Origin of the sequence: Cellulomonas pasadenensis (genome assembly GCF_047229365.1) — a bacterium.
Classification (GTDB): Bacteria; Actinomycetota; Actinomycetes; order Actinomycetales; family Cellulomonadaceae; genus Cellulomonas.
This window is the reverse complement of the sequence record NZ_JBFTEP010000009.1, coordinates 1-48,834: the sequence shown is the minus strand read 5'-3', so window position 1 is coordinate 48,834 and position 48,834 is coordinate 1. Positions and strand designations below refer to the sequence as shown.

The window sequence follows — 48,834 nt, the reverse complement described above, 5'->3', positions numbered from 1 at the left end:
GTCAGGCCCGGCGCACCGCCGCGCGCCGGACGCCCACGAGCAGGCCGCCCGCGGCGAGCGCGAGCAGGCCGGCGGCGACCCACGGGCCCGGCGTCGCACCGGTCGCGGCGAGCGCACCGCCGTCGGCGCGCAGCACGGTGACCTGCGCGGACACGTCACCCGCCGACGTGCGCACCACCACGGTGTGCACCCCGGGCCGGGTCGAGCGCGGGATGGTGACGCGCGTCTGCAGCGTGCCGGCCGCCGTCGTCGTCCGAGCCGCGAGCAGCACCGGGTCGGAGTGCAGCTCGATGCGGGCCGGTGCCGCCGCCGGCAGGCCCGACGCGGTGACGTCGATCTCGCCGCCGGCGCGCACGCGCGTGGCGGAGAGCGTCAGCGTGGGCGCCGGGGAGGCGGGTGTGACCGGCGTCGACGGCGTGCCGGGGGCCGGCGGGGCGGGCGTCGTCGGCGCGGGGGTGGTCGGGTCCGGCGTGGGTGCCGGGGTGCCCGGGTCGGTCGGCTCCGGGGTGGGGGTCGGCGTGGGCGTCGGGGTCGGCTCCGGCTCGACGGCCGCCGGCACGTACGCCGACCGGCCCTGGCCGAGCTGCCCGCTCGCGTCGAGCCCGTGCACGGTGACCTCGACGTCCTCGGCGCGCTCGACGCCCGTCAGCACGATCGACCGGTCGCCGGCCGGGCGGTAGGCGACGCCGATGCCGTTGACGGCGATGCCCCAGCGGGCCGCGCGGTCGTCGCCGGGCGTCCACGTGACCGTGACGTCGGAGACGCCGTCGACCGGGTCGGTCGCGGACACCTCGACGGTCGCGGGCGCGGCGGGCCGGCCGTCGTCGGGCGCCGTCGCGGAGACGAGCACCGGCGCGGACATCGAGCCGACGGTGCCGTTGGCCGCCGTGACGCGCACCTGCATGAGGCCGTCGAACTCGCCGGGGTAGGTGTGCGTGAGGACCGGCTCGGTGGTGGTGCGGTCGAACGTGCCGTCGCCGTCGACGTCCCACGCGTACTCCGTGATCTCCGAGCCGATGACGTAGGACGCGGAGGCGTCGAACGTGATGGCCTCGCCGAGCGGCGCGGCGTAGCGGAGGACGGGCAGCAGGACGACCGGGCGGTTCTTGAGCTCGGTGAGCGTGTCGGTCAGTGCGGCCTCGGTGTCGCCGCCGTCGACGACGACCTTGCCGGCCGTCTGCGACGCGAGCGCCTCGTAGGACGCGGCGGCCCACTCCGGCACGACGGGGTACAGGTTGACCGGGTCGATCTCGAGCGAGCGGCGCACGACGTCGGCCGTCGTCCACCCGGTCGCGATGTCGGGGTCGTGGTACGTCTCGTCGGTCAGGATGATGGCCGCCTTGGTGGCGCCGTTGCGCCACTCGAGCGTGTTGAAACCCTCCATGAGCGCGGCGAGCAGCGCCTCGGGGCTGTCGCCGCCACCGTCGGCGACGATCGGGTCGAGCGCCGCCTGGAACGCGGCGACGTCGCTGGTCAGGCCGATGCGGGTGACGGCGACGAACTCGTCGCCGGCGTCGCGGTACTCGACGAGCGCGATGCGCCCGCGGGCGGCCGCGATGGTGCCGGCCATGGACGCGGCGAAGCGCTTGGCGGCGTCGATCTGCCCGCTCATCGAGCCGGTGGAGTCCAGGACGAACATGACGTCCAGGCCCGTCGTGCCGGCGCCGATCAGGTGGATGCCCGCGTCGAACGTGGGCGCGCGGTCGGGGAGGCGCGTCTTGAGGCGCTCCGCGATCTCGCGCGCGGCGTCCTCGATGGCGCCGCCGTCGTCGCCGTAGACCATGTGGCCCGACGTCGTCCACGGGGCCTTCGCCGACCCGCACACGAAGTCGTCGTCCTCGCACCAGAGGCCGGACGAGCTCGTCCAGCCGGCGGGCAGGTACGGCTTGCGCGCGCCGAGGGAGCCGTTGTCGGTGCGGCAGTCCGGCACGTCACGACGCCACTCGGAGTTCGAGCCCGCGCCGCGGCACGCCGCCGGCCAGATGCCCTCACCCTCGGGCAGGTGCAGCTTCGGGTCGCCGAACAGCGCGTTGAAGACGATGCGCTCGCGGAACGTGTCGGTCAGGTACTGGTACGTCTGACCGATCACCTGCGCGCCCTGCGAGTACCCGCCGAGCACGAAGACGGTCTCGCCGCAGGTCACCATGCGCTGCCCGAGGTAGGCGACGAGCTCGTGCGCGCCCTCCCACACGCTGTTGCCGTACTCGAACGCCAGGCCCGAGCCGGCGCTCGCGCCGATCGTGTTGCTGATCTGGTCCCACCCGCCCGTGCCGACGGCGACCGCCGGGTACTGGTACCCGTCCTGCGCCTCGGTGCCGAGCTCGTACACGTCGAACGTCGTCGGCGCGGCGATGCGGTCGGTCAGCTCGTCGCGGAACTTCGTGAACTCGCGCCCGTCCAGCCCCTGGCCCGAGCCGCGGGCCCACACGGCCTCGACGTCGGTGCAGGCGCGGTCGACCTCCGCCGCGGTCGCGGCGGGCACGGGGAGCGTGAGGGCGCCGACCGCGACGGCGGCTCCGGCGAGCAGGGCGCAGGCGCGCCGCAGACGGGACATGGAGAGGGCCTTCCGGAACGGGGTGGGGGCGCCTCAACGTAGGGGTCGGGTGTGCGGGGAAGTGTCCGGTTCGGCGGCGTTCATCCGGACGCCGCTGGTACGTCGCTAGTTCGGCCGAACGTCGAGCTGGATCGAGGCGCCGTCGGTGGTGGTGGAGGTGACGACGCGGAGCTCGACGGCGAAGCCGTCGACGGTGGCGGTGGCTCGGCAGACCGTGCGGTCGGTGGGGTGCTCGGGGGTGCAGGTGCCGTCCAGGGTGGCGGGCCAGCCGGCGGCTTCGGTGAGGGCGTCGATGTCGTCGGCCGTGGGCTGGTTCGGGGTCGTCCAGGCGCGCTGGACGGAGGGGCAGGGCTGGCCGCCGAGGCAGAGGAAGGACGGGGCGGTGACGACGTCGGTGACGAGCTGCCAGGTGGCGGGTGGGGTCAGGCGGTCCGCGACGGGGGTGGCCGGGGGGCCCGCGAGACGGGGGAGGAGGAGGGTGGCGGCTGCGGCGAGGGTGGCGACGGTGGTGATCGCGACGATCCAGGCGCGGCGGCGGGCAGGCGTGTTCGCGGGCATGACGGGCCGTGCCTTCCGCTGGAGGTGGTGGGGCGGATGCTAGCGAGGGTGGGATGCCGGTGACGGGGGTTCACCCGCGCGGTGGCGGGTGGGGGGTGCGCGGGCCGTCTGTGGAGGACGCGCCGGCGTTCGGCGGCCGCGCACCTACAGTGCCGCGGGTGAGCGACTACCCCGCCTGGTCCTTCCGCGTGCCGCTGCGCCGCGACGCCGAGCCGGCCGCGCTCCGGGCGCTGGCGGCCGTCGCCCGCGACGTCCCGCCGGATCGCGAGGACCTCGACGCCCTGCACCCCGTCGTCGCGTACTACCTCGAGGACTGGGCGCGCATGCTGCACTACGAGCCCGAGCCGTACGTCGGCTCGCCGGTGCGCCTGTCGGGGATCGGCACGCACGAGCCGTCGCTGACGATCGAGTTCAGCCAGCACGACGACGAGCACGCCGAGGTCGGGTACGTCCTGTGGCTGTGGGTGCTGACGCTGGCCGCGCGTCCGCAGCGTGAGCCGTGGCTCATCGGGCACCACGTGCCCACGCGCCGGTACGAGTGCGAATGGAAGGCGATCACCGTCGACCCCTCCGGCATCGATCTGCACGGGGACCCGATGAGCTGGGCGGAGCTGGACGCCGCGTGGGCGGAGCTGGTCGCGACCCGTACTGGGTGACGTGGCGGCGGTGACGACCGCACCTTGTGGCAGTGGCGCCTCGTGCCCGCACCGCTGCGTAGCGGTGTGCGACGTGACGGCTTATCCATCCCTACGACGTGAGAGATGGATAGTCTGACGACATGTCGATCCCTATAGGCCCGGGGACCGGGGCGGAGACGCAGCATGCGTGGCCTGCCCTGGCGTGGGAGGAGCGCCCGTGGCGGGCGACCCTGCCGCCCGAGATGCTGTCGCGGTCGGCTCGTGAGGAGCTCGCGCGTCCCTACCGCGCCGCGGTCACACCGGCCATCGCAGACGTCGACGTGCGCCTGCCGCGCGAGACAGCCACGGCTGCGGAGGGCGCGTCGGCCGTCATCCGCGACTTCGACGCCGAGGCGGCCGGTGACGTAGCGCCCTTCGCCGCGATCCTGCTGCGCTCCGAGTCGGCGTCGAGCTCGCAGATCGAGAACCTGACGTCCGGCGCGAAGCAGATCGCGCTCGCGGAGCTCGGCGAGGAGTCGCGCCGGAACGCGACGCAGATCGTCGGGAACGTGCACGCCATGCAGGCGGCACTCGAGCTGTCCGAGGCGATCGACGCCGACGCGCTCCTCGCCATGCACCGGGCGCTCCTGCAGGACACCGAGCCCGAGCTGGCCGGCCGGTGGCGTCAGGAGCAGGTGTGGATCGGCAGGGGCGGCTACTCGCCGCACCGGGCCACCTTCGTGGCGCCGCACCCCGACCGCGTCCCTGCAGCCATCGACGACCTCGTCGCCTTCACGCGCCGCGACGACGTGCCGCCGCTGATCCACGCGGCGCTCGCGCACGCGCAGTTCGAGACCATTCACCCGTTCCCCGACGGCAACGGCCGCACCGGCCGCGCCCTGATCCACGCACTGCTGCGCCGCCGCCGGCTCACGCGCTCGCTGACGGTGCCGGTGTCCGCCGGGCTGCTGGTCGACACCGGTGCGTACTTCGACGCCCTGACCGCCTACCGGGCCGGCGACCCGGCGCCGATCGTCTACGCGCTCGCGGCCGCGACGCACGATGCCGTCCTCAACGGGCGCGTGCTGCTTGCTGACCTGCGTGCGATCCGTGCGGAGTGGACGTCGAGGCTCCGTGCGCGTGCGGACTCGTCGGCGTGGCCGCTGCTCGACCTCGTGCTGCGTCAGCCGGTCGTCCACACGGCTGTCGTGCAGCAGGAACTCGGCATCTCGCACACCAACGCGATGCGAGCGATCGAGCGCCTCGTCGCGGCGGGCGCGCTGGTCGAGGTCGGGGGCCGGCGGCGCTCGGTGCTGTGGCAGTCGACGCAGGTGTTGAGCGCGCTGGACCGGTTCGCCGCGAGGGCGGGGCGGCGGGCGTTGGGGGAGGTCTGAGGGCCGGGTAAGTGCAGGTGCGGCGTCGGCTTGGCGTGAAGCGTTGTGGACACCTGGTGACCACAACGCTGCACGCCGGGGTGCGGGCGGTGGGTCAACGGCAGTCGTCGGGGGTGGGGACGGCGGTGCAGAGCTCGGCGACGAGCTTGCTGGTGCGTTCGACGACCTCGAACGGGGCGCTGGTGGCGGTGGTCTGGGCGGTGCCGTCGACGTCGCGCCAGACCGGGGAGCCGGCGACCTGGTAGCGGCCGGACCACTCGGTGGTCAGGGTGATCGTGCGGGTGCCGAGGGATCGGTAGACGTGGAACGTCTCGAACGCCGGGTACGGGGCGCCGGGGTCGGTGGTGACCAGCGGACGTCCGCCGTCGCCGAAGTCGTACGTGAACCGCGTCGGCGTTGCTTCGACCGTCACCTGGAAGCCGAGAAGGTCGGTCGTCAGCGTCACCGGGGACGGATCGGTGTGGACGATCGTCTCCTTGTTCACGAGCACCCAGTCGGCCGCGGGCTGGACGTTCAGCACCGGGGCGGGGATGGGGAGGCGCCGGAAGTCCTCGGACGAAAGCGTGGGCATTGCGTCGGCACCGCAACCGCCCGCGTCGAGCGACTCCCAGTCGCCCCACGCGTCAGCTGCAGAGGCGCGTGTCCGCATCCACATCGGAGGGAGGGCTGTGTCCTCGCCGCAGTCGATGACGGAGAGCGGAGTTCCCTCCGAGCAGGTGCCATCACTGTTCCCTCGTGGCTGACGCCACGACACGGACGTGGCGCAGATGGGTGCGCGTTCGTACTGAACGAGCCGCTCTGGCTCGGGGACGCGCACGGCTGCGTCGCTCATGCGCTGCGCCTCCGACGCCGATATCTCCATCGCCTGGCGGTCAGCGGCGACGGCAGCGCGACTGCCGATGCCACCGGTGCCACCCTGGCTGCTCGGTGGCGCTCCCGTAACCGGTCCGGCGACCATCACCGTCGCAAGGGAGAGGGCTACTGCCGTCGACGCGATCACGGCGACGGCTCGCCGTGGGTGGCCAACACGTCGACCCCACGGATGACCCAGCCGTCGATCCACCAGACGGCGAGGAACAGGTCGTACGTACCGCCGGCGTCCTCGGTCACCACCGCACCGTGGGCGTCCCGACGTTGCGACGGACTCTGCGCCGCGGTGACCCACACCGAGTACGACTCGCCCCGGTTGATCGCAGCACCCCGTGACGCAGTGACCTCCACGGCCGATCCCGTGTCGCTGTGGTTGGCCGTCTTCATCGACTCGACATCACTCAGCACGCTGTTGCAGAAGGAGCAGTCGTCAGCCGCGAGCGCGGCCCATTCCGTGGTGTCCCCGGAGACGTACATGTAGTCGTAGAGGTCGGAGAGGAAGTACTCGGCGGCTGCAACGGCGCCCGCCTCGTCGTTCGTCCCCATGGCGGCCGGCCGGGTCGGCGATGTCGCAGTCGGGGACGGTGTCGGCGTGGCGGAGGACTGCGCCGGCGTGGCGGACCGCGTCGCGCGAGTCGCGCTCGGCGTCGGTTCCGGCCCGGAGTCGGGCGTGCAGCCGGCGAGGAGCAGCAGTGCAGCGCCGGTCGCGGCTGCTGCGATGAGCCGGCGTCGATGAGGCATGCCCGGAAAGTACCGGTTGTGGGCTTCGCGTTGGCCAGCGCCGCCCACCCTGTGGATACGGCACACCGGTCGGGTCCGGGGGCTCCGCACACGGGTGAGGCAGCATCGCGCCCATGACCGGTCACGTCTTCGTCCTCCATGGACGCCTCGAGCACCTCGACGCCGATGCGCAGGTGATCCCCACCGACCACTGGTTCTCCGTCACGGCCAAGTGGGCGGCCGCCCTGGGCGTCGCGCACGAGGACGGCTACGCCGCGGCGGACGACGTCCGGCCCGCCGACTGGTACCCGCGACGTGGCTTCTCCCGCGCCCCGGGGAGCCCGGGCGGACGCCCGACCTGGTTCGTCGCGATCGACGAGCTCGCCGGTGAGCCCGCCGTCGCTCTCGGTTCCCGGGTGGAGCAGGCGCTCGAGGAGGTGGCGGCGTCTGTCAGCCCCGCCGAGCGCCGTCCGCACCCGCTCGTCGTCGTCCCAGTCATGGGCGTGAGCGGAGGGGGGTACGACCACGACCGCGGCGCCTTCGCCCGTGCGCTCCTCGACGCAGCGGTCGCGGTGACGTCCCACCGGGATCTCGACGTCGCGCTCATGGCGTACGACCCGACGGACTACTCGGCGCTGCAGGAGCTGCGACGAGCCACGGTCGACACCGTCGACCCGCTGGTCGACCGCCTTGCGGGCCTGGCCCGGGAGGGCAAGCTCGCGCTCCTCATCGGCGCCGGTGTCAGCATGGGCGCGGGGTTGCCGAGCTGGAGCGGGCTCCTCGAGCAGCTCGCGCGCGACACGGAGCTGGTCGCGTCCGAGCTCTCCGACCTGCCCGCCATCGACCAGGCGGAGCTCATCGGCAAGCAGGTGGCGGACATGCGCCAGCGGGTGAGCGACATCGTGCGCGGCCACGACCGCTACGCCCTCGGGCACGCGCTGCTCGCGTCGTTGCGCTGCCAGGCCGCCGTGACGACGAACTACGACCACCTCTACGAGGCGGCGCTCGGCGACGTCCACCGGGGGGCCGCCGTGCGCGTCCTGCCCGCGGGCCCGGTGGACCAGGAGAGTCCTTGGGTCCTGAAGCTGCACGGAGACGTGGACGACGCGGCGAGCATCGTCCTGACGCGAAGCGACTTCGTCGGGTACGACGCGGCGTCCCGGCCGCTCGGCTCGGTGGTGCAGACCCTGCTGCTGACGAAGCACCTGCTCGTCGTCGGGGCGTCCCTGACGGACGACAACGTGTTGCGGCTCGCACACGAGGTGATGCGCTCGGCGCGGCAGCACGGGACCGGAGTCGTGCCCGACGAGCTGGGGACGGTGCTCGTGCTGGGTGAGCCGGGCGCTCGCGGGCTCCTGTGGAAGGGGACGTTCGAGTTCCACTCGACGACGGCGCCGGGATCCACGGACAACGCGGCCCAGGCCCGTGACCTCGCCATCTTCCTCGACGCCGTCGCGATGCACAGCAGCCGCGCGACCTACATGGCCGACGAGCGCTACGGCGCCCTGCTCGTGGACGAGGAGGCCCCGGTGGCGGAGGCGGCGCGGAGACTCGCGGCCGCGATCGAAGCACTCCCCGAGCGCCACGCGCGTCGGTGGTCAGGTCTCACGGACAGCTTGCGCCGGCACGGCGCCGGAAGCGCCTGACGGGAGGCGATCGCAGCGGGCCAGGCCGGGCTGCGCGCTCGAGGCCCACCTGGGCGCGACGGCCGATCTTCCGCTCTCCGGCAAGCGGGTGAATCGACCCCTCCCGCGGCGTCGCGTCATTGCGACGACGTCGGGCCACGTGCTGAGCTCGACGGGTGGCGATGACGGCGGTCGAGCGGGCGGCGGGCTCGTGACGGTCAGCGCCTGGAGCTGCTACACCCGGGTCTCCGAGTCCTTGCTCGACCACTCCTACGGAGACGTCCTCGGGCACCGGTACGAGTACGACTCGAACGTCATCAACCACCGGGGCATCGCCGTCGGCGACGTGATCGTGCTGCGTGACCGGCAGCTGGTCCTCGGCTACGGCGTCGTCGAGTCCGTCGATAGTCGTCCGCACGTCAAGCTCATGCGTCGGTGTCCGTCGTGCCGACAAGCCGACTTCGCCACGCGCAAGCGTGCGCTCCCGCGACACCGCTGCAACGACTGCGGCCACGAGTTCGACGAGCCGCTGGTCGTGCCGCTCGACGTCACTGCCTACGCCGCCTCCTACGAGGCCTCCTGGATCGACTTCCCGTCACCCGTGCCGGTCCGCGTGCTCGACGACGTGTACGCGGGCAAGGACAGGCAGAACGCGATCCGCCGGCTCGACCCGGACCGCGCGATGTCCATGCTCCGTGCGTACTCCGGTATCGAGGGCGCGTTGCAACTGCAGCTCGTACAGCACGCGCCGCCCTTGGACGGCGGGCACGTCGAGGCCGTCGTCCGTCGCCGCGTGAACCAGGGCCGGTTCCGGGAACGGATGCTCGAGCGGTTCGACGGGACGTGCGCGGTGACGGGACGGCAGCCTGAAGCCGTGCTCGACGCGGCCCACCTGTACTCGTATGCGGAGCGCCCCGAGCACCAGGACGACGGGGGACTGCTGCTGCGCGCCGACGTGCACCGGCTGTTCGACCGGCTGCTGCTGACGATCGATCCCGTCCATTGGCGGGCGGAGGTGGCGCCGGTGCTGCGGGAGCGGCACGAGCATCTGGACGCGCTTCACGGGGGTCCGTTGCACCTTCCGCGACGGGTCCGTCCCGCCATCGGGCTCGTCGCCGATCATCGCCGAGCCGCGAGAGATCGATGGCGGGATCTGGCGAGGACATGAGGAGCCCGGCGCCTGCAAGGTGCCTGGTGCTCCGACCCGCGCCCGCGGTGCGGCCGCGGGTCGCGTGACCGGACCTGAGACTTCCGCTTTCCGTGGCGACCGGGCGACGTCGATCGAGAGATCACGCTCGGATCTGCCAGCGCGGCGGCGCCCCGGCGTCATGGATGAAGCGCGGATCGCGGTAGAGGATGGCGTTGACCTCACGACGCGTCACCGGTCGGCCGACGAGGCGGTGCAGCGATGCGGCCACCTCCTTGGCGGAGGCGCCCGGGAAGCGCTGAACGCACTGGACCACGCGCTCCGTCAGGTCCTGCGTGTCCGCCGTCTCCGCACTCGTCGGTCGCGCCGGAGCCACCTCGACGGAGGGCCGGGGAGACGGAACGATCGGTGTGGACGTCGGCGAACCGTCGCGGGGAGCCAGGCGGCGCTCGTGTCCGACACGCGGTGGGATGCCGAGGCTTCTCTCGATCTGCGTTTGGACGTCCGTGACTCGCGCGAGGGACGCAGCAAGATCCGGACCGCTACCACCCCGGGCACGCAGGTCGGCGAGCGCCCGTGCCGCACGGATCAACGCCGCGTCGAGCTCCGCGGGCACCTCAGAGGGTTGGGCACCGGCCCTTGCGTGCGCGGCCGAGGGCGTGAAGGGGCGTTCGCTGACCGCTGGGACGGCGCTCGACGTCTCGGCACGGAGCGGTGCGATGACGCCGCGGTTCGCGAGCGCGGCACCGAGCCACTTCATGAGATCTCGGGGGTTTGGTCGGCCGGTGCCAACGGCGTCCTATGCCGATCTTGCGCCAGAGTCACAGTCGTGCCAAGAGCCGGTCGGCCACGGCGCGCGCGAGAGGCGGGGGCACCGCGTTCCCGATCTGCCGCGCGATCGACGATCGAGTGCCCGCCCACAGATAGTCGTCCGGAAAGCCCTGGATGCGCGCGGCCTCGTGGTGGGTTATGGGTCGGTCCTGGTCGGGGTGCAGGAATCGCCCCTTCTCTGGGCGGAAGAACTCGGTGCGCAGCGTGATCGAGGGCTTCTCCCACACTATGCGCCCCATGACGTCCGCAGCGCTGCGCGTGTTGCCGCGCCAGCAGCGGGCCTGCAGGTGGTCCGGAAGGTCCAGTCGGCTCCCCCCGTAGGGGATGTGGCGGAACCGCTCACGGGACAAGGCGGTCATGGGCGGCATGAAATGGAGTTCCCGCGCCTTGAAGGCACCGGGCACGACGGAACCGTTGACCTCGACGACCGAAGCGGGCAGCTCGGTCGCACCGGGGACGCGGTCGAGGTCGTCGAGGACGTCGACGAGACACATGCGAACAGGGCCGGGCTCCGGCCGGCCGAGGGGACGGATCCCAGTTCGACGGCCGACGATGATCGCTCGCCTTCGGTTCTGCGCCGCGCCGTGATCCGCTGCGTTGAGCGTCCAGGCCTCGAGCTCCCAACCTTGCAGCCGGCCGCCGACGCCGGTCTCGGAGACGAGGGAGCGGAAGTCGCGGGAGTCGAGGAACTGCGGGACGTTCTCTATGACGAAGAAGGCGGGTCGCACGCGTTGGAGGACCCGTAGGTACTGCTCCCACATCCGATTGCGGGGGTCGTCCGCGTCGCGCTTGCCGAGCAATGAGAAGCCTTGGCAGGGAGGGCCGCCGAGGACCACGTCAGCGCGAGGGAACGACCCCGCGGCGTAGGCGGCGATGTCACCGACGTGGACGCGCTCACCGTGGTTGAGCGCGTAGGTGGCAGCCGCATGCTCGTCGAGCTCCACGGCCCCGACCGGCTGGAAGCGGCCGGTCGCGGCGAATCCTGTGGTCAGGCCGCCGGCACCCGCAAAGAGGTCGATGACCCGGATGTCGGCAGGCTCGCGGCGCATGCGGTCTAGATTCTCCGGTGGGCCCGCGTGCGACAGGGAGTCGTGTGTCATGCCGGGAACAGAGCGGCGTCGGGGAACTCCGAGCTGCCCACGACGCAGACTCGGTCGAGCAGGACGTTGCGGTTCTCGCAGCTCGTCTCCGGAAGCAGGACGCAGGCGTGGCACGCGGCGAGATTCATGTTGTCCGTGCCCGACCCGCGCGACTCGGCGCAGACCGGGTCGGAGGAGCACCAACGGCCGTGGTCGATGGCTGCCAGGAAGGTCTGCTGGAACTGGTCCTCCTTCGCGAGGGCTGCCAGGCCACCGAGGCTCCCGGCGGAGTCGGAGGATGCGGTGTAGATGAGGATCCCTGCTTGGTCCGGTGCGGTGTAGAGACGTTCGCGTAGCGACGATGCCGGGTACCCCGCGTGCAGACTCAGCTCGTCGAGGAGCATGTGTGCCAGCGTGTGCAGGGCGATGGTGCGCGCGGCGACGGGCGGCGAGGAAGGTCGCTCGAAGTCGCGGTCGCGTCGTTCCTGAGCGGCGTTCACGAGGTCGGCGCGGCGTCGGACCGCTTGTGCCGTCTCCCAGTCCGCGAGCAGTTCCTCCCGGAGGCGGATGAAGACGCCCTCCCCGTGGACCTCGACGGCCGGGAGCCAGTCGAGCGGCTTCTCGCTCAAGGGCGCGAGGCCGGGCGTCGTGCCCTCGTCGTCGTCGAGCCGCGGGACATACGGGGTGACGCGGGAGAAGCCCTCGAGCGCCCGCACCTCCCGGAGACGGTGCACGGCCGACACCTGCGCCACGTAGTCGGCGATCGACGGCCCGACGGCTTCCGTCTCGCAGATGAAGGTGTCCTGTGCGGTGCCTGTCCCGGTGCCGGCGCACAGCGCCGTGTACTCGTCCTTGCGCAGCTCGGCCTCCGTGGGGCGACTCCTGGCGGCCAGGCCGAGACGCTGTGCGATCACCGCTCGCACCGCGTCGACCGTCACACCGGGGGCGTTCGCGACCATCGGGGCGAGCGCCGTCTCGAGCGTCGTGTCCGGGATGTGCTCGAGGACGTTCCAGTGCCGGTCGACGAACGCGGCCGCCGCAGTGGACCACGGCGGGATCGAGATGGTGGACCGCATCGAGCCGAACCAGACGTTCGACGATCCTCGCTGGAGTGCTCGGAGCGGACGGTCGCACTCGGGTGCGTCGGTCTCCAGCCACGGTCGCCGTCCCGAGCACCGGCGGACCGGGGGCAGCGCGTGCTGAGAGAAGGAGCCGTTGAGGGACTTCGGCGGCACTCCGCAGGAGCAGCCGACGAGGATGTCGGACAGCGAGGACGACCTGCCGAGGATCCTGAGCGTCAACTGGTGCCGCTCGTCGCCGGACGCGGTCTCCTCGCCCTTGTGGACCCATTGGTAGTAGGGGAAGTCCTCGAGGTGGCCCGCGTCGCAACATGCGACGAAGCGGGACGGCACCAGCCGCGACGTGTGGCAGTGCTTGCACCACATCGTCTGCTGGTCCTGCAGCTGGTGGACCTGCCCCAGCACGTGGCACTTCGGGCAGTAGTGCATCAGGGGGAAACGCATGACCGGCACGTCGCCGTTGGAGCGGCCCGCCGAGGGCGTGCGGAACCCCTTCATCCCCAGCGCGCGCGCCAGCCGCGGCTCGTCCAGGCGCGGCGACGTCGGGGGCCAGTAGTCGGTCCCCATGACCACGTAGCTCTGGTCCTCGGACGGGAAGAGGCTCCCGACGCCGTAGGTCGTGACCAGCTGACTCTGGCGCGCGTCGCCGATCTTCTTAGCGGGCAAGGTTCTTCCTCCTGACCAGGAACAGCGAGCTGGTGGCGTCGACGTTCCGGAGGCTGGTCAAGGTCGGCCAGGCAGGCTCGTTGACAGGGAACTGATCGAGCTGCCTCTCCTGCCCGTCGACGAAGGGTGAGCCACCCGCCGGCACGACGAGGGCGCCCATGGGGGCACCCCACGAGGTGTACTTCTGGACGCGGTGCTCTCCGACTGCGTCCTGCCAGTTCTCGATCAACGCGTCCAGGGCGGTCAGCACCCGCTCCTCCTCGTCGGGGGCGACCGCTGCGACGCGACGCCGCACGACCTCGCGCACCTTCGCGACCTCCGGCTCTGCGTTGACCGCACCGACGGCCGTCTCCGCCGCGCCCTCGGTTACGAGGAGACGCATCAGCGAGACGAGTACGCCGTGCAGGCCCCGGTCGACCGCCCGCGGCGCGAACGGTGTCGCCCCGGTCGCCTCCACCTGCCGGTAGAGGGCGCGGTGATAGGGGACGAACGACTCGTAGTGCGAGAGGTCGCGTGTCCGAGCGGAGTTGTACAACGTCACGACCAGGCCCGGATGTCGACGGCCGACCCGGCTCGTCGCCTGGATGTACTCGGACGTCGTCTGAGGCTGGCCCATGACCACCATGAGGCCGAGCCGGTCGACATCCACGCCGACCGAGATCATGTTCGTCGCGAGGACGATGTCCTGGCAGTCGTCCGCCCCGAGGGACGTGCCCAGCTCCTTGAGGCGCTGCGGCACTTCGTCGGACGAGACGCGGGAGGTCAGCTCCTTCGGCTCCTCGACGTGACGCGGTTCCGTCCCGAGCCGCCGGGCGGCGACAGGTATACGGCCGGGGACGTCGTCGATCGACTGGATGAAGGCGGCGCCCAGCACTCGCAGGCTGTTGAAGTAGCCGAGCAACGTCCAGTACGCGTCCCGCACGTCGTCCGGTGCGTCCAGGTCCTTGCCGGCCTGGAGCAGGGCGGCGTACGAACGCACGAGCAGTGTCGCGTGACTCGTGCCAGGGGCGAGCACACCGACGTACTCGCGGGCCGGGAGCTCGTCCCTGGGCGCCTCGACGGCGAAGAAGCTGTCGCCGGGGTCGATCCCCGGCGGTGGGAACTGACGGGCCTCGCGGTCGAAGACCGCCTTCACCTGCCCCTGTGCGCGTCGGATCGTCGCCGTCGACGCCACGATCTTGGGCCGGGCAGAGCCGGTCGACGCGGCGTCGACCGCTGTCTCGTACAGCCCGACCAGCGTGCCGAGCGGACCGCTGATCAGATGCAGCTCGTCCTGGACGATCAGGTCCGGACGGTCGACCTCGCCGTCCGCGCCGAACAGGCGGCGGACCTCCGGTCGCCATGCCATCATCGCGAACTTGTCGACGGTGCCGATCAGAAGCGAGGGACGCGCCGCATAGACGTCCTCGTCCACGACGAGTACCGGGAGGCCGTCGTGGAAGTCGCAGGACGGAGCGGGGCATCGCACCACGAGACGTCCGAGCCGCCGGTCGAGGTCGTACGCGTCGACCGGCAGGTCGGAGCCGCACCACGGGCAGGTGAGGAGCTGACGTGGGTTCCCGTGTTCTCCGGGCGACTGGTTGTCGCGCAGCCGCCTGAGAGCGGCAAGGGCGTCCTTGTGGCTGTTCGGCGTGCCCGAACGCCCCACCCAAAGCCCGACGGTGATCGGCTCCGCATCGGGCAGCTCGGCGCGGCGCCACCGTTCGAGAGCACAGATGAGCCCGGCCGCACGCTCGAACTGTTGCAGCGTGAGCAGGCGCAGGGTGTAGCGCATCAGGACGCCGACACCGCCGCCGCGCCCCGGTCCGCCGCGCAGTCGACGCAACGCGAGCGTGAAGGCGATCAGACCCAGATAGGCCTCGGTCTTGCCCCCACCCGTCGGGAACCAGAGCAGGTCGGCGATCTCGCGCTCTTCGCTGCTCGGATCGACCAAGCCCTCGAGGTTGAGCAGCACGAAGGCCATCTGGAACGGGCGCCACTGCTGCTCGTCGTCGAGCGGCGTGTCGCGGCCGGTGCGCACCATCTCCTGCCGCGCGCGCTGCTCCTGCATCACCGCGTTCATGACCCGGAACGCCCGAGCGGCATCCGGATCTCCGTCGAGGACGGCGATGCCCCGACGCATCCGGTCGGCCGTGCGACGAGCAGTGAGGAGATGGTCGGCGGCGGTCACCCGGACGTCGTCGTCGAGCTCCGGCAGGCGGCTCTCCTGCCGCTCGATCCAGGAGACGTACTCGGACACGAGCGCATGGAGTGCGTCGCGCTCGTCGGTGCCGGCGAGCGTCGCCATACCGAACCGGCCGCGCAGCTCCGCGCGTTCCGCGCGTGACACGAGGACCTCCTGGCGTGGGAGGAACGTCGTCTGCAAGCGACGCGCGGGCACGGTGTCCCAGACGACCGCGCAGCCGTGCCCGACCGCCAGACTGACCGCCTGGCGGTAGAGCAGCTCGGATGTGGCCTCGTCGGTGCCGCGGGCCGAACGCGCTGCAGCTCGGCGCTCGCTGAACGTCCCTCGCTCGGCCTCGACCGTGATGACCGGACGGAACCAGGCGTACTCGTCGGTGCCGTTCGGCGTCTCGCGTCGGAACGAGTTGACCAGCGCCACCGTCACCGACACGTCCCCGTCCACCGGTGGGCGGACGAGGACGCGGAGCTCGAGGCCTTCCTCCAGCTGGAACGCATGGTGCTGAGCGGCCTTCGTGTCGACGTACTCCGTTCTGGTCGCGCCGGCGACGAGGTTCCAGTTGCGCGGCTTCTTGAAGCGCACGCGGTCGACCACGGGTGACTCCTCGGCGTCGTCACCGTCGGTCGGCGTCGCCAGCGTCTCGTCGGCGAGCTGCCCGTCGATCTGGGGCAGGTAGCGGTCGGCGCGCACCGTGACCGCGACCCGCGGGGTGAGCGACGGGTCGACCGCGAACGTGAGCCCCATCGACGACGGTCGCCGCATGCGGGACAGGCTCACCCCGGGGTCGTACTCGGCGTCCACCTGCGTGCCCGTCTCGACGTCGGGCACGTCGGCGGCGTCCTCGATGGGGTCGCCGGTCGGCGGGTGCAGGATGCCGACGACGAACCGATCGAGCGGCGGCTCGGTCAGGTGGACGTCGTCGTCGGATCCCATGAGGTCCCGTTCCAGCGCCTCCACCATCGCCGCACGGGCGCGGTACCACGGGTCGAGCCTGGTCATTCCTCGTCCTTCCTCTCGCGCACCGCGAGACCCACGAGCCGCGGCGCGAGCCACAGACCGTGACGGCCGACGCCGCCTTGCAGGTCCTCGACGGGGTCGCCGGCGACCGTCTCCACGCACTCGACGTGCACTCCGCGCAGGTCCATCCGTACGTCGCCGTGAAGGATCCGCCTGACCGCCTCCCCGAACTCGGCCTTCGTCCGGCCGATCGGCACACCCTTGTGGTGCACGTCCCAGAACGGCGTGTCGCCGCTCGTCCAGTCGTGCACGAGCTGCACGGAGTCCCCCGTGCGCACGTGATCGCGCAGGTGAAGTTGAGTCCTCTCCGCGTCGATGCCGGGAGGCCGGGTCCGGTCGAGGTCGTCACCGCGAACCTCGACCGCTCGCACTTTCTTGGTCTTCCACTGGCTGCGCAGCCAGCGACCGGTGCTCGGATGCCTGCTGAGGATCTGCGGGTACCGAGATCGCCGGACCCGGAGCAGGCGGAAGCGCGCACGTGTCACTGCCACGTAGTCCACCCGCGCCTGCTGTGCGGGCTCGCGGGACTCGTCGGCGACGCGCTCGTACTCCGCGAGCACCACGGTGTCGAACTCGAGCCCCTTCGCACGATGCACCGTCGACACGACCGCCACGTCCGGCTCGGACGCCACCAGCTCCCCCGGCACGTGGCCGCGGCGCAGTCTCCGTGCCACCTCCCGGGTCTCGAGGGTCCGGGACCCGGGGGCGATCCAGTTCCGCAGCCCGCGCCACCGTTCGACGGCTTGCGCCTCGTCGTCGGCGACCGCCAGGACGTCGTCGAACGTCCACACCGGCGTCGTCGCGAGCATCTCCGCAACCCAACGGTCGACGACCGGTGCCGTGAGGGGACGACGGACGTGGACGGGCACGCCGGCCGCCCACAGGTCCTGCGCCTCCATCAGGGCCTGTCCGTTCGTGGCGGTGAGCACCGCGAGGCCGTTGCCCTGCCTCCGCGCGAGCGCGGCGATCCCCAAGTCGTCCACCGTGGCGATGTCGACGACGAAGTCGCGCACGTCTTCCTCGGCTCCACGCAAGGACGGGTCGCCGGCGTACCGGAGCGCCACCGCCGCGGACGCGTCCCGGGTACCGGCGCGGTACGACCCCGTCAGCTCACGGCGCACCGCCCCCGGCATGTCGCCGACACGTCGTAGCAGCTCGCCGCTGGTGAGGGGGTGGTCGGCGGTGAGCTGGAAGTCGTAGATCGCCTGTGCCGGGTCGCCGAGGAGCGTGAAACCGGTCTGCCCCGGCAGGCCCTCCATCAGCGCCAGGAGGAACTCCGCGCGCAGGCCGACGACGTCCTGCACCTCGTCGACGACCACGTGCTCGAGCTCGTGGATCTCCCGCCAGTCCCCGGAACGGATCGCGTGCGTCGCGCGTGCGATCCTGCGATCGAAGATGTCGTGACCGACGATCTCCTCGTCGTAGGCCTCGCGCACGATCTGCTGCGCGAGCGAGTCGATCGTGCGCACCGCCGCCGCTGCCTGGATCTCGTTGGCGCGCAGTCGGCGGGTGACGGCGTGGACGGCAGCACGGGAGAAGCTCACGACGAGCAACGAGAACTCGGGGTCCACCTCCTCCACGCCGACGAGGTGTGCGACCAGAGCGGAGACCACCTCCGTCTTCCCCGAACCGGGACCCGCGACGACGACCTGCCGCTGCCCCGGTTCCACCTCGGCTGCGGCCTGCTGGCTCAGGTCGAGCACCGGCACGCTCACTGCTGCCACAGCTTCTCGAACGCCCGGAAGGCCAGCTGGTCCCCGTACATGCTGAGGTTGTCCTCGACGTCGACGATGAGGACCTTCTCCGAGCCTCCGTTCAAGGTGCCGCGCAGGCCACGCCCGACCATCTGCTGGTAGACGTTGGGGCTGAACGTCGGCCGACAGACGTAGACCGCCTTGACGGCGGGAGCGTCGAACCCCTGCGTGAGCACCTGATAGTTGGTCAGCACGCGGATCGCCCCCTTGCGGAACTGGTCGATGTAGTGCCGCCGCGCCGACGTCTCCGTCCCTCCTGAGATCGACACGGAGGGCACGCCGCGGTGCGAGAGCAGCGCCGCGATCGAGCGGGCGTTCTCCACCGACGGCGCGAACAGGAGGACCGGCCAGTCGTCGGGGAGGTCGAGGATGGACTCGACGATCCGGCGGTTGCGCTCGTTGTCGTCGCCCAGCTGCTGCTCGCGGCTGCGGGGGAAGCGGCGCATCTGCCCGATCTCCGCGAGCTCGGCCTCGGTGAAGTCGACGGTGGCTCCGTCGAGCGTGCGCTTCTCGACGTGGGCGAGCACGCCCTTCTCTCGCAACGTGCGGTAGGGGTCCTCTCCGAGCACGCCCGCGTCGAGGAGGTTGCCGTCGTACCTGGCGACGAGGCGCTTGGTCTCCTCGTCGGAAGTCCCGCGGAACGGCGTGGCGGTCAGCCCGATGAGGGGCCGCGGTTCAGTGGCCCGCGCGCCGCGCCCGAGCCAGTCGAAGATGCTCGTGTAGCGCGGGCTCACCGAGGTGTGTGCCTCGTCCACGATCACGACGGTCGGCTCGCGGAGCCACGCGTAGTCGTCGGCACGGTGGGCGATGATCGCTTCGAGCTTCGCGTCCGTCGCGACGATCACCTGCGTGCCCTCGGGCTCCTCCTCGACCTCGTTCGATCCCCACAGGCGTCCGAGCACCAAGGGCGCGGGGCCGAGTGCTCGCCACACGTACGTCCAGCTCTCGGCCGCCTGCTCGCACAGCTCGTCGGACTGCGCGATCCAGACGATGGGGCCGGAAAGGCGTCCGTTCGCGATCTCCTGGACGAGGGCCTGGATGGCGACACGCGTCTTACCTGCCCCCGTAGGCAGCGACACCACTCCGCGCTGCCGCCCGATGCCGACCAGCAGGGAGCGGATCCTTTCGGTCACGCGTTCCTGGTAGTCGTGCAGGGGCTTCAGCTCGACAGGGCCGTCGATCGTCTCGCGCGCGGGGGACTGCCGAGCCGGGAAGCCGGCCCACTCCGCCGGGAAGCCGAGGTCCGCCACCCACGTCCGCTCCTTCTGGCGGCCGGAGAACTCGCGCGGCGGCTCCAGTCCGCGTTCCTCGAGAGACGATCGGAGGACCTTGAGTACCCCGACGCCGTGCACGGACAGCACGAGCCGCGCCAGCTCCTCCTCGGCGAGCGAACCGTTCTCGGAGAGGAGCTCCAGCGCCTGGCGCGGCACCTGGGACCGGAGGGCCTCCGCTCCGACGGCGGTCACGAGCCCGAGCTCGGCGTTGCTCCGGGCGGCCTTGCGCACCTCCCGCTTCAGCTGCGAGGCGCGCATCTGCTCCATCGCCGCGAGGACCCGCTGTACGTCCTGCGCCGTCATGCCGAGCTTGAGGGCCTCGGAGACCTGGGCCAGCACCTGCGCGGGCGCCGTCGCCGTCACCAGTACGCGGCCCGGTTCGTACCGCTGGGCGAGCGGCCGTTCCACCTGGCCCTGCGGCGTGGCGACGAGCCGGACGATGCGAGTGCAGCGCTGCAGCTCGAGGTCGAAGTGCTCCGGCGCGAGGTCGGGATGGTTCTTCAACGGCGGGAACTCGTCGGTCAGGTACACGGCTTCGCCCTGGACGTCGGCGATCACCTCCTCGCGGAGGAACTCCTTCCCGTCGTGCATTCCCCAGAGCTCGAGGAAGAGGTGGAGGTCGTCGTCCTCCACGAGCATCGCCGGCACCTGGGCCTCGAGCATGCCTTCGTAGACCGACGAAGTACTCGTGACGCCGATGTTCGGCGCGGCGACGGCCTCACGGCGCGTTCCGACGCGGACGACGAGCGGCTGCGCCGGCAGCCGTCCGGGCAGGTAGGTGTAGAACTCGAAACGCCGGTCGTCGTCGGTCCACCGGTCCGCCATGGACTTCATGGCCCGCCACTGCTCCGTGGAGAAGGCGTCGCTCGACGCGAGCGCACCGAGCTGCTCGGCGAGCTCGACCGACAGGTCGGACGCGACCGGGAACAGGTCGGCACGTTGCCCCTCTCCACGCACCAGGACGTCGCGCGGACGCATCGGCCCCATCGAGCTGTCCACGAGGCCGTGTCTGCGCAGAGCCCAGAGCTCCGGCGCCTGCACGTGCACCGCCTTCAGTCGTCGGTCGGTGGCGTGACGGACCTGCCAGGACGCGAAGGGGCCCTTGCTCAGGACGACACGGGTCATCTCGAGCCGACCCTCGTCGGACAGGGCGTCGAAGAACCCCAGCGGCCACAGGACCGGCCGGTCCTCGACCACCACCTCGGCGAGCCCGACCTTCGTCCGGTTCGCCTTGCCGAAGACCTCCTTGGCCTCCTCCCGGTACGTCGTCAGCCAGGGCTCCTGGACCTGGTCCGTCGAGCGCCAGGTGGGTTCGCTGACAGCCCCCAGCTCACGGAGCAGTTCCACGTCGCTCGCGTGGAACTGAGGATCGATCAGGTGACCGGCGTCCCGGCGTCCGTGGGTCGGGACGACGGTGCCGCCCAGGAACGCCTCGTCGAGACGAGCCCACCGGCCGTTCGCCGTGCGCACTCGGACGAACGTGTGGAGCGAACCGCGGGCGTAGGCCTCGAAGGCCTCCCGTGCGACGTCGCGTGTCACCTGACGTGCGAGCGGCCAGACCCGGCTCCAGATGTCCTTCCCGTCCCGCGCCTGGGAGAGTGCGGTCTCGAGCTCGGCGCGCTTGTCGAGGACGGTCACACCGAGTTCCGCCAGGGCGACCGTCACGCCCGGCAGCTCGACGAGGCGAGGGTCGACGAAGACCCCGCTGTCGTCGGTGGCGCTGGTGCGGATGAAGACCTTGCCCTTCACCGGGCGTACGAGGTCTCCGCCCTCGAGCGGCACGATCCGCGCACTCTGCAGATCGTGGATCAGCTGAGCCTTGGTGGCGTTGCCGGGCGCCTGTCGCACGGACTCGCGCACGATCCTCGCGGCGAGTCGGATCGCGGCCGCGCACGACTCCATGTCGTCGGGGCGGATGAGCGCTTCCAGCCAGTCCTTCGCGGTGAGGTCGCGCCGGCCCGACGGGTCGACCAAGCGACGGACCTTGAGGCGACGCTCGGCGGTCGAGAGTGCCTTCGGGTGAACCCAGGACGAGCTCGGTGCCGACGAGGCGGTCGACCACTCCTGGACCCACTCAGGGTCGATGCCCTCGGGGGCGATGCTCAGCTCGTCCGGGCGGTGCATCCGGCCGTCCACGTCGGGAACGCACGCCGTGAGTCGGAGCGCATCGAAGACGGGCTGATTGATCGCGTCGTCGGCCCAGCTCCGGCTCTCCTTGCCGCGCGCCGGCAGGAGGTCGAGGAACGCCGCCGGGTCGTCGTGGTCGACGAGCTCACCGACGTTCGACGCGAGCAGACGAGGGAAGACCTCGCAGAGCAGCCCGCGGTTGAAGGCGCCCGGCAGCAGGTTCGTGCGGTCGTCGCTCAGTCGCCAGGGAGCGTTGATGATGCCCGTCATCGTCGTCCGGGCGTCCGTGGGGAAGTACGCCCAGAACTCTCCGAGGGAGGAGCGCTCCTTGCCGGTGACGGGCAGGGCCCAGTCCAGCCGCACCTTCTCGCGGTCGGCGATGCGTCCGCCGTCCTTGCGGGCTGCGTCCGCCGGTGCCCAGACGGTCGACAGCACGCGCCAGGTCGTCGTCGAGTCGCCGGACACGAGGTCCACGAGCCCGTCGGGCCGCTCCCGTGTGGTGGCCTCGTGGTCCGCGAGTCCGTCGACGCGGAGCCGCAGACGGCGGACGTGAGGGGAGAAGAGGAGGAGCTCGCTGCGGTACTTGACGAGGTCGTTGCGGATCGACGCCGGGGACCTCAGCCCTGGCAGCACGATCACGGTCGACGCCCACGCCATCATCTCGCGTAGCGCCCCGTCCGCCGCGGCCGCGGCAACCGGATCGAGCACGCGTGCGAGGCGCATGACCGGATACCGCGGCGCCCGGAGGCCCGCCTCCAGGATCGTGCTTTCCGTCCACTCGGCGTCGAATGCGAACGACACGGAACGGCTGTAGACCCGTGGGGTGGCCGTGGCGGCGAGGACCGACTTGAAACCGATGCCGAAGCGACCGATCCGGTCGTCGGACTTGGAGGAGAGGTCGGAGGCCATCACTGCCTCCACGCCCTTCGCGCTGAAGGACTCGCCGTCGTTGGCGACGTAGAGGGTGTCGTCGGAGAGCCGGACCTCGATGCGGCTGCCGCCGTTGCGCGCCGCGTCGACCGCGTTCTGCATGAGTTCCTGCAGCTGTCGGTCGCGGTACCCGCCCTCGGCGATGCGACGCTCGTTGTTCGCGTCCTCCTCGATGCGCTTGGGGTCGCGTGCGTACACATCGAGGCACGCCGCGGTCTGTTCGCGCACCACATGAGCCAGATCGGCGTCACCCGACGTCCACGTCATCTCGTGTCCTCCTCGACCGGATCCGGACTTCGGCCGGATGGTCACGCATCATGGACTCGACCACCGACAATGAATTTGCTGAGCGCGACTCAGCCGTACATTTGTTCGAGAATCGCCGCTGCGTGGCCGACGCGCCTTCCGGCTCGATTGCCCTTCGCCCGGGCGAAGTCAGGACCGAGGCGATCGCACTGCCGGACGAGGTGCTCTGCCGCCGCCGTGACGTCGGAGGGAAGACGTCCGGTGCCGGGTCCGGCGGGGAGGGCGTCCCACGACGCCGGGGCAGCCGGCTCCGACCGGCACCACGTGCGGAGAACGGCATGGTCCTCGACCCACCACGACGTGACCGCCTCCGGGGACAGGCCGCCGAGGACCAGGTTCGCGACACCGGCGATGTTGTTCAGCCGGTCGGCGGACAGCGGCCCTTCGCCGTCGCCGGCGGCCGCGAACCGGGCCAGCGCGACCGCGAAAGGGCGTACCCGGGTGATCTCCCTGTGGAGCAAGGAGTTGGGGAGGTCCTGCAGCGTGAAGGCTGCTGTCACCGATTCGTAGTCGCCCCCGTCGCGGAACGACTCGGCGCCCCACCAGAGCCGGGCGAAGGTCTGCTTGTTCACGCCTCCCGTCCACCGGTCCTCCGTCGCGGGCGAACCCCATCGCCACGCGACGTAGTCGAGATGACGCAGGGCGAGCCACAACCACACGCCCTTGTCTGCGGCTTCGGCGCGGGTGATGCGCAGAGCCCAGTGGAGGCGGGGGGCGAGCCAGCGGTCGCTGTCGGAAGGAGCACCCCATGCCTGCGAGTCGCTGAGTCGACGCCACTCGTCCATGAGGGCGGTCACGGCCGCGACCGAGACCTCGGATCCGTCCCGACGCCGGAGCACGGCCAGGGAACTCGGTGACCAGGAGGGATCCTCCAGCATCCGCTCGCGGTCGTGCACCGTCGGGACAGCGGTGAAGGTCCTCAGGCCCGCATCAGACAAAGCGCACCTCCTTCGCGGCGTCCGAGACGGCAGCCGTCGTCCCGGCGAGCTGTGCGACGGCCGCGTCGATCTCCGCCCACAGTGCGAACCGGGTCGCCGATGGTCCGTGCTCGGCGGCGGCGATACGTTCGACGAGCTCGTCGAGGCCTGCGACCTCGGGCATGGCGCGGGCGACGGCATCGAGCGCCTGGCGGTGGGTGCGCCCGGTCGGTGGACTGACCGTGTCCACGTCCGACATCTCGACGACCTCGCCCGCGGCTGCTCGGACGACGGAGGCCAGCGCCTGGCGTGCGACCTCCGCGCCCACGAGCTCGCGCACCATCCGCCGGGGACCCCTCGCTCGATCCGCGTGCAGGAGGTCCTGGAGGCCCTCGATGCCGCTGTTGAGGTACAGGACCAGCTCGTCCGCGTGCGCCGCCACCACGGCGTAGGAGTCAGGCGCTCCGCGGACGTCCGCCGGCGCGTCGTCGCCGCGGAATGCCGTCCACACCGTACGGAACGGAGGAGCCCCTGAAGGACACGGCGCGTCGCCGGGATCCACGACGACGCGCCACGTCGTCCCGAGAGCCACGAGCCGTCGCGAGCCGTCGACGGTCGCGGTCGCGGTGGCGGTGATCTCGACCGTGCCGGCGAGGACGTCCGACGACAGCTCGACCCGTCCGAGCCAACCGCCGTCCTCCTGGGGTGCGAGGACGACGGGAGCGCGCCAGAGAGTGTCGCGACAGGTCACCAAGGCGTGGACGATCAGGCCGCTGATCCCGTCCGGCCGCTCGCCGTCGGCCGGCACCGCGGTGACACGGACGGTGGCGCTCTCCCACGGCTCCGAGAGGTCGAGTCGACGGTGGTCCCCGCTCGCGATGTCGCTCCGCTCCGTGCCGTCGACGACGACCTCGTCGAGCCGGACCTCCCACTCCTGCCGCCACGACGACCACGGGAGCAGCAACGTCATGATCCGGCCCCCGTCACGGACCGCACGACCACGTCGATGCGTGCGTCACGCGGCGGGATCGGCGCGCCGACGACCGACCGGCCCCGCAGACGCGCCTTGACGACACGAGCGCGGTCCTTCTGCGGGAGTACGACCGTCCCGTCCTCGGTCACACTGCCGTCGGCCTGGAGGGCCTCCAGCGGCCCGTCCCACTGCACCGCGACCGCCTTCGCGTCGAGCCCCACGAAGGCGAGCCGCGGCTTGAGGGCCCAGCCCTGTGCCCTGTTGCTGGCGCGCACCGTGAAGTCGACGTGCCAGCGGCCGTCGACGACAGCGGCCGCGACGTCCAGCACCTCGGGCTTGCGGGCACCCGGCACACCGCGACCTCCGGTGCCGGGCTCGCCGGTGAGGAACCGGAGGTGCTTGAGGACGGCCTCCGGCGGGCTGTCGGACGGCGGCGGCGGCGCGCCGAACACCGACTGCAGAGCCTCGAGGACGCGCGTCTCGATGCTGCGGAGGTTCGGGACCCACGGTGCGACGTACCGGGCCGTGAGATTCGCCTGGCTGGCCTGCTTCCGGCCCGTCCCCGGGATCCACCTGTCGTGGGCGGGAGGCTCACTGAAGCGGAGAAAGTCGTCGGCGCGGACCTGCTCGTCGGTCGCGGCGTCGGGCGACACCGCGGCGCCCGCCAGGAGGAAGGCGTGGTAGCTGCGGCCCTCGAAGACGCGGTCGACCGTCTCGACGATCATCTCCGGCCGACGGAACAGGCACACGCGGTTCTCGAGGGTGTCGGGTTGGGAGTCGCTCAGCGTGACGACCAGCTTGGCCTGGTGGGCGAAGGCCGGGTGCGCGTCGGGGGCCCGGCGCGCGGGCACGTCGATGACGACGTCACGCACGATCACGGCCTCGTCGTCGTCGAGGGACTCGGCGACCTCGCCCGCGTCGTACTTGTGCAGGCCCCGGACCAGCTCCGTGAAGGTCTCCGCGGGATCGACCGTCGTCGACTCGGTGCGGACGCCGTTCTCCTCGACGTCGATGCGCACACTCATGCGTCGGCGCGCGAGGAGGGGCCAGAAGCTCTCCTCCACGCCCTGCCTGAGCGTCCTCGCGAGGTTCGTCAGCGCGTTGCGCCCCACCAGGCCGGTGCGGGGGTCGTCGGGGTCGTAGAACCCGACCACGAGCGCCGTGGTGCCCGGTCGGTCGTCCGGGCGTGCGACGTGGAGTCGGCGTGCCAGCTCCTCGGCCTCCCACACCGACGCGACGTCGGTGCCGTCCGCGGGTTGCCGACCGAAGTACCCGCGGCCCTGGTACGCCTTCCCGTCGACATGGTGGACGACGCCCTGCTGCACACCGAACAGCCGGTTGCGGTGTCGGCCGTCGCTGCCGTCCTCGGGCAGCACCGTGGAGTTGAAGACGACGGTCTGGACGCGCGAGAACCGCCAGTAGACGGCCTTGCCCAGCCCGAAGGAACCGCCCGCCGCCTTGTCCTTGCCGCTGAACAGGTCCAGTCGGCACAGCTTCACGAAGTTGCCGAACTGCCCCTCGGGGCCGTCGGCGAACTCCGGCCCCCACAGGCCGCGGGCCCCGTGATCGGAGATCCTCAGCAGCACGAGAGCGTCCGACGTGCGCAGGTCCTCGACACCGGCGGCCAGCTGGCCCGCGGTGACGGCACCGCTCGACGAGGCGCCCATCGAGGTCACGTGCGGCAGGAGCTGGTCGTGCCAGCCGAGCGCCTCCTCGAATGCTCGGCGGTGCTCTCCGGTCAGGCGCACGAACGTGTAGACGAGTTCCGCGGCCCGGTCCGGAAGGCGGGCGTCGTTCGTGTTCTGCGCGCTCTCGCGCGCGAGCGAGGCCAGGCCGGCGTTGACCGTCCACTGGTTGGCGTTGCCGTAGTTCCCGTACGCCGGATCCTGCTCACGCCACTGCCAACGGGGGCCTTCTGGATCACTCATGACGGAGTCATCATCGGCGCCCGAGTGGGTGTTCCTTGAGCTCCTGACGGGTGAATCTCACCGTCGCGTACGCCAGGCCTCCATCACCACGTCGGCGGCGGCCGTCATGTCGTCGTGCTCCCAGAAGCGGAGGACGAGCCAGCCCGCAGCACCGAGCCGGGCATCGGTGTCGCGGTCGCGTGCGACGTTCCGCTCCAACTTGGCGCGCCACCACTCAGAATTCGAGGCGGGCTGCGTCGCGTGGAGGGGGCACGCGTGCCAGAAGCACCCGTCCACGAAGACGGCCACGCGCGCCCGAGGAAGGAGTACGTCCGCGCGCCGGCGCGGGATGGACGGCAGCGGGGCGTCGACCAGGTACCGGAGCCCTCGGCGGTGCAGGGCGCGGCGCAGAGCGAGCTCCGGGTCCGTGTCGCGACGTGCCTGCCGTGCCATACGAGCGGAGACGGAGGCGGACGAGGGCACCGCCACGTGCGTCCCGGGCTCCTGATCACCTGGTGAAGTAGCGGTGCGGCCGACCACGACACGACGGTAGTCACTCCAACACGCGGGGGCCGTTTCGGCACGGTCGGCCCTACGCTTGCCGTCGTGTCCCTCGCCCCCGAACAGCGCACCGACGACCTCACGGTCCTCGACCTGTTCGCCGGGGCCGGCGGTCTGAGCGCCGGTGTGACGTCGCCCGGCGGGTTCCGGACGGTCGCCGCAGTCGAGATGGACCGAGCTGCGGCGGCCACCTACAAGCTCAACCACGAGGACACAGACGTCTTCGTCGGGCCCATCCAGGAGTGGTTGGACCAGCAGTCCGTGCCGACCGTCGACGTCATCGTCGGAGGGCCTCCGTGCCAAGGGTTCTCGACCCTCGGGAAACAGGACGCCGAGGACGACCGGAACGCCCTCTGGTACGAGTACGCGAAGACGATCGTCCGCGCGGAACCGAAGTGGTTCGTGGTCGAGAACGTCGCGACGTTCATGAAGTCGGAGCAGTTCAAGCTGTTCCAGCGCGAGACGGACGGCGGCGGGATGCTCGCCGACTGGAAGTTCGAGGCGCGCGTCGTCAACGCGGCCGACTACGGGTCGTTCCAGGCGCGCAAGCGCGCCCTCCTGATCGGGCACCGCTCCGATGTCGCTGCGCCCCCGTGGCCGGTCCCCACGCATGTCGGCCGGCACCGGACGGTGCGTGAGGCGATCGAGGGGCTGCCGGAGCCCGCGACGAAGGAGTGGCCGACGGTGACCGTCCCGGTCAACCAGGAGGTCTTTCTCGGTGGCCTGACCACTGACGACCTTCAGATCGGTCGGGAGTACCGCGACATCTCGAGGCTCCGGTTCGCCGCGATCCCTCCTGGCGGGAACAGATTCGATCTTCCTGAGGAACTCAAGGCGCCGTGCTGGATCAAGCACACGACGGGTTCCGGCGACGTCATGGGCCGCCTCCGTTGGGACAGGCCCTCCGTGACGATCCGTACGGAGTTCTTCAAGCCGGAGAAGGGCCGCTACATCCACCCCGAGAAGGACCGCGTCATCACGCATCGGGAGGCGGCGATCCTGCAGGGCTTCCCGGCCGGCTACCTCTGGGCAGGTACCCGCGAGCAGATCGCGCGGCAGATCGGCAACGCGGTCCCCCTGGAGCTCGGGGCGGCCATGGGGCGCGCGATCCTCGCGGCGCACCGTGGTCAGCACTCCGAGGCCGACGGGCTCTTCTGACAGGACCGGCGCAGGGTGCGCGGCCCGCGCTTCGCCGAGCGAGGCCTGCCCTGCCCGTGGGGCGGCACTCGGGCGCTCATGACGACGGCTGTAGCCCGTTCACGGGAGGACCGGCGACTCTGCCGGTGCCTCACAGTGTCAGCGCGCGCTCGAGCTCCTCCTGACCGGCCTCCCGCGGGCCCGACGACCGCGTCCTTGAGCGCGACCTCGCTCCGGAGCAAGCGGTCAGGATGACGTCGAACGAGTCGACGTCGGGGTGGATGAGGTCACATTCCGCGCGGCTCCCCGCAGGCCGCGCGGGGTGCGTCAGGGCCACCTCGCGGGGTTATCCCGCGATCGGCCTGCACCGTGCGACATTTCGCTCGTCCGCGGCGAAGTCGTCGTCCAGGACGTCGTTCTCTCCAGGACGCGTGGACCGTCTGGTTACCATCCTCGCCAGGCGCGGCATTTCTGCGCCGGGCGAGCAAGGGGGCTGGACGTGAGGGTTTCTGCGGGTCACGACCTCGCCGTCGCCCCGGGGTCCGTCGTGGTCGTCCGCGACGAGGAGTGGCTGGTCCGCTCCACCGAGGAGACGGCGGACGGCACCCTGGTCCGCGTCCGAGGCCTGAGCGAGCTGGTCCGGGACCTTCCTGCGGTCTTCTACGCGAGCCTCGACACCATCGCCCCGAAGGACCCGCGGGACGCCACGGTGGTGGCGGACGGCAGTCCGCGGTACCGGTCGTCCCGGCTCTGGCTCGAGTCGACCATCCGCAAGACGCCGGTGCCGCTGACGGATGCCCGGCTCACGGTCTCCACGCAGGCGCTGGCCGACCCGCTGCCGTACCAGCAGACGGCCGTGCGCACCGCACTGGACCCCGAGAACCTGCGACCGCGCATCCTCCTGGCGGACGCGGTCGGCCTGGGCAAGACCCTCGAGATCGGGATGATCCTCTCGGAGCTGGTCCGCCGCGGGCGCGGTGAGCGGATCCTCGTGGTGACGCCGCGGCACGTGCTGGAGCAGATGCAGCAGGAGCTGTGGAACCGCTTCGCGCTGCCGTTCGTGCGGCTCGACTCGGCGGGCATCCAGCGGGTGCGGCAGAAGCTCCCGGCGACGCGCAACCCGTTCTCGTACTTCCGCCGGGTCATCATCTCGATCGACACGCTGAAGTCCGGCCGGTACGTGCACAACCTGCGCAAGCAGCGTTGGGACGCCGTGGTCATCGACGAGTCGCACAACCTCACGAACCCCTCGACGCAGAACAACAAGCTGGCGCGCACGCTCGCCCGGACCACCGAGGCGCTGATCCTGGCCTCGGCCACCCCGCACAACGGCAGGGCGGAGTCGTTCGCGGAGCTCGTGCGTCTGCTCGAGCCGACGGCCGTGGCGCCGGACGGCACGATCCGACCGGACGAGGTCACGCGTCTCGTGGTCCGCCGGCACCGGCACAGCCCGGAGGTCGCGGGTGTCGTGGGTGCGGACTGGGCCGAGCGTCAGGAGCCGCACCACGTGCGGGTCGTGGCGAGCGCGGCGGAGGACGCGGTCGCTGACGAGCTGGTCCGCACGTGGCTGCACCCGGCGGGCGGTGCGTCCCCGTACTCCGGGCGCAACGAGTCGCTGTTCCCCTGGACGCTCGCCAAGGCGTACCTGTCCTCCCCGGCGGCGTTGGCCGAGTCGATCCGCCAGCGGCTCTCCCGCCTGAGCAACGCGACGGGGCCGGCCGCCGAGACCGAGCGGGCGGCGCTGCGACGCCTCGCCGATCTCAACGCCGAGGTGACGCGCTCGGCCAAGTACGACGCCCTGCTGACGCACCTGCGGGGTATCGGCGTGGGGAAGGGCTCGACCACCCGCGTGGTCGTGTTCGCGGAGCGGGTCGCCACCCTCACGCACCTACGGGCGCAGCTCCCGAAGGACCTGGGGCTGCCGCCGGAGGCGGTCGAGATCATGCACGGGGGTCTTAGCGACGAGGAGCAGCAGGCGGTCGTCGACCGGTTCAAGCAGGCGTCGACGCCGGTGCGGGTGCTCGTCACCGGCGACGTCGCGTCCGAGGGCGTCAACCTGCACGCGCAGTGTCACGAGCTGGTGCACTACGACATCCCGTGGAGCCTCATCCGCATCGAGCAGCGCAACGGGCGCATCGACCGGTACGGCCAGAAGCACCCGCCGCGCATCACGACGCTGCTGCTCACGCCGTCCGACGCCCGCTTCTCCGGTGACGTGCGGGTGCTGGCGCGCCTCGTCGACAAGGAGCACGAGGCGCATCGCGCGCTCGGTGACGTCGCGAGCCTCATGGGCACGTACGACGTGAAGGGCGAGGAGGAGATCCTCACCCGCGTGCTGGCCGGGCAGAAGGACCTCGACGACGTGGTCCGCACCCCGCAGCAGGTCGCGGCGGGCGACGACCTGGCCGGACTGTTCGCTCAGCTCACGGGCGGTCTGCCCGGCGCCCCCACCCCGGCGCCTGCGCCGGTGGTCACCACCCCGGCAGCGGACACCGGCATGTTCGCCACCGAGGTGGAGTTCCTCGAGGAGGCGCTGCACGCCGCGTTCGAGGAGGCCGACCCGGCATCGCCGCCCGCCAGGGGCGGGGTCGGGTGGTCCCGTGACGCCGGCTTCGGCACCGCCCGCCTCACGCCCACGCCGGACTTGCGGCAGCGGCTCGAGGTGCTCCCGCAGTCGTACCTGACCGACCGGCGCGTCACGGAGTCCCTCGTGCTGGCGACCACCCCCGCACGGGGCAAGGAGCGGCTGAGCGACGCGCTCACGGACGCCAGCGGCTCGTCCTGGCCGGACGCGCACTTCCTGTCACCGCTGCACCCCGTCCTGGAGTGGGCGGTCGACCGCGCCCTGGCACGGCTGGGACGCAACGAGGTCTTCGCGGTGCGGGGGCCCGTCGACGGGCCGACCGTGCTGCTGCAGGGCACGCTGACCAACCGCCGCGGTCAGGTCGTGGCCGCGTCCCGGCTCACCGTGGAGTTCCCGACCGCGAGCGCCGACGGGCTCGCCCTGGTGACCGCGCACGATGCCGCCGCCGGCGCGCTCGCCGCGCTGGGGGTCGACGGTCGACGCGCCAACCCCGGCCCCGTACCCGACGCGGCGGGCCTGCAGCCGTTCGTCCGTGCCGCCGTCGACCGGGCGACACCGCAGATGGACCAGCACTTCGAGGTCGCAGCCGAGGACGTGCGGCAGCGGGTCGAGCAGTGGGCGACGCGCCTGGACGAGTGGGACGCCGACGCGCGCGAGCACGTGCAGACCAAGCTGCTCAAGGAACGGCGGCTGCCGGTGCAGGAGGAGCGGGAGCTGGTGGAGTCGATGCTGCCGGACCGAGGGCTGCTGCGCCCGTTGCTCGTGGTGGTCCCCGAGGCGGAGGCACGATGAGCGCGTCGGACGCCTTCGTCGTCGGCGAGGGCTGGATCTCGGAGCACTTCTTCACGTCCGACGCGACGTCGCAGTCGTTCCGCGCGCTGGTGCTGGCGCGGCGCAAGGAGTGGGACGCCGAGCCCGGCGAGACGCCGCGCAGCCGGTTCACCGCCGCGCGCGGTGAGCTGCAGACGGCGCTGGCCGACCTGTCGCAGCGGGTCGAGACGCTGCGCGAGCAGGCACGTGACGACGACACGGTCCTGGACACGACGGCGCTCGCCGACCTCGCGGACGGCGTGGCCGACCGCCTGACCCACGTCCTGGAGCTCGACCGCCACGGGCTGCGGTCGGAGGGTGACGGGCCACTGCGGCGGGTGCGCGCCGCCGGCCTCACCGGTGGCGCGCCGCTGGCGCTGGTCCGGGCGCTGCCGGTGACGGCGCTGGAGGACCTGCTCGCCAAGGACGGGGTGACGCTCGCCGCGGAGGTCGCGGTCGACGAGGAGTCGGAGCCGACCCGCTCTGCGGCGCGGCTGCTGTCGCAGCTCTTCGTGCAGGAGGACGGGCCCACGTACGCGCTGGTGCTCGCCGGGCGCTGGGCGATGCTGGCGGAGCGGGCGCGGTGGGCCGAGGGCCGGTACCTGGCGGTCGACCTGCAGCTCGTCGCCGAGCGCAACGACACGCGCCGTGGCGGCGAGGTCGACACGGCGCTCACGTGCCTCTCGGCCGCCTCGGTCGCACCGGACACCGAGGGGCGGCTGTGGTGGGACGGAGTGCTCGAGGCCTCGGTCAAGCACACGGTCGGCGTCTCGCAGGACCTGCGCGACGGGGTGCGGCTGTCGATCGAGATCATCGCCAACGACGTCGTGACCCGTCGCGCCTGGGCCGGTCTGGAACCGTTGCCGCAGGCCGAGGCGCAGGTGCTGGCCAAGCAGTCGCTGCGGTTCCTCTACCGCATCCTGTTCCTGCTGTACGCCGAGGCGTCCCCCGAGCTCGGGGTGCTGCCGACGGGCGCCCCGGAGTACGACGCCGGGTACAGCCTCGACCGCCTGCGCGAGACGGTGCAGGTGCCGCTGACGTCGGACCGCGCGCTGCACGGCACGCACCTGTACGAGTCGCTCGGCGTGCTGTTCCGGCTGGTCGACACCGGCCATGTCCCGCCCGCCCCGCGTGAGGACGACCTGCGCGACGAGGGCCTGACGTTCCATGCGCTGCGCGCCGACCTGTTCTCACCCGCGGCGACGGCCCACATCGACGAGGTCGGCCTGGGCAACGGCGAGCTGCAGCGTGTGTTGGGCCACCTGCTGCTCAGCAAGGAGAAGCGCGGGGCGGACCGCGGGTACATCTCCTACGCCGAGCTCGGCATCAACCAGCTCGGTGCGGTGTACGAGGGGCTCATGTCGTACACCGGCTTCTTCGCGCAGGAGGACCTGTTCGAGGTCGCGAAGGACGGTGACGCCTCCAAAGGTTCGTGGGTCGTGCCGGCGGACCGCATCGAGGGCATCGCCTCGAAGGACTTCGTGCGCGCCCCCGACCCCGTGACGGGTGAGCTGCAGCCGGTGTTGCACCGCGCCGGTACCTTCGTCTTCCGCCTCGCGGGGCGTGAGCGCCAGCAGTCGGCGTCCTTCTACACGCCCGAGGTGCTTACCCGCTTCACGGTGGGCCAGGCCCTCGAGGAGCTGCTCGACCAGGGCGGCACGACGACGTCGGCCGCCGACGTGCTGCGGATGACGGTCTGCGAGCCGGCGCTCGGCTCGGGCGCGTTCGCCCTGGAGGCGGTCCGTCAGCTCGCGGAGCAGTACCTGACCCGCCGGCAGGACGAGCTGGGTGAGCGCATCGACCCCGACGCCTACCCGCGCGAGCTGCAGCGTGCCAAGGCGTACATCGCGCTCCACAACGTCTACGGGGTCGACCTCAACGCGACCGCCGTGGAGCTCGCCGAGATCTCGCTGTGGCTGGACACGATGGTCGCGGGGCTCGACGCGCCGTGGTTCGGCCTGCACCTGCGCCGCGGCAACTCCCTCATCGGCGCCCGCCGCGCCCTGTACCGGCGCGACCAGGTCACCGACAAGTCGTGGCTGCGGGCCGTCCCCACCGATGCGCCCCTGACGACGCTGCTCGACGGTCCCGCGACGGGCATCCACCACTTCCTGCTGCCGGCCGACGGTTGGGGCGCCGCCGCCTACGCCAAGGAGGCCGCCGCGCTCGCCCCGGACGCCACCAAGGCGCTCAAGGCGTGGCGCAGCGCGCTGAAGGCCAAGCCGACGAAGGGCCAGATCGACGCCCTCACGGAGATCGCACACCGGGTCGAGGTCCTCTGGCAGATCGCCGCCCGCCGCATGTCGCTCGCCGAGCAGGGCATCCGCCGCAGCGTCGACGTGTGGGGCGCGGAGGTCGAGCAGGGCGCCACCGTGACCCGCGAGCAGGTCGAGGCGTCACTGGCGGACGCCGACGGCGCCTACCGGCGACTGCGCCGGGTCATGGACGCGTGGTGCGCCCTGTGGTTCTGGCCGCTGACCGAGGCGACGACGACGGTCGAGCGTGGCGGCACGCCCGTGCAGGCCACCCCGCCGCGTCTGGACGAGTGGATCGACGCCCTGCAGCGGCTGGTCGGGCGCGCGCCGGAGCTCAAGCGACGGTCGCTGCCCGGCAACCAGACGCTCACCGACGCCGCGTCGTGGGACGAGCTGCAGGACGTCGAGGAGCAGGTGCTGCTGTTCGCCGACGCCAAGCCCGTCGCCGACGTCGTGCGGGACCACCCCTGGCTCGAGGTGTGCGAGCGTGTCGCCGCCGAACAGGGTTTCTTCCACTGGGAGCTCGACTTCTCCTCGGTGTTCCTGCGCGGGGGGTTCGACTTGCAGGTCGGGAACCCGCCGTGGGTGCGGCCGGACTGGGACGAGGCGTCGGCCCTCGCGGAAGGCGACCCGTGGTGGCAGCTCGCGGTGAAGCCGAGCCAGAGCGAGGTCCTGCGACGGCGGGAGGCGACGCTCGAGCTCCCCGGTATGCGCGACCTCGTTCTCACGCTCGCCGGCCAGACGTTGGCCACGCGCACCGCGGTCTCGGCGCGCACGATGTACCCACATCTCACTGGCCTACGTCCCGACTTGTACCGATGCTTCATGGAACTGATGTGGCGGCACACGGGTCCTGGCGGCATGGCGGCGATGATCCACCTGGAGTCGCACTTCACGGACGAGAAGGCCGGGGCTCTACGGCGAGCGCTTTACCAGCACCTCCGGCGGCACTGGCACTTCGTCAACGAACTGCTGTTGTTCGAGATCGAGGACCACAAGCACTTCGGGATCACGGTGCACGGGCGAGCCCGCGACCGCGTCGAGTTCGTTCAGGCGTCGTGGCTCTACCACCCCGACACGGCAGTGCGTTCGTTGCATCACGACGGCTCGGGGCCCGAGCCGGGCTTGAAGGACGAGGACGGCCGATGGGACGTGCGGCCCCACCGGTCCCGCATTACCCACGTCACCGAGGAGACGCTGCGGACGTGGCACGCGGTGCTCGAGACGGCCGATGTCTCCGTCCCGGAGACGCGGATGGTGTACGCCGTTAACACCTCGGCCGCGGCGACGCTCGACAAGCTCGCGCGCTCACCGCGCATCGGTGCTCTGGGCCTGCGCTTCTCCGCCGGGTGGAATGAGAAGACCGATCGCGTGAAGGGCTACTTCGAGAGCGCCTGGGGACCGCCCGAGTCCTGGGACGACGTCATCCTCCAGGGTCCCCATCTCTTCGTCTCGACCCCCTTCTACAAGACGCCGAACAAGACCATGCTCCACAACCAGGACTGGTCGGCGACGGACTTCGAGGCGCTCGCACCAGACGCGATCCCGGTCACCGCGTACAAGCCCGCGGGCGACCGCTACGACTACGACTGCGCCTACGACGACTGGGGCACCCCGGACGATCCGCAGCCCGCCCGCGACCACTACCGGATCGCCTGGCGCAACATGGCCGCCAACCAAGGTGAGCGCACGCTCATCCCGGCCATCATCCCGCCCGGCCCGGCGCACGTAGACGGCGTGTACTCAATGGGCTCCCCGACGCTCCAGCCGTTCGATCTGGCTGTCCTGGTCGGAGGAATGTCTTCGCTCCTCAGTGATTTTGCGATTCGGACGGTCCCAAAGTCGAACATCCGATCAGGTACAGCGTCTCGCCTTCCGGCCGCCCTAGGTCACCGACTCTCGAACGCGATAGCGCTGCGAGCACTGCGCCTCAATGCAGTGACGGAGGCTTGGGGTGCGCTTGTCGCCAACGCGTGGCGGCCTGAAATGCTCCAAGACGCATGGACGGGCGGTCGTGCGCGACCGAACCGCCCCCCGCTCGGGCTCTCCAAGCAGTGGTCGTCTCTTACGCCACTCCGCAGACCGGAGGACCGCAGGCAGGCTCAGCTCGAGATCGACGCTGCATTCGCCGTCGCGCTCGGTATCTCTGCTGACGAGCTCTGTGCGGTTTACCGCACCCAGTTCGCGGTCCTCTACGGCTACGACCGCACGTCGTATGTCTACGACGCCAACGGCCGCCTCGTCCCCACGAGCGTCCTCCAGGCCTGGCGCCGCAAGGGCGACGCCATCACCGAGGCCGACCGCACCGCCGCCCACCCGGGCAGTGGCATCGCCTACACCTACGAGCTCCCGTTCGTCACCCTCGACCGCGAGGCCGACATGCGCCGCGCCTACGCCGAGTTCGAGCGCCGCCTCGCGGAGCGCTCATGAGCGGGCAGAGCAGGGAGCGGGCATGAAGGCGTACGCCCGCACGCCCGCGGAGATCTTCGGCAACTCCGTGCGGTACGTCGTGCCGCTCTTCCAGCGGCCGTACGTCTGGGAGCGCGACACGCAGTGGGAGCCGCTGTGGGAGGACGTGCGGACGCTCGCCGAGCGCGTGCTCGACGCCCCGCCGGTGGCCTTCGGCCCGGCCCAGGTCTCGCCGCACTTCCTCGGCGCCGTCGTCGTCGACCAGCAGTCCGTGCCGACCGGCTTCATCGACGTGCGGCACGTCGTCGACGGGCAGCAGCGCCTCACCACGCTCCAGCTCCTGCTCGACGCGGTGCAGGGCGTGGTCGCCGAGCACGGCTCGGCGCAGGACGCCGCCGGGCTGCACAGCCTCGCACGCAACAACAGCGCGCTCGTCGGCCGCCCCGAGGAGGTCTTCAAGGTCTGGCCGACCGACCGTGACCAGTCGGCGTTCACCGCCGCGATGGAAGGGCCCGCCCCCGCCAATCTGGCCGAGTCGCTCATCGTGCGCGCGCACCGGTACTTCACCGAGGCGGCACGCGCTTGGGCTCTGGGTGCGGGGGACGGCGCTGGAGAGCGGCTGGCGGCCCTCACGCAGGCGCTCGCCCAGCACCTGCGCCTCGTCGTCATCGACCTGGAGCCGGGCGACAACGCCCAGGTGATCTTCGAGACGCTCAACCACCGCGGCAGCCCGCTGCTGGCGGCCGACCTCATCAAGAATCTCGTCTTCCAGGTCGCCCAGAGCCGGCAGCTCGACGTGGTGGACCTGTACGGGCGGCTGTGGCGCGCGTTCGACACCGACGAGTGGCGCCGGCCGCAGCGGCAGGGGCGCCTCATGCGTCCCCGCCTCGACGTCTTCTTCCACCGCTGGCTCACGATGAAGCTGGTGCAGGAGGTCCCGGCTGACCAGGTGTTCGCCACCTTCCGCGACCGCGTGCTCGCGGCGCCGGACGTCGACCTGGTGCCGTTGCTGGAGGAGATCGCCCACGACGCGCACGTGTACGCCGGTCTGGAGGATCTGCCGGCGACGAGCGTGCCCGGGACCTTCCGTTACCGGGTGCTGCAGACGCTCGACGTCGCCGTGGTCTGGCCCGTCCTGCTGTGGCTCATGCGCCACCCGTCCACCGATCTCCCCGCCGACCAGCGCGACACAGCTCTCCGGGCACTGGAGAGCTGGCTGGTGCGGCGGGCCCTCCTGCGCGCCACGAGCAAGGACGTGAACAACGCCGTCCTCGCGATCTTGCGGGTGCTCCGCGATGCGGCGACCGCGACAGCCGGCGACGCACTTGTGGCCTACCTCGAGGCGCAGAGCGCGCCGTCCCGTACCTGGCCGGACGACGCCACGGTGACGACGGCCCTGCTGCGCGCGCCGGTCTACCGCACGCTGACGCGGCCGCGGCTCCGCATGGTGCTGGAAGCCCTGGAGGACCACCACCGCGGGCCCCTCGGAGAGGGGATGCCCTGCCCGCGCAACCTCACGATCGAGCACGTCATGCCGCAGGCCTGGCGTGAGCACTGGGCAGCTTTCCTCGACGACGACGAGGCAGTCACGGCTGAGCGCGACGAGCGACTGCACCGCCTGGGCAACCTCACCCTCGTCAGCGGCCGGCTCAACCCGACGCTGTCGAACCGCCCGTGGCGGGACGACGACGCGCACAGCCGAGGCCTCGGGCCGACGGGCAAGCGTACGTACCTGCTCGACCACGCCCAGCTCAAGCTCAGCGCCTCCATCGCCGCGCGCCACGAGGCCGCGTGGACGGACGAGGACATCGACCGCCGGACTGCCCTGCTGGTGCACGCCGTGCTGCAGATCTGGCCGGGCCCGGCCGAGCGCCGCCCCGTCGAGCCTGCCGACGACGACGAGCTCGCTGCTGCAGCTGCCGTCATGCCGGAGGAAGAGCCTCGCGTGGTCGCTCGCGCCAACGAGCACCGGCCACTGCGCCCTCACGTTCGCGTGCAGCGGTCACGGAACGCCGCGGGCACGTACGACGCGCTGGGTGACTGGCTCCAGCGGCAAGCGCTCGACGAGGTGAGGTTGTCGTTCGACCAGGTCGAGGACGTCATCGCGGCACCGCTGCCGGCGTCGGCGCGCACCTACGTGCAGCATTGGCGGGGATACGACGGATCCGCACTGAGCCGGGCGATCGTCGACGCGGGTTGGCGTACCGCTGCGGTCGACCTCGTCGCCGAGCGAGTTGTACTCCACCGCGTACCCGAGCCGAAGCACGAGGACGGGGAAAAAGTACCGACCGGGCAGGCGCGTACGTCGAACGCCACGGGCACTGCCGATCTGGTCCGCGCGGGTCTCCTGTCTGCGGGTAGCGAGTTGACGCGCGTGGTGCGGGGCGCCACGGTCCGGGTCACCGTTCTGGAGGACGGGCGTCTGCGTGCCGATGACGGCCAGGTGTACGAGACACCGACACGGGCCGCAGTTGCGGTCGCGCAGCACTCCGTCAACGGGTGGACCTTCTGGCGGACCGACGACGGCTACAGCCTCGCCGATCTGAGGGACCTCCTGTCATGAGCGAGCTGCTCCCCACCGTCCAGGCGTCGTCGGTCCGCACGAGCCTCGTCGACTACCTGACGACCACGTTCGCGCTCGCCGACGCGGATGCCCGCGCGGCGCTCGACCGGTTCCTCGCCCACCCGGACGCCGGCATGTTCAAGGGCCCGTACGTCCGGCTGCGGCTGCCCTTCCGACCGGCCGACCGCGACCCGCGCGAGGTCCTCGAGTGGTACGGCGGCCCGCACCCGTACGGGCATCAGGCGGCCGCGTTCGCGCGCCTGGCCTCCATCCGCGACGGGGTCGACCGGCGCCCGCAGCCCACGCTGGTCACCACCGGCACCGGCTCCGGCAAGACCGAGGCGTTCCTCTTCCCGATCCTCGACCACGTGCTGCGCGCCCGTCGCCGCGGGGTGCGCGGCACCAAGGCTCTGCTGCTCTACCCGATGAACGCGCTCGCCAACGACCAGGCGCAGCGCCTCGCCCGCATCATCACCGAGCACGCCGAGCTGTCCGGGGTGACCGCCGCGCTGTACGTCGGGGAGAAGGGCAAGCCCCGCCCGACCGTCACCGCGGAAGGTCTCATCACCGACCGCGGTGTCATCCGGGAGGACCCGCCGGACATCCTGCTCACCAACTACAAGATGCTCGACCAGCTCCTGCTGCGCCAGGAGGACCAGCACCTGTGGGAGACCTCCGCGCTGAGCCTGCAGTACCTGGTGCTCGACGAGTTCCACACCTATGACGGTGCCCAGGGCACCGACGTCGCCATGTTGCTGCGCCGCCTCGGCCTGGTCCTGCGCAGCCACTGGCCGGACGACGCCCCGGTCTCCGAGGAGGACCGGGCCCGCCCGCTGGGCATCGTCACGCCCGTCGCGACGTCGGCGACGCTCGGCGACCAGGGCGACCCGTCGGTCATGTGCGGGTTCGCCGAGACGGTGTTCGGGGAGCCGTTCGGCCCCGAAGCGGTGGTCACAGAGACGCGCCTGCCGCTCGACGCCTGGGTGGAGGACGCCACAGACGAGGTCTCTGCCCTGGGGCTGACGCCGGTGACTCTCGACGGTGCGCGCGCCACGGCGTTGCGCGAGGCCGTCGACGACCTCGGCGAGGACCCGGCGGGCGGCGACCTCGCCCGCGTCGTCCTCGCGCACCTCTACGACGGTGACCACTTGGCCGTCACCTGGGACACCCCCGCCCTGCTCGCGGCGACGCGCGCCCACCCCCTCGTCGCCGACCTCGTCCGGGGCGCCGGCGAAGCGGTGGCACTGGCGGATCTCGCGGCTCGGGTCGCTCCAGCAGCCACGCTCGACACCGCTCTGTGGGAGAGCGTGGTCGCGGACGTCGTCGCCATGCTCGGTCACGTCCGGGCGGTCGCCGGCCGTGCCGCCCTCTCCACCGAGGTGCACCTCTGGGTGCGTGAGCTCACCCGCATCGACCGCGCCGCGGACTCCCGCACCGAGTTCCGGTGGGGCGACGACGGCCCCATGGTCGCCGAGTCCGCCACCGACACGCTGCGCCCGTCCTTCCCCGCCGTGTACTGCCGGCACTGCGGGCGGTCGGGCTGGATGGTCCTGCTCAACCCCGTCGGACGCGGCCTGGCCGGCGACGACGACACAATCCGCCGCGAGCACGCCACCCGGGCGGGCCGCACCCGCGCGCTGCTGCACGCCGCCGGCGAGGCCGACGACGCCCTGCTGCGCGGCCGGCCCGTCGAGGGTCTGCAGTGGTTCCACGTGCGCAACCGCGAGCTCCTCACCTCGCCGCCCCCGGACGACGACCCCGACCTGCAGGACGGTTGGGTGCTGCCTGTGCTCGCCGTCGGCACCGGCGACCAGGACGCCGACAAGCAGGCGAAGGACGAGGTGTGCCCGTCGTGCGGTCAGGCCGACGGCATCCGCTTCCTCGGCAGCGCGATCGCCACGCTGCTCTCGGTGACGCTCTCGACGATGTTCGGCTCCGCCACGCTGAACCCCCGCGAGAAGCGCGCGCTCGTCTTCACCGACTCCGTGCAGGACGCCGCACACCGCGCCGGCTTCGTCCAGGCCCGCTCCCACACCATCACCTTCCGCGCCGCCGTGCGCGCTGCCGTGGCCGACGGACCGGTCACCCTCGACGAGCTCGTCGGCCGGCTGCTGGAGCAGGCGGGTGACGACGCCTTCGCGCGCCACCGGCTGCTGCCGACGGACCTGGCGGACCGCGACACGTTCCGGCCCTTCTGGCAGGCGCCGCGGCGCAGCGCCGTGCCGGTCGGCGTCCGCAACCGCGTCCGCCGCCGGCTCGAGCTCGACACCGCCCTCGAGCTCGGCCTCGCCTCGCGGCTGGGACGCACCCTCGAGCTGACCGGGTCGGTCTCCGTCGAGATCCAGGCCGGTTCGCCCGCGTACCTCGCCGGTGCGGCGCGCAGCGTGCTCGACGGGTTCGCCGTCCAGGGCACGCTCGACGGTGACCCCGACGACGCGGCGCTCGTCGCTTGGTCCCGCGGGGTGCTCGAGCGGATGCGGACGCAGGGCGCGATCGACCACCCGTGGTTCACGCGGTACCGCCGCGAGGACGGCGCCCGCTGGTCGATCTGGGGCGGACGCCCACGGCACGAGGGCATGCCGGCCTTCCCCTCCGGCCGTCCCGCCCCGGGGTACCCCCGCATCGGCGGCAGCACCCTCGAACGTCCGACGGGACTGGAACCGGTCACCTCACCCCAGTCGTGGTTCTCACGGTGGACTGGGCGCGTGCTCGGCGTCCCGGCACGTGACGGCGGTGCGCTGGCCAAGCTGCTCATCGAACGTCTCGCTCACGACGGCCTGCTCACCGTGGAGACCTCCGCCTCTGGCGCGAGCGTCTACGGCATCCCGCAGGAGCGGGTGCTCGTGCAGCCGGCTGCCCCGGCCGACCTGGCCGCCGGGCGTCACCTGCTGGTGTGCGACGTGTGCCAGGCGGGCCTCCCCGGCAGCACCACGACCGTCGACCAGCTCGAGGGCCGCGCGTGCTTCTCCGTGCGCTGCCCGGGGGTGCTGCGCCGCGAACCCCTGCAGACCGGCTTCTACCAGCGCCTCTACTCCTCGCCCGACATGCGGCGCGTCGTCGCGCGCGAGCACACCAGCCTGCTCACGGATGAGGACCGCGAGGCGTACGAGACGGCGTTCAAGCGGACCGAGCAGCAGCCGGGCGACCCCAACGTGCTGGTCGCGACGCCGACCCTCGAGATGGGCATCGACATCGGTGACCTGTCGACGGTCCTGCTCTCCTCACTGCCCCGCACGGTCGCGTCGTACCTGCAGCGGGTCGGCCGCGCCGGACGTCTCACCGGCAACGCCCTGGACCTGGCGTTCGTCACCGGCCGTGGCGACCAGCTCCCGCGCCTGGGTGACCCGCTGTCGGTCATCAACGGGGAGGTCCGTCCGCCGGCGACCTACCTGCGCGCGGAGGAGATCCTGCGCCGCCAGCTGACCGCCCACCTCGCCGACGGACTCGCTCGCGACGCCGCCGTCACCCAGCCCCGGACCGCCGGCGCCGCCATCGGGACGGTCGATCCGGGGAGCTACCTGGGCACGCTCGTCGACCTTGGGGAGCGCGACCCTGACACGCATGTCGACCGGTTCGTGGGCACCTTCCCCGCCGACCTCCCGGAGGACGTCGTCTCGCGCCTGCGCGAGTGGCTCAGCCCGGTCGACGGGCCGCGGACCAGCCCGTTCGCGGCCCACGTCGCGGACGCGTGCGGGCGGTGGCAGCGGACGGTCGCGCTCCTGCAGCACCGTCTGGCAGCGGTGAACGCGCTGCTTCCCGCGCTCGAGGCCGCGGTCGCGTCACCCGCCGTCACCGACGACGACAAGCGGGCGCTGCGCTCCGCGCGCGCGGCGCGCGCCCTGACGGGAGGGCAGCTCGCCGAGCTCACCGGGGAGTACTGGATCGGCGTGCTCGAGCAGTACGGCGTGTTTCCCAACTACACGCTGCTGGACGACGGCGTCACCCTCGACGTCGGCTTCTCCTGGATGGACCCGGACACGCAGCAGTTCGAGACGTCGCACGCCGAGTTCCGCCGCGGCGCCGGCCAGGCCATCCGCGAGCTCGTCCCGGGGGCGACCTTCTACGCCAGCGGGTGGGAGATCGCCATCGACGCGGTGGACCTCGGCAACGACGGGTCCGCCGTGCGCCCCTGGCGGTTCTGCCCCGGCTGCGGGTACGCGACCGACGTCGGCACGGAGGGCGCGGAGCGGCAGATCGCGTCGTGCCCCCGGTGCGGCGGCACCGGCATCGCCGACACCGGGCAGCGGTACGAGGTGGTCGAGCTGCAGCACGTCACCGCGGAGGTGCGGCGGGACGAGGCGGTCATCACCGACCGCAGCGACGACCGCGAGCGCACCCGCTTCCAGATCCCGGTGGCCGTGGACATCGACCCGGAGAACGTCGCCGACAGGTGGTTCGTCGACGGCGTCGGCCTCGGGTGCGCCCTGCTGCGTCGGGTCGACCTGCGCTGGGTCAACCTCGGTCTGCCGTCGCTCGGCGGTGCCCGCCGGATCGCCGGGTACGAGTTGCAGGCCGGGCTGTTCCGCGTCTGCGCAGGCTGCGGCAAGCTTGACTCCGACGCCGGGACCAACAAGCCGCACGAGCACCGCCCGTGGTGCCCGCACCGCACGGCACGCGACGAGCAGACCCGGACGATCGCCCTCAGCCGCACCCTGCAGACCCAGGGCCTGCTGCTGCGGCTGCCCTACAGCGTGACGATCGGCGACACGTTCGCCGTGCCGAGCCTGGCGGCCGCGCTGCTGCTGGGACTGCGCGAGCACATCGGCGGACACCCCGACCACCTCGCAGTCCAAGTCGTGAAGGACCCCGACCCGACGGACGGCAGCGACGTCCACGACGCGATCCTGCTCCACGACGTCGTGCCGGGAGGTACCGGCTACCTGGCCGAGCTCGCCGACCCGCAGCACCTGCACCGGCTCCTGACCGTGGCGTGGGAGACGGTGCGCGACTGCGAGTGCCGGTACGAGAACCGCCTGGCCTGCCACCGCTGCCTCCTGCCGTTCGCGCTGTCGGGGCACGTCCAGACGGTGTCGCGGGCGTCCGCCGAACGCCATCTGCGTCGCCTGCTCGCTGTGCCGGACGACGGGGTGGCCGCCCCGTCGTCGTGGACGATCACGCGCGACGCCCCGGCCGGTGGCGGCAGCGGGGACTCGGTCCTGGAGCAGGAGCTCTACCGCCGGCTCATGGAGCGGCTCGGCCCGCGTGGTCTCGGCCTGAAGGTCAGCGAGGTGCCCGGGCCGCGGGGGAACACCGCCCGGCTCACCGGCCGGGGACGCGAGTGGGTCCTGGCGCCGCAGGTCGACATCCTCGGGACACGGCCGGACTTCGTCCTGTCGACCGCCGGCGTCCCGCAGACCGCGATCTACGCGGACGGCCGGGCGTACCACGCGAGCATCGCGCACAACCGGCTGGCCGACGACGCCGAGAAGCGCGCTCGCCTCCGCCTGGCCGGCCACCGCGTGATCGCCGTGACGTCCGCCGACCTCGATGACGCCGCACCCGCCGTCCCGGACTGGTACAGCCCAGAGATCACGTCGCGCCTCATCGCCGGCGCGTCGACGCAGGCGTCGATGGCCGCGTACCAGGATCTCGGCCGGGGCGCGCTGGACCAGATCGTGGCCTGGGTCGCCGATCCCTCGCCCGACGACCGGCGACAGGTCGCCCGCGGCGTCCCGTTCTACCTCTTGGGATCGGCGGCGCACCCCGGACAGTTCGTCCCGGCCGCCGAGGGCGTCGACATCGCCCAGGTCGCCGTCGACACGCTCCTCGGCGCGCCGGCGACGACCGAGCCGACCGCACGGTTCGTCTACGTCATGCGCACCGGAGCACTGGCCTGCGCTGTCGAGCAGGTGGGGACGGTCGCGCGAGCGGCCGTCGTGCTCGACGACCGCGCGGCCGTGATGGACGACGGGCACGCCCTGGCGTGGCGTCGGTGGCTCGAGCTGTCCAACGCGTTGGACCTGCGCGACTGGCCCACGACGATCACCACGGTCACGGCATGGCAGGAAGCGACCCGTACCGGCGGCACGACGGAGACGGGCGAGCCGGCACCGGCGGTCGACGGCCTGCCCGCCGGCTGGAAGAGCGCGCTCGAGCGGGCGACCTCGGTCGAGCGGGAGGTGCTGGCCCAGCTCGCACGCCCGTCCGTCCCGGTGCCGACGATCGGCACCGAGGGACCGGACGGCATCATGCTCGACTTGGCCTGGCCCCAGCTGCACGTCGTGGTCGCCGTGAACCCGCTCCCGGACGAGGACCGGGCCGACCTGCAGGCGGCCGGCTGGCGGGTCCTGGACGCGCAGGACATCGAGAAGGTCGCCGCCGTCGTCGGCGACGCCAGCGGAGAGGCGGACGCCTGATGCCCACACTCGTCATGGCCGGCAAGGCGCCCCACAAGATCGCCGACGGTGCGCTGAAGAAGAAGGCCTGGACGTTCCTGGAGAAGCTTCAGGAGGACGACACGACAGCCGGCCTCCACATCGAGCCGATCAACGGGTCGATCGACCCGCGCGTCCGCACCGGGCGCGTCGACGAGTTCTGGCGCGCCGTGCTGTTCAAGCTCACCGGCCAGGGGGACACGCACTACGTGTTCCACGGCATCTGGGCGCACGACGACGCGATCGCCGTCGCCAAGAAGGTCACGCTCAAGCAGAACCCGATCAACGGCATGCCGGTGATCGAGGAGATCGCCGTGCCGGAACCGGCACCGACGCCGGCCCGCACATCGCAGACACGGGGGGCCGACACGGCGCCCGTACCGCCTCGCGAGGTCGAGAAGGCGCCCGCCGCTGACGGCCCCCACGCCCCGTGCCTGCCTGCCCTCGGGTACAGCCACGACGACCTCGTGCAGCGACTCGGCCTGCCGGACGCGCTCGCCGACGCCGCACTCGCCGTCGACTCCGAGGACGACCTGCTGGCGCTCGCAGAGCAGCACGAGGGGTGGATCGGGCTCGTGCTCGTCGATCTCGGTGCTGGTGAGTCGGTCGAGAGCATCATCGAGCGCCTCGACCTAAAACCGGAACCGACGACCGGGGACGCGGACGAGGACCTGGTCCGCGCGCTGAGGCGACCCGCTGCTCGGACGGCCTTCGCCTTCATCGAGGGCCAGGAGGAGCTGCGCCGCGTCATCGAGGCCGACGACTTCGAGGCCTGGCGCGTGTTCCTCCACCCCGAGCAGCGGCGCTACGTCGACCAGCGCACCAACGGACCTTTCCGTGTCTCCGGAGGTGCCGGTACCGGCAAGACCGTCGTGCTCGTCCACCGTGCGCGCGCCCTCGCAGCTCGTGATCCGCACGCCCGGATCGTGCTCACGACGTACACGACCAACCTGGCCGACGCCTTGCGCGATCAGGTCCGACGCCTCGACCCCGCGGCGCCCCTGGTGGAGCTGGGAGCGCCGGGGATCCACGTCACCGGAGTCGACGCCTTGGCGAGCGCCGTCGTCCGGCGTGCCCCCGGCCCGGCTCTCGACGCCGCGCAGACCGCGGTCCTGGGGGAGGCGCGGTCCCACCCGAACCAGCGCACCCCGCAGGCCCGGTGGAGGACGGTCCTCGACCACGTCACCACGACGCTGCCGCCGACCGTGGCCAACGAGAGCTTCCTCCAGGACGAGTACGACCTCGTGGTGCTTCCCGCGGCCGTCCGGACGTTGGAGGAGTACCTCCGCGTGCGGCGTACCGGACGCGGTGTCGCACTCGACCGGTCGGCACGCACGGAGGTGTGGCGCCTGCTCCAGGAGTACCGCACCGAGGCACGTCACGACGGCTCCCTCGACTTCGCCGAGGCAGGCGTGGTCGCAGCCGCCTACCTGGAGGGGGCTCCCGGTCATGCTGGGGAGCGCCTCGCGGACCACGTCCTCGTCGACGAGGGGCAGGACCTCACGCCGGCTCACTGGAAGCTGTTGCGCGCCCTCGCGCCGGCCGGTCCGGACGACCTCTTCATCGCCGAGGACTCGCACCAGCGCATCTACGGCCACCGGACACCGCTCAAGCGGCTCGGGGTGAATATCGTCGGTCGCTCGCGGCGCCTGACCTTGAACTACCGCACGACTGCGCAGAACCTCCGGTGGGCGCTGGCGCAGCTCGACGGTGTGGAGTGGGTGGACCTCGAAGGGGAGACAGAGCAGACCGGCTATCGCTCGGCGCGGAGCGGGCCTTCCCCGGAGGTCTTCCACGCCCCGACCCTCGGAGAGGAGCTCGAGGTCGTCGTCGAACGCGTCCGCGGCTGGCTCGACACCACCGACGACCCCTCGACGATCGCGGTGCTCGTGCCTGACCGGCAGCAGCGCGACCGCGTCGCACAAGCACTGACCGACGGGCACGTGCCGGCCGTCGCCGTGGACCGTGAGCGCCCACCGGCGCGGAAGGTCGCGGTGATGACGCGCCACCGCGCCAAGGGCACGGAGTTCTCGAGGGTCGTCCTCACCGATGTCGGGTGGACGGCGCCGTGGGAGGCGCAGCGGCTCGCCGCCATGGAGGAGTCGGAGCGTCGCGATGCCGAGCAGAGGCTTCGTTCGGTCCTCTATGTGGCCGCCACTCGTGCGCGTGATGAGCTGGTGATCGTGAGGCGGTGAGGCCGCGTCTCGTCCGTCGCGCTCAAACTAGCGGTCAAGGAGCATCACTCAGCCAAGGCGTGCACCAGCGCCTCGTCGATGCTGCGCGGTCGCCGATCGCGCGCGGACACACCGACCAACAACGCATCACCGCGGATCCCGCCCCAGGCTGCGCCCGACCCGAACTCATCCAGCAGGAGCGTGGCTCGCTCGTTGACGGCTGCGATGGGAAGCGTGTCGTACCGACTGTTGACGTAGAGCTCGTGCTCGGGTGCGTCAGGAAACTGCAGGACCGCGGCTTCCACCGGACCGCCACTCACGAATGAGTACCAGCGCGTCACGTCCCGTCGGTCGATGGACACCACTTCGAGGTCCGCGTCGAGTGACCACGGGATGTACAGGGCGTCGATAGTGGTGGTGGACAGTGCGGGCCTTCCGCGGGCGGCATCCGTCTCCGCCGCGGTGATCACGGTCCGCTCCTCGTCGAAGGCGAGTGACGAATCGACCTGCTGGTGTTTCAACGGGCCGGCTCCTAGCGGTCGTAGTGCGCTCGGTGCGCCCTCCTCCATCCAAGCGGCGAGCCGTGCCCGGTCGATCAGAACAAGGCCGGCGCTGAGCCCGAGATCCGCCGCGGCCCTCGTGAAGAGCGACGTCGTCACAAAAGCGCCGACGTCGGCGCCGTGAACATGCTTGTACGTGCCGAGAAATGCCTGCATCTCGGCCGACCCGACCTTGCGATCCCCGTATCGCTTGCACTGGACGACCAGGCGGCGTCCGGCACCATCGACTGCTCCCACGTCCTTACCGAGATCGTTCGCGCCCTCGGATACGCGCGCCGACCACCCCTCCCTCGCCAGCAGCCGGCACACGAGGTGCTCGAAGTCGCTGCCGCTCATGCGGTCGGTGCTCGCGATCTGACGATCGAGTCGCGCCCGGCGAGCAAGTGCGACACGTTGTCGTTCTGCGTCCTCGCGCTGCCACAGCGCATAGTGCGCCGCGGCTCGTCGCCGTGCCTTCACTGCAAGCACGATCGCGACGGCCACAGCCGCAGCGAGGATCGACGGTATGGCCCACTGCCACGCCGGATGCAGCGCTCGGTACCAGTCGACCACCTTGTTGACGGCGGCAATGGCGAGCCCGAGTGCGAGTAGCGTCGCCCAGGCGGGACTCGTGCCGCCGTTGTTCCTCGCCAACGCTTGGGCTCCATTTCGATCGCCGCTCTTCGCTGCGCAAGTGCGCGTGGTCCGCTCGATGAGCGCCCGGGTTCTTCTTCGGTGTGGAGGACTCATGTCTGAAGCATCCGAGTGCGACCTGGAGAGGTCGGTGAGTAGGCTTCCGCGGCAGGACCTACGGGGTCCACGGGTGTCTCGCCCCGGGTCTGACGGAGGCTCTCGTTCCTGGGAAGGATGAGGGTCATGGCTGCACCGAGGAAGTACCCGG

Annotated in this window: 25 protein-coding genes; 10 read left to right on the top strand and 15 right to left on the bottom strand. The window is 71.7% G+C overall.

All coding sequences use genetic code 11. The features are described 5' to 3' along the window. Position 1: 1 nt before the first annotated feature. Both AB6N23_RS02745 and AB6N23_RS02740 read right to left on the bottom strand, forming a co-directional pair. Positions 2 to 2,554 (bottom strand): cutinase family protein, encoded by a 2,553-nt coding sequence (locus AB6N23_RS02745; protein ID WP_412864538.1) that lies wholly within the window; start codon positions 2,552 to 2,554, stop codon positions 2 to 4. Positions 2,555 to 2,659: 105 nt separating this feature from the next. Next, positions 2,660 to 3,112, bottom strand: a complete 453-nt coding sequence (locus AB6N23_RS02740) for a hypothetical protein (protein WP_412864536.1) — start codon at positions 3,110 to 3,112, stop codon at positions 2,660 to 2,662. Between the two features lie 158 nt (positions 3,113 to 3,270). Here AB6N23_RS02740 and AB6N23_RS02735 point away from each other — a divergent pair, with 158 nt between their 5' ends. Both AB6N23_RS02735 and AB6N23_RS02730 read left to right on the top strand, forming a co-directional pair. Further along, complete coding sequence (locus tag AB6N23_RS02735; protein WP_412864534.1) at positions 3,271 to 3,768, top strand: hypothetical protein; 498 nt, start codon at positions 3,271 to 3,273, stop codon at positions 3,766 to 3,768. A 122-nt stretch (positions 3,769 to 3,890) separates the two neighbouring features. Beyond that, positions 3,891 to 5,123 carry a Fic family protein gene (locus AB6N23_RS02730; RefSeq protein WP_412864532.1) on the top strand — a complete coding sequence of 411 codons (1,233 nt, stop codon included), beginning with the start codon at positions 3,891 to 3,893 and terminating at the stop codon, positions 5,121 to 5,123. 94 nt (positions 5,124 to 5,217) lie between these two features. Here AB6N23_RS02730 and AB6N23_RS02725 read toward each other — a convergent pair whose 3' ends face one another. After that, entirely contained in the window at positions 5,218 to 5,694 is a 477-nt protein-coding gene (locus AB6N23_RS02725) for a hypothetical protein (RefSeq protein WP_412864530.1), read from the bottom strand. 425 nt (positions 5,695 to 6,119) lie between these two features. Beyond that, the gene (locus tag AB6N23_RS02720) at positions 6,120 to 6,734 is read right to left on the bottom strand and encodes a DUF6318 family protein (RefSeq protein WP_412864528.1); all 615 of its coding nucleotides are present in this window, start codon (positions 6,732 to 6,734) and stop codon (positions 6,120 to 6,122) included. A 113-nt stretch (positions 6,735 to 6,847) separates the two neighbouring features. On the opposite strand from AB6N23_RS02720, the gene AB6N23_RS02715 reads away from it, so the two are divergent. Next, positions 6,848 to 8,359: an SIR2 family protein gene (locus AB6N23_RS02715; RefSeq protein WP_412864527.1), complete on the top strand. Its 1,512-nt coding sequence runs from the start codon at positions 6,848 to 6,850 to the stop codon at positions 8,357 to 8,359. Positions 8,360 to 8,549: 190 nt separating this feature from the next. Then, positions 8,550 to 9,506 (top strand): HNH endonuclease, encoded by a 957-nt coding sequence (locus AB6N23_RS02710; RefSeq protein ID WP_412864525.1) that lies wholly within the window; start codon positions 8,550 to 8,552, stop codon positions 9,504 to 9,506. Positions 9,507 to 9,627: 121 nt separating this feature from the next. On the opposite strand, the gene AB6N23_RS02705 is transcribed toward AB6N23_RS02710, so the two are convergent. From AB6N23_RS02705 to AB6N23_RS02660, 10 genes are all read right to left on the bottom strand, one after another. Beyond that, positions 9,628 to 10,245, bottom strand: a complete 618-nt coding sequence (locus AB6N23_RS02705) for a hypothetical protein (protein WP_412864523.1) — start codon at positions 10,243 to 10,245, stop codon at positions 9,628 to 9,630. A 61-nt stretch (positions 10,246 to 10,306) separates the two neighbouring features. Next, positions 10,307 to 11,416 carry a DNA cytosine methyltransferase gene (locus AB6N23_RS02700; RefSeq protein WP_412864521.1) on the bottom strand — a complete coding sequence of 370 codons (1,110 nt, stop codon included), beginning with the start codon at positions 11,414 to 11,416 and terminating at the stop codon, positions 10,307 to 10,309. Continuing rightward, positions 11,413 to 13,140 carry a DrmB family protein gene (drmB, locus tag AB6N23_RS02695; RefSeq protein WP_412864519.1) on the bottom strand — a complete coding sequence of 576 codons (1,728 nt, stop codon included), beginning with the start codon at positions 13,138 to 13,140 and terminating at the stop codon, positions 11,413 to 11,415. The genes AB6N23_RS02700 and drmB overlap by 4 nt, the downstream gene beginning before the upstream one ends. Next, a complete protein-coding gene (locus tag AB6N23_RS02690) occupies positions 13,130 to 16,321 on the bottom strand; it encodes a helicase-related protein (RefSeq protein ID WP_412864517.1) in 3,192 nt (1,063 codons plus the stop codon). The genes drmB and AB6N23_RS02690 overlap by 11 nt, the downstream gene beginning before the upstream one ends. Then, positions 16,318 to 18,063 carry a UvrD-helicase domain-containing protein gene (locus AB6N23_RS02685; protein ID WP_412864515.1) on the bottom strand — a complete coding sequence of 582 codons (1,746 nt, stop codon included), beginning with the start codon at positions 18,061 to 18,063 and terminating at the stop codon, positions 16,318 to 16,320. Before AB6N23_RS02685 ends, AB6N23_RS02690 begins: the two co-directional genes overlap by 4 nt. Further along, positions 18,051 to 22,691, bottom strand: coding sequence for a DEAD/DEAH box helicase (locus AB6N23_RS02680; RefSeq protein WP_412864513.1), 4,641 nt, complete (start codon positions 22,689 to 22,691; stop codon positions 18,051 to 18,053). Before AB6N23_RS02680 ends, AB6N23_RS02685 begins: the two co-directional genes overlap by 13 nt. An 89-nt stretch (positions 22,692 to 22,780) precedes the next feature. Continuing rightward, complete coding sequence (locus AB6N23_RS02675) at positions 22,781 to 23,668, bottom strand: DUF6339 family protein (protein WP_412864511.1); 888 nt, start codon at positions 23,666 to 23,668, stop codon at positions 22,781 to 22,783. After that, positions 23,661 to 24,617, bottom strand: coding sequence for a hypothetical protein (locus AB6N23_RS02670; protein ID WP_412864509.1), 957 nt, complete (start codon positions 24,615 to 24,617; stop codon positions 23,661 to 23,663). Before AB6N23_RS02670 ends, AB6N23_RS02675 begins: the two co-directional genes overlap by 8 nt. Next, entirely contained in the window at positions 24,614 to 26,548 is a 1,935-nt protein-coding gene (locus AB6N23_RS02665) for a hypothetical protein (RefSeq protein WP_412864507.1), read from the bottom strand. The genes AB6N23_RS02670 and AB6N23_RS02665 overlap by 4 nt, the downstream gene beginning before the upstream one ends. 57 nt (positions 26,549 to 26,605) lie before the next feature. After that, entirely contained in the window at positions 26,606 to 27,010 is a 405-nt protein-coding gene (locus tag AB6N23_RS02660; RefSeq protein WP_412864505.1) for a very short patch repair endonuclease, read from the bottom strand. 123 nt (positions 27,011 to 27,133) lie between these two features. Here AB6N23_RS02660 and AB6N23_RS02655 point away from each other — a divergent pair, with 123 nt between their 5' ends. From AB6N23_RS02655 to AB6N23_RS02630, 6 genes are all read left to right on the top strand, one after another. Further along, the gene (locus AB6N23_RS02655; protein WP_412864503.1) at positions 27,134 to 28,246 is read left to right on the top strand and encodes a DNA cytosine methyltransferase; all 1,113 of its coding nucleotides are present in this window, start codon (positions 27,134 to 27,136) and stop codon (positions 28,244 to 28,246) included. A gap of 478 nt (positions 28,247 to 28,724) precedes the next feature. Then, positions 28,725 to 31,601, top strand: coding sequence for a helicase-related protein (locus AB6N23_RS02650; protein WP_412864501.1), 2,877 nt, complete (start codon positions 28,725 to 28,727; stop codon positions 31,599 to 31,601). After that, positions 31,598 to 36,304 carry a class I SAM-dependent DNA methyltransferase gene (locus tag AB6N23_RS02645; protein ID WP_412864499.1) on the top strand — a complete coding sequence of 1,569 codons (4,707 nt, stop codon included), beginning with the start codon at positions 31,598 to 31,600 and terminating at the stop codon, positions 36,302 to 36,304. The genes AB6N23_RS02650 and AB6N23_RS02645 overlap by 4 nt, the downstream gene beginning before the upstream one ends. 22 nt (positions 36,305 to 36,326) lie before the next feature. Then, the gene (locus tag AB6N23_RS02640; RefSeq protein WP_412864497.1) at positions 36,327 to 38,846 is read left to right on the top strand and encodes a GmrSD restriction endonuclease domain-containing protein; all 2,520 of its coding nucleotides are present in this window, start codon (positions 36,327 to 36,329) and stop codon (positions 38,844 to 38,846) included. After that, complete coding sequence (locus AB6N23_RS02635) at positions 38,843 to 45,202, top strand: DEAD/DEAH box helicase (RefSeq protein WP_412864495.1); 6,360 nt, start codon at positions 38,843 to 38,845, stop codon at positions 45,200 to 45,202. Before AB6N23_RS02640 ends, AB6N23_RS02635 begins: the two co-directional genes overlap by 4 nt. Beyond that, complete coding sequence (locus tag AB6N23_RS02630; protein WP_412864493.1) at positions 45,202 to 47,415, top strand: UvrD-helicase domain-containing protein; 2,214 nt, start codon at positions 45,202 to 45,204, stop codon at positions 47,413 to 47,415. The genes AB6N23_RS02635 and AB6N23_RS02630 overlap by 1 nt, the downstream gene beginning before the upstream one ends. A gap of 44 nt (positions 47,416 to 47,459) precedes the next feature. Here AB6N23_RS02630 and AB6N23_RS02625 read toward each other — a convergent pair whose 3' ends face one another. After that, positions 47,460 to 48,587: a restriction endonuclease gene (locus AB6N23_RS02625; RefSeq protein ID WP_412864491.1), complete on the bottom strand. Its 1,128-nt coding sequence runs from the start codon at positions 48,585 to 48,587 to the stop codon at positions 47,460 to 47,462. Positions 48,588 to 48,834 lie beyond the last annotated feature (247 nt).

What these genes read in the sequence shown, in the direction of transcription:
- AB6N23_RS02745 (WP_412864538.1), bottom strand. Translation starts at nt 2,554, where the DNA reads ATGTCCCGTCTGCGGCGCGCCTGCGCCCTGCTCGCCGGAGCCGCCGTC.
- AB6N23_RS02740 (WP_412864536.1), bottom strand. Translation starts at nt 3,112, where the DNA reads ATGCCCGCGAACACGCCTGCCCGCCGCCGCGCCTGGATCGTCGCGATC.
- AB6N23_RS02730 (WP_412864532.1), top strand. Translation starts at nt 3,891, where the DNA reads ATGTCGATCCCTATAGGCCCGGGGACCGGGGCGGAGACGCAGCATGCG.
- AB6N23_RS02725 (WP_412864530.1), bottom strand. Translation starts at nt 5,694, where the DNA reads ATGCCCACGCTTTCGTCCGAGGACTTCCGGCGCCTCCCCATCCCCGCC.
- AB6N23_RS02720 (WP_412864528.1), bottom strand. Translation starts at nt 6,734, where the DNA reads ATGCCTCATCGACGCCGGCTCATCGCAGCAGCCGCGACCGGCGCTGCA.
- AB6N23_RS02715 (WP_412864527.1), top strand. Translation starts at nt 6,848, where the DNA reads ATGACCGGTCACGTCTTCGTCCTCCATGGACGCCTCGAGCACCTCGAC.
- AB6N23_RS02705 (WP_412864523.1), bottom strand. Translation starts at nt 10,245, where the DNA reads ATGAAGTGGCTCGGTGCCGCGCTCGCGAACCGCGGCGTCATCGCACCG.
- AB6N23_RS02700 (WP_412864521.1), bottom strand. Translation starts at nt 11,416, where the DNA reads ATGACACACGACTCCCTGTCGCACGCGGGCCCACCGGAGAATCTAGAC.
- AB6N23_RS02690 (WP_412864517.1), bottom strand. Translation starts at nt 16,321, where the DNA reads ATGACCAGGCTCGACCCGTGGTACCGCGCCCGTGCGGCGATGGTGGAG.
- AB6N23_RS02680 (WP_412864513.1), bottom strand. Translation starts at nt 22,691, where the DNA reads ATGACGTGGACGTCGGGTGACGCCGATCTGGCTCATGTGGTGCGCGAA.
- AB6N23_RS02670 (WP_412864509.1), bottom strand. Translation starts at nt 24,617, where the DNA reads ATGACGTTGCTGCTCCCGTGGTCGTCGTGGCGGCAGGAGTGGGAGGTC.
- AB6N23_RS02665 (WP_412864507.1), bottom strand. Translation starts at nt 26,548, where the DNA reads ATGAGTGATCCAGAAGGCCCCCGTTGGCAGTGGCGTGAGCAGGATCCG.
- AB6N23_RS02645 (WP_412864499.1), top strand. Translation starts at nt 31,598, where the DNA reads ATGAGCGCGTCGGACGCCTTCGTCGTCGGCGAGGGCTGGATCTCGGAG.
- AB6N23_RS02640 (WP_412864497.1), top strand. Translation starts at nt 36,327, where the DNA reads ATGAAGGCGTACGCCCGCACGCCCGCGGAGATCTTCGGCAACTCCGTG.
- AB6N23_RS02635 (WP_412864495.1), top strand. Translation starts at nt 38,843, where the DNA reads ATGAGCGAGCTGCTCCCCACCGTCCAGGCGTCGTCGGTCCGCACGAGC.
- AB6N23_RS02630 (WP_412864493.1), top strand. Translation starts at nt 45,202, where the DNA reads ATGCCCACACTCGTCATGGCCGGCAAGGCGCCCCACAAGATCGCCGAC.